Genomic DNA, 43760 nt, shown 5'->3' with positions numbered 1-43760 from the left:
CGGCCGCCGGGGGTTGCCGGTTTTTGTTCGCCGCGGGGGGGGGGGGGGGGGGGGGGGGGGGGGGTGGGGGGGGTGACACCCCGGCGCCCCGCCGCCCGTCCCCGCCACGGCGACGATCAATCACGGTCAACCCGGGACGGCCGGCCCGCCGTCCCGGAGCAGCACATCAGGAGAGGGTACGCACCTGAGTCCGGGTACTGATCGGCGCCGACCCGTCACCGTTCAGCGGATAGAGCCATCCGGCGCCGGAGACCAGCGCGAACAGATCCTGCCGGCCGTCACCGGTGAAATCGGCGGCCGCCACCTCGGTGTGGCCCTGCCAGCCGGAGGCGACCTCGACCCGGCCACCCGGCAGCGACAGGCCACTCTGGCCGGTGTTCGGGTAGTGGAAAAGCTTGCCGGTCGCGGACTCCACCGCCAGGATGTCCGCCAGGCCGTCACCGGTGAAGTCCCCCGCGACGAGCTTGCCGAACGCGCCCCAGCCGGCCCGGCCGATCTCCACCCGCGCGCCGAGCTGCGACAGCCCGGTCAGGCCGGTGTTCGGATAGAGGAACAACTTGCCGGTCGCCGACTCCACCGCGACGACGTCGGCGAGACGGTCCCCGGTGAAGTCACCGGTGATCAGATCGGTGAGAGCGTTCCAGCCACTACGGCCGATCTCCACCCGCGCGCCGGGCAGCGACAGACCACTCTGGCCGGTGTTCGGATAGAGGAACAACTTGCCGGTCGCGGACTCCAGAGTGACCAGGTCGGCGAGACCGTCACCGGTGACGTCACCGGCCGCGATCTGACTGAACGCGTTCCAGCCGGCCCGGCCGATCTCCACCCTCGGGGCCACCACATGACCGGTGGAAGTACCCGGGAACAGCCACAACTTGCCGGTCGCCGGCTCGATGGCCGTCACGTCCGGGTGAGCGTCACCGTCGAAACGACCAGCCTGGACCTTGGCGAATCCGCTGAAGTCCGCCGGGACCGAAGTCGCGGCGGCCAGCCAACCGGACAGATCCCCGACCAGGACCGCCTGCGCGGCGCCGGTACCGCCCGCTGGCGCGTCCAGGCAGCCGCGCTGGCCGGCCGACGCAGCGAGGGCCAGCACGTCCGAGCCGCGCACCAGCGGCGCTCCGGCGTCCCCCTTGCACAGGGCGGCGTCAGCGGCAGCCGCGGTCAGCTCGGCGGTGACACCGGAAACCTGCGTGACCTGGAAATCCGCCCGGTGCGCCTGGTCCGGCACCCAGGTGGTCGCGGTACGGCCCCAGCCCGCGAACGTCAGCGTCTCCCCCGCGGACGGGGTGCCCGCCAGCTTCGCGGGTTCGACAGTGGTGACATCGGCGGACAGACGCGCGAGGGCGACCGCCCGGTCCGGGTGCTTGAGCACCTCGGTCACCGTACGGGTGACACCTGCCACCGAGACGGTGGCGGCCGGGGTGGCCTGCCCGGTGAAGCAGAGCGCCGAGGTCAGCACCCACTGCTTGTCGACGAGAGCACCGGAGCAGCCCTGCGCGGGAAGTCCCGTGGCGTCGGGGACGACGACCCGGGCGGCGTACCCGGGCACCGCGGCGGAGGTTCCCCCGGCCACCGCGAACGCCGCGGCACCGGTCAGCACCACGGCCGCCGCTCCGGAAAAGGACGCGAGAATCAATCGGTTTCGCACAGGCGGTGATCCTAACCAGACAATCCGCTACACGCTGCCCCGTACCCGGCAGACCATGGCGCATGCCTTCCGCCTACGCGAACAGGTGCTCGACTGGACCGCCGCGGGCGAGGTCATGAGGCAGGTGCTCCGCGCGGTCGAGCACTTCTCGACGCCACAGTGCCGGCAACGTCAGATGTCAGAACCCTCGGAATGCCGGCACATCACGAACCGCGGTCGTGGCCGGACGACGGCGGGCCGCCGGGGCGGCGTAGCCGCATGCCGAAGATCAGTCCTGTGCCGTCATGAGCCGCCCGATGCGTGCTTCGAGATCGGCGGACGTGTAGTCGTGTCCGTCGCGCATGACGAGGGAGATGGAACTCAGCCCCTCGATCGAGGCCAACGGGTCGGCGTCGAGAAGGAGCAGGTCGGCGTCCATCCCCGCGGCGATTCGGCCCATCCGGTCGGTGCGCCCGAGGTAGCTCGCCGGCTGGCTGGTCGTGGCCTGCAGAACCTGGAGCGGAGTGAGACCTGCGCGTCCCAGTTCGCGGAACTCGATCGCGAAGCTGTTGCCGACCCCGCGACCGTTGCCGTCGGTTCCCGTCATGATCGGCGCCCCTTCCTTCGCCCAGATGCCCACGGTCTGGAGGGTGCGTTCGTAGTACTCGTGGAGGATGTCGAGGTCGGCGGACGGGGTGGAGCGGAACGTCGCGACGGCGGCGAGATGTTCCTCCTGTTCCTTGGCGGGGAGCTGCTTGAGCCAGGGGTCGTCACGGAACTCCGCATCGTCGAGGGCGTACTTGCTCCTGATGTTGGCCATGGTCGGGATGTTCCAGGTCCGCTTCGCGACGAAGGATCCGGCGAGCTCGGTCGCGCGGTCTTCGGAGTAGGTGTCGAAGGCCTGCTTCAGCAGAGCGAGCTGGCCGGCATCCGTGGTGTTGGTGGCCGGGCCGAGGAAGTTCTTCTTCAGGAAGGTGTCGAAGGCCCAGCCGGCGAAGGGGATGCCGGCAGCCCAGGTGGGGAAGGGCAGCGTGGACGGGGTCTGTGCCCAGAGTTCGTCGGCCTTGGTGGAGAGTGTGAGGAAGACGCTCGAACCGGTCCCGAGATGCTCGATGGAGTCGAAGCCGCTCTCGGCCGCAGCGTCGATGCGTACCGGCGGAGGCAGGTGACCCGCGATGCGCAGGCCTTTCTCGTGCGCCGCGTCGATGGCGGCGAAAAAGACTTCTCGGTCGGTCAGGACCATCTTGATGAAGTCGGCACCCTGATCCCACTGGCGGGCGATCTCGGTCCGGGCGTCGTCGACGCTGTTCGCGTTGAACGGCAGGAGCAGCGCGCCCGGCAACTGCAGGAGGCGCGGGGCTGTCTCGTTCAACCCGAGCCGGTTCTCGGCGCGTCTGGTCAAGAGCTCCTCGGAACCCTCCATCTGGCGAATCCCAGTGATGCCCTGGGACAGCATCAGCGCGAAGCCGAGCTCCGTGCTGGGCGACTGGAGCACGTGGGTGTGCATGTCGTTGTAGCCCGGGACGGCGAAGCGCCCCGCGCCGTCGATGACACGCAGGGACGACTCGACCGGCGCCGACGCGGTCGGCATGACGTCGGCGATGCGCCCGTTGCGCACGACGATCGACCGACCGGCACGGCGGCTACCGTCGAGCGGGTCGATGACGGTCACGTCGTCGATCCGCACGCCGTCCGCAGCGGTGACGGTGGTTCGTGGCGGCACCACCGGCGCTGTCGCGCTCCTGATCGTCTCGTCGGCGACCACCCCGAGTCCCACAAGAGCGGCACCCGATCCCACTCGTTTCAGAAAGGTCCGCCGCGTGCTGCGCCGCGCCGGCTTCACCTCCGAGGGACCACGTTCCACCTGCTCGGCGCCCGAATCGTCCATATCCTCAGGCATCAAACTTCACTCCTTCAGTAGCGGAGTTGATCGTATCACCATTATTGATAGCTCTATCAACTTTGATGATGGCTGTAGAGTTGAGGCATGCCAGCCCCCGACGCACCACCCCCCGCCCGGCAGAACCGCCGCAAGGAACGCACGCGTGCGGCCCTCATCGAAGCGGCCCAGCACCTCCTCTCCGAGGGTGAGGATGCGCACGCCAGCATCCAGGCGATCACCGAGCTCGCTGATGTCGGATTCGGCTCGTTCTACAACTACTTCTCCTCCAAAGAGGAACTCTTCGAAGCGGCGGCGACCACGGCCGTCGACGACTACCTGCGCTGGCTCACCGAACGCCTGCCCGATGACGCCGATCCTGTTGATCGTCTGATCGAGAGCGTGCGCCACACCGGGCGGCTGGCTCTCGAGCAACCGCGGATCGCCGCGATCCTCACCCGCCGCCTCGCACTGCTCGACGACGGCAACGATCCGCGCGGCCAGAGAATCCGGGCGGACGTACGCGCCGCGATGACCGCGGGCGGCGCAGTGCCGGAAACGCTCGAGTTCGACATCCTCGTCACCGCCACCCTCGGTGCGATCACGGCCGTTCTCCGGCGAACGATCTCGCTCTCGCCCGCAGAGACCGCCGAAGCCTCCGACGTGCTCGCCCACGCTGTCTTGCGACTGCTGAGCCTGCCTGCGGTGGAGGTGACCCGTCGAGCACCCTGAGGTGATCCGAGTAGCGGCTCGGCGGTGACGCAGCGTCACAGCACGTTGGCGGCGAGAGGGTGGGACCCCACAGGACGGCCCACGGCGGCGACATCCAGGTGATCACCGCCCCCGACGGCCGTCCCCTGCGGACCTCCGACGTTCGTCCCGGCCGAGAGCACGACCGTCACCGCGGCCCGCGCCGACCCGGACCTGCTGATCACACGTGACCCACCGTCAACATCAGACGGCTACGCGGATCACCTCGATGCCCTCGGCCGCGCAGACATATCAGCAGCGGCGAGGACCGTCAGGTCGAACTCGTGCTGTGCGAGATCGGCGAAAGATCGGTAGACGGGGCTCGCGGCCCAACGCTCGTACGCCGCACCGTAGATGGCTGCGCCCACCATGCCCGTGAGGTCTGCCGTGCCGTCGGCGACGTTGCGCGCCCGGAGCGCGTCGGTCATCGCCGCAGCAAGCACGGCACGCTTCCGCGCCGCACGCTCCCCCAAGGACGCCGAGGACGCGATCAACCGCGCCCGGAGCGCGGCATGACGATGCCGGTCAGCGTCGAAGATGCCGTCCGCGGCGAGGACCGCAGCACCCACCAGCTGGAGAGGCGAGGCATCCGAGGGTGCCCCTGCGATCGCCTGCCGGAACGTATCGGCGAGGAGGTCCTGGCCCCAGAACAGCACCTCCGGCTTGTCGTGGAAGTAGCGGAAGAAGGTCGCTTTGGACAGCCCTGCGCGCTGCGCGATTTCGGTGGTCGAGACCGCGTCAAAGCCGCGCTCGGCGAACAGCTCGAGGGCTGCATCTTCGAGACGCGCATGCGAGTCGGGCAGCCAGCGAGACACAGTCGCATCGTAGCCGCACGACCCGATGAGACCAAGTCTCATGAAGATGTACGCTGATGAGACCAAGACTCATCACGAGTCGCGTCCGAGAACCGAAGGAATCCCCTTGACCAGACGAGTTGTCACCGGGCACGACGCCGAGGGCACGTCACGCGTCGTCGACGACCGCACCGTGGATCCCGTCACGTCGGATCTGATGCCCGGCTTCGCAGCGCACCGGCTTTGGAGCCGCGACGACGTCCCCACGTTCCCCGACGACGGATCGCCCAGTCCCACCGCGACGTACTTCCCACCCGTGGGTGGGTCACGTTTCGTGGTCATCACTCATCCCCCGGAGGGCGCAACGCCAGCACCGGACGTGGACCTCGCTGCGGCAGCGGAGAAGTTCGAGTGGGAGATGCCCGGCGTGATGGCGGCGTCGGAACCCGACGGCATGCACACCAGCGACACCATCGACTACCTGATGGTCGTTCGCGGCGAGGCGACGCTCGAGCTCGGCGACGGTTCGGCGACCGTACTCCGCGAGGGAGACGTCGTCGTTCAAAACGGCACGCGTCATGCGTGGCGGAACCACGGCTCCGAACCCTGCACGCTCGTCGCCGTCTCCATCGGTGCAGAGCGCACAGCTCAGCAGTGACTCGCCCCCTGACACACGTTCAACCGATCAGAAAATATCCAGCGAGTGTGCGGCGCGGCCGCCGCCATGCCGATCGCCGGAGTCAGGATTGCCCGACCGGCACAGCCACCGGGGAGAGCGTATCGACCAGGCGGGCAAGCAACTGCAGGCGTTCGCTGTCGGGGCTGTCCTCCTCGGCGGTGTAGGCGACGATCATCGGTCCGGGTGAGGCGCCCGGCAGCCGATAGGCGTCCCAGTCAAGGGTGAGCTCGCCGACGAGCGGGTGGACGACGCGCATCCGGCCGCGGGTCGTCTCCTCGATGTCGTGCCGGCCCCAGAGCGCACGGAATTCGACGCTGTGCACCGCGAGTTCACCGACCAGGTTCAGGGCCCGCGGGTGGTTGGGGTCGGCGGCCACCGCGGTCCGCAACATTGCGGTCAGTTCACCGACGGTGGCAGCCCGGTCGGGACAGGTCAGGTCGGCACCGGGCTGGAGGAGCAGCCACAGCATGTTGCGCTGCGGCACTGGCAGTGCCGTCAGCTCACCCAGCAGAGCACCGGCCAGCGGGTTCCAGGCCAGCACGTCGAGGTGCCGGCCGACGACCAAGGTCGGAGCGGTCATCGTACGCAGCAGCCGCAGCGTGGTCGGCGGCACCACTTCGGGCGCGCGCCGCCGGCGCCGATGTACGGGCCTGCGTGCGGCGGCGGCGAGGGTGTGCAGATGCCGGGTCTCCTCGGCGGAGAAGTTCAGGGCCCGCGCGAGGGCGTCGAGGACCTGCTCGGACGGCCGCACGTCCCGGCCCTGCTCCATCCGCTGGTAATAGTCCGAACTCACCCCGGCCAGCAGTGCGATCTCCTCACGCCGCAGCCCGGGGACCCGGCGACGCGGCCCGGGTTCCAGTCCGACGTCCTCCGGTCGTAGCCGGGTGCGCCGGGCTTTGAGGAAGTCCGCGAGCTCTCGGCGGGGATCATCGTCCATGAGCCCAGTATGCGGTCGAGGCGCGTCCCAAGGTGGGTCTCGTTATCCCAGGAAATACCGGCCGCCCACGATTGCCGTCCAGCCCTTCAGGCTCGGTGGGAGCAGAAGTCCACGACCGAGAGGGCCATGATGATGAAGGCCGCCCAGATCTTTTCGTACGGAGCACCGGACGTTCTCACGGTGGGTGAGGTCGAGCGCCCTGAGCCGGGCCCAGGCCAGGTGCTCGTCGGTGTCGCGGCGTCGAGTGTGAACGGGCATGACGCGCTGGTTCGCTCGGGAGCCATGAAGATCGTGTCGGGTCGCCGGTTCCCGATCGGTGTCGGTCTGGACTTCGCCGGCTTCGTCGCCGCGGTCGGAACGGGTGTCGACAGTGTTCGGCCCGGCGAGCCCGTGTGGGGCACCGTGCACCCGAGGGAGAAACATGCGGTCGCGGGCGCCGCCGAATTCGTCGTCGTCGCGGCGGACCGGGTCGCGCCCATGCCCGACGGGATGTCAGCGGTGAGGGCTGCGGCGCTGGTCGTTCCCGGGATCACCGCCTTGGCCGCGCTCCGCGGCGCAACACACCTGCAAGCGGGCGAAAGCGTGCTGGTCCGTGGCGCGGCCGGCGGCGTCGGTACGGCCGCAGTCCAGCTCGCACATGCGCTCGGCGGCCGGGTGACCGCTCTCGCCCGCACCCGGCACACCTCCGCGCTCACCGACCTGGGCGCCGAACGCGTCCTCGACTACCGGGAGACCACACCGGATGATGCCGGCACGTTCGATGTCATCGTCGACACCGTGGGCACCGACCTCGCCCGGTACCGCCGCCGGCTCACCAAGGGCGGCCGGATGGTCACCGTGGGCCTGTCCGGTCCGGCCATCGCCGCCATCGCCGCCTCCGCCGTCTTCGGTTCCCGCCGCATCCGTACCTTCAGCGCCGACCCCCGGACCGCGCAGCTCACCGAGCTCACCGAGCTGGTCACCGCCGGCGCGATCGTCCCGGTGATCGACGGCGTGTACCCGCTCACCGACATCACCGCAGCGCACCGCGCCTTCGACAGGGGCGGCGCCGTGGGCCGGCAGATGGTGCAGATCTCGGAGATCGGCTCTACCGATCGGTAAGCACCACGGCGACCACATCGGCACGTCGAAAGCCGCATCCATCACGTCCGCGACGCGACTTCCGTGAAGACCCGCACCAAGCCGGCACCGGCAACGGAACCGCTGTCATCGCAACACAGCGTTACACCGCGATCGGCTGGCACCGAGCCACCGGTACGACCACCGTCGCCCGCCACACGGCGGAGCTGGTCCACGCCGACGAAACACCGGTGCGGCAACCCGCCGCCGGCATGGCAGCCACCATCGCCGTCGGTCCCCCGAGCTACGTCGACGACGTCATCGGCGGCATGATGGACCGTGCCGTGGACGCCGCCCGGCAGTCCCACCCGCCGGCCTCGGTCACCGGCACAGTGGTCCGCGCCCGCCCGGCCGCCGCGCTGATCCAGGTGGCCGCGACCGCACACCGGTGGTCGCCGGGTCCCGGGGACGCGGCGCGATCCGCGGAATGCTGCTCGGCTCGGTCAGCCGGCATCTGGCCCGCCACTGCCCGTGCACCGTCGCGATCGTCCACTCCCTCACCGGAACGGCACCGACCGAGAGGAGACGGTCATGACGGCGAACCGGGTCATCCGGATCCTCGATCCGGCCACCGGCGAGTGGATCACCGTCTGCCATGGCCCCGACGCGGCCGGGGCGTGCCCGCTGGCCGGCCCGGACGGCGTGGCGCCCCGCTCCGGTCTCCTGATCACCCCGGACACGTCCGACACCACGTACTGGCAGTTGCGGATACCGCGGGGATACCGCCACTGCGACGTGCCGTGGAACGAGCGGGTACGCACCTGCGTCCGTAAGGCGGAGGACGACCGCCGCCGCTGGCAGACCGGCCTGAACCGGGAGACCGACCGGGTGCGGGCGCTGGCCACCTGCCCGGCCGGTCTCCGGTGTCGACGTGACCGGCCGGGCACCGTGACCCCGTAGCCGCCACCGGCGCGACCTAGGGCCTGAAGGCCCTGGTCGGGGGCCTTTCGGCCCTGTCCGTGCGGGTACCACCCGCCCTAGCGTGAACGTGGGTGAGTTCTCGCTCGGCTTGTGGAGGTGTACCGCATGACCGTTTCGGAATCGGCTCCGGCCGTCGTCGTCGGAGCGCATGAGTCCCCCGAGCGCCGCAACCCCGCCGGGGCCGGCGCGCATCCGGTCGTCGCCGGGGTGAGCGGGTCTCCGGGAAGCCGGCATGCGGTCGAGGCCGCCGCGATGGAAGCCGCCACGCGCGGCCGGCCGCTACGGCTGGTGCACACGGTCACCTGGCATCCCGGCGCGGCGGATCCGTCCCGGCCGGTCGGTGACCTGTTGCGCGGCGCGCGGGCCCAGGCCGCCAGGGTGGCGCCCGGGCTGCGCATCACCACCGAACGTCTCGAAGGGCAGCCGCTGACCGGTCTGCTGCGCCTGTCCCGCCACGCCGTACTCACCGTGATCGGTGACGGTAACCTGAACGAACGCACCTGCCTGCCCCGGGAGGCGACCGCGGTCCAGCTGGCCGCCCGGGCATTCGGCAGCGTGCTGGTGACCCGGGTGGCGGACCCGCCGGACGGGCCGGTGCTGGTCGGCGTGAGCGGCTGTGACGTCACCGTGCCGGTGCTCGCCGTCGCCTTCGACGAGGCTGCACGCCGGCACACCGGCCTTCTGGTGGTGCACGTCGGCGACGACCCGCGCCGGGCGGAGGTCCTCGCCGACACGGTCGCCCTGCACGCGCTGCGGTCCGGCGTGGAGGCCCGGTTCCGGACCCTCACCGGCGACCCGACCACGGTCCTGCGCCGCGAGTCCCGGGAGGCGTCGCTGATCGTGGTCGGCGCCCGCGGCGAGTCGCCCTATCACGGCCTGCTCGGCTCGGTCACGCAGACGGTGCTGCACCACGGCTACGGACCGGTCGTGATCGTCCGCGGCACCGCCGGCCAGGGCACATCGGCCCTCTCGCCCGGCCGCCGTCAGGACGGTGCCCCGCTGGGATCGCCTTCTCCGGCATCATCGTCGGTCCCCCGCAAGAAGCACAACGGCTCGTAACCCGCGGACCACCGACCGTGTCGACCACGGGCTATCCCGCCGTACGGTACAGCCACAACCATCACCCGCCGAAGGAGGCGGAGAATGAACCACCATCTGATCGTCGTAGGCGTGGACGGCTCGGACAGCGGCCTGCGAGCCCTGGATTGGGCAGCCCGGCACGCCACCGGGCGGAACACCGCGGTACAGGCGGTGATGGCCTGGGCCTGGGACGGCATCGAGGCCGACGTGCTCACCGTGACCTCCCCGCAGGAGCAGCAACGGCTCGCGGCCGAGATCCTGGACCGCCAGGTCAAGACGGTCGTCGCGGAACACGGATCGCATCTGCCGATCGCGGCGGAGACCATCGAGGGCAACCCGGCGATCGTACTGACCACCGCCGCCCGCGGGGCCGACCTGCTGGTGCTCGGCAGTCACGGACACGGCCGGTTGCGGCACTCCGTACTCGGCTCGGTCAGCGAGGAGTGCATCCGCAAGGCGACCTGCCCGGTCGTGGTCATCCCGTCCCGCGACCGGCAACCGCAACCGGACCGGGAAGCGGTCGTACCCGCCGGTTGACCCGTCGTCATCGGCACTCGCCAGAGCCGCCGCCCCGCGAGCCCATCCCGATCGCTGTTCACAGGATGGACTCGCGGGGCGGCGGGACGGCCGGGACCTGTGGCCTGAACAGAAGACCCGCGAGCGGCGATGATCGATGCACACCTACGCCGTTCGACGACCAGGTGGCGGTGCGAGCCCACCGGACGGTTCAGCCCGGCATCCGGCGTCCGCCGCCCGGCAGGTCAGCCGAGCGACTTGATCAGCCCGAGGTTCCCGTCGAAACGGTGGTACACCACGCAACCCCGGCCGGTGCGGCTGTCGGTGAAGAACTCGAACCAGCGTTGCGGCGCCGCGTTCAACCGCCGCACCGCGTCCAGCGGCGACAGGATCGGTGTCGTGTCCGGCCGCTGCCGGATCAGCGCGTGCCCGCCGTCGCGGCGCCGGTGCACGACCGCACTGCGCCCGCTGCTCTCCTCGATGAACAGGTGGAAATCGTAATCGCGCATCTCCATGGTCAGCACGGCGATGTCCGGCGACTGCACGGCAAGCGGGAAGCTCTTGCAACGGGACAGCACTCCGGGCGCTGACCGCCCCGGTACCGGCATCACGCCCGCCGACGGCAGGAACGGCGCGACCGGCCCGGCGCCGAGCAGGCAGAATCCGGCCCGTTCCGCGGTCAGGTGCCGGGACATCAGATCGAGCCGGCAGCGCAGCCGGGACGCGGCACCGGCCGTGGCCCGGGCGACGGTGCCGGTGGTCGTCTGGACTCGGACCAGCCGTTCGGCCACCATCACGTTGACCTGCACCACGGCGACCGGTGCCGGCCCGCGGTCACGGCTGATCCGTAATCGGGGACGATCCGCGCGTTCGACGCCGGCGACGGCACCGGCGATCGCCCGCTCGGCGGCCACGATCTCCTCCATCGTGACGGCACCGTGCGGGAGGACCCGCACAGCGGGTGGGCGGACGGTCCTGCTCAGGGTGTCGGGCATCGTCCGAGTAGACCGTCGGGCACCGGCCGGTGGCAGGGCCGAAAGTCCCGGGCCTCTGGTCACACGACGAGGTTCACACACCAGGGTGAACTCCCCCCTCCCAGCACACCGGTCGGGACCTCCGGTCAGCACGATCCCGCCGATCACGGCGCCGAGACCACCGTGGCGGCCCCGGCGCGGATCCGGCGAGCCGTCAACCCGGCAGACGTACCGGCCGGTGGGTGACCTCCTCGGTGTCGGCAGCGGTGACGTCCAGCAGCTGGTACGCCAGGTCGGCCGGCGCCCGGGCGGCGGCCGGTTCGTCACCGATCTCCGGGATCTCGCGGTCCCGGGGCCCGGCGGGCGGTTCCCTCGCCGCGCACCTGCGGCCGGGCCTCGGTGCGCAGGACGGCCACCGCGCGGGCCCCCGGCGCGCTCAGCGTTCGATCATCTGCATCTGCTCGTCGGTGTGGTGCCCGCCTTCGGCCACCGGCAGCGCGTCGAGCGTGGCGATCTGATCAGGTGTGAGCGTGACGCCGTCCGCGGCGGTGTTCTCCTCGACCCTGGCGACCCGCTTGGTTCCCGGGATGGGCGCGACGTCGTCGCCTTTGGTCAGCAGCCAGGCCAGCGCGACCTGGGCCGGGGTGGCGCCCACCTGGTCGGCGATGTCCTGCACCTGGTCGGCAAGGCGCACGTTGCGCTGGAAGTTCTCGCCGGTGAAACGCGGATTGGTCTTGCGGAAGTCGCTGTCGTCGAGCTTCTCGATGTCGGCGGGGGTGCGTAGGGCGCCGGTGAGGAAGCCGTGCCCGAGCGGCGAGTACGGCACCAGGCCGATCCCCAGTTCCCTCAGCACGGGCAGGATCTGCTCCTGGTCGCGGGTCCACAGCGAGTACTCCGACTGCAGCGCGGTCACCGGGTGCACGGCGTGCGCGCGGCGGATCGTGCCGGTCCACGCCTCGGACAGGCCGATGTACCGGATCTTGCCCTGTTCGACGAGTTCGGCGAGGGCGCCCATGGTGTCCTCGATCGGGGTCTCCGGGTCGACGCGGTGCTGGTAGTACAGGTCGATGTGGTCGGTGCCGAGCCGCTTGAGTGAGCCTTCGACGGCGGTGCGGATGTTGTCGGGGCTGCTGTCGCGATGCCACGGGCCGGCGCCGCCGTGCGCGATCAGGCCGAACTTGGTGGCCACGACCACCCGGTCACGGCGTCCCTCGAGTGCCCGGCCGACGAGTTCCTCGTTGCTGTACGGGCCGTAGATCTCGGCGGTGTCGATCAGGGTGACTCCGAGGTCGATCGCACGGTGGATGGTGCGGATCGATTCGGCGTCGTCGCTGCCGGCGCCGGTGTAGCCGTGCGACATACCCATCGCGCCCAGGCCGATCCGGGAGACTTCCAGTTCACCGAGCTTGGCGGTACGCATGTTGACTCCTCCGTGTCTTCTCGTACGGGAAAGGGGAGACCTCGCCGCCCCGCGGGGCGGCGAGGTCGCACCGGTCAGGCTTCGGGGATCGGCCGGCCGAAGGTTTCCAGGGTGATCGCTTCCGGTTCCGGGCCGCCGCGCTTACCGGTGTCCAGGGCGTCGATCGCGGCGAGTTGCTCGGCGGTCAGGTCGAAGTCGAACACGTCGAAGTTCTCCGCGATCCGTTCCGGTTTCGTCGACTTCGGGATGACCTGGCGGCCCTGCTGCAGGTGCCAGCGCAGCATCACCTGCGCCGGTGACTTGCCGTGCGTCTTGGCGATCTCGCCGATCGCCGGGTCCTGCAGGGTGCTGGTGTGCTCACTGTCGCGGTAGAACGTGATGCCACCGATCGGCGACCACGCCTGGGTCAGGATGTCGTGCTCGGCCCCGAAGTCCTGGACCTCGCGCTGGGCGAAGTACGGGTGGACTTCGATCTGGTTCACCGCGGGGACCACCGTCGCCTTGTCCAGCAGGGCGGTGAGGTGGTCGACCATGAAGTTGCTGACGCCGATGGCGCGGACCTTGCCGTCAGCGTAGAGCTTCTCCAGCGCGCGGTAGGCGTCCAGGGTCCTGTCGAAGTCCGAGGGCAGCGCCTGGTGCAGGATCAGCAGGTCGATCTGCTCGACACCGAGCTTGGCCGTGCTCTTGTCGAAACCGTGCAGCGTCTCGTCGTACCCGTAATCGCTGATCCAGATCTTGGTTTCGAGGAACACCGCGGAGCGGTCGACCCCGGATTCGGCGATCGCCTCGCCGACCTCGCGTTCGTTGCCGTACGCGGCCGCGGTGTCGATGTGGCGGTAGCCGGCTGACAGGGCCGCCTGCACGGCGGCGCGGGTCTCGTCCGGCGGGGTCTGGAAGACGCCGAGCCCGATCGCGGGGATCTCGACGCTGTTGTTCAGCGTCAGGTTCGGAACGGTGGTCATGAGAGTTTCCTTTCAGCGGTGGCCATCGCGTAGCGCCAGGCTCGCGGCGGCGGTGAGGACGATGAGGATCGCGGTGGCCGTCAGGCTGATGTGCAGGCCCGAGCGGAAGGTCGCCTGGCCGGCGACGACCGCGCCGTAGGCGGCGACACCCAGCGAGCCGCCCATCTGGCGGAAGGTGTTGAACACGCCGCTGGCGGTGCCGGCCCGTTCGGCGGGGACGCTGTCGAGGATCAGCGCGGTGGTCGGCGGGACGGTGAACGAGCCACCGACACCGACCGGCACCATGACCGCGGCGACCAGCCACACCGGCGTGCCGGCCGGCAGCAGTACCAGCCCGATGAGGCCGGCGGTCATGACGAGTTGGCCTCCGATGATCGTCGCGGCCGCCCCGAACCGGTTCGCGGCGCGCGCGGCCAGGGGGTTGAATCCGGCGACCAGCCCGGTCATCGGCAGGAACAGCAGGCCGGTGAGCAGCGGTGTCGCGCCGCGCTGCTGCTGGAAGTACAGCGATTGCAGGAAGACGACGCCGTAGAAGGCCGCCATGTTGACGAACCCCACCGCGAGGGTGACGCTGACCGTCCGGGACCGGAACAGGTCCAGGGGCACCATCGGGTGCCGGCCCCGCATCTGCGCGATGAGGAACACGGCGGCGGCGAGGACCGCGAGGGCGAACGCGGCGAGGATCCGGGGGTTGCCGTACCCGAGTTCGCCGCCCTCGATGACCGCGAAGGTGAGCGCGCCGAGCGCGAGCACGGCGGTGACCTGACCGATCCCGTCGAACGGCACGACGGTGCGGGGCGAGTCGGCGGCCCGGCGCAGCACCAGCACGGCGACGACGCCGACCGGCAGGTTGAGAAGGAAGATCCACCGCCAGTCGAGCTGGGTCAGCGCCCCGCCGAGTACCGGTCCGGCCGCGGCGGCGATCGATCCGCCCATCGCCCACAACGCGATCGCCCGGGCCCGGGCGGCGCTGTCGGCGTAGGCGGCCCGGATCAGCGCCAGTGAGGTCGGTGTGACCAGCGCCGCGCCGATGCCCTGCAGCACCCGCGCCGCCACCAGGAACCCCAGCCCCGGGGCGAGCCCGCACGCTGCGGAGGCCACCACGAAAATCATCATGCCGATCCCGTACGCCCGGCGCGCCCCGATCCGGTCGGCGAACGTGCCGGCGAACAGCAGCAGCGCCGAGAACATCAGGGTGTAGGCGGTGACCACCCACTGCAGCCCGGACAGGCTGCCCCCGACGTCACGGCTGATGTCGGGCAGGGCGACGTTGACGACCTGGGTGTCGAGGGTGACGACGGCGAAGCCGAGCATCGCCACGATCAGGGATGCGCGTGCCCGGCCGGGCGGCGCCGTGATGCGGTCGCCGGGGTCGAGCACCGTGGTGAGGGGGCGGGACATGTTTGCAGCAAACCCTCTGCCGGCCCTGGTGAGGAGGCCCTCTGCAAAGGGGTACCAGCAGGGACCCCCTCCCCCGGGGTCCGATGCCTAACCTGAGTTCATGGACAACCGCAGCGAGGTGAAGGCCTTCCTCAGCTCACGCCGGGCGAAGGTGAATCCCGAACAGGCCGGCATTCCCTCGTACGGCAACCGCCGGGTCGCCGGGCTGCGCCGCGGAGAGGTCGCCGCGCTGGCCGGGGTCAGCGTCGAGTACTACACCCGGCTGGAACGCGGGAACCTCGGCGGCGCCTCGGACAGTGTCCTGGACGCCGTCGCCCGGGCGCTGCGGCTCGACGAGACGGAGACCGCGCACCTGCATCACCTGGCTCGCGCCGCCGGGCCGGCCCCGGCCCGTGCCCGTGTGCGCCGGGACAAGGAGCCGGAGATCCGGCCGGCCGTCCGCCGGGTGCTGGACTCGATGACCGGGGTGCCCGCCTTCCTGCGCAACCACCGCTTCGACATCCTGGCCGCGAACCCGCTGGGCAGGGCGCTGTACGCGCCCATGTTCGCCGCGAGTCCGGCGCTGCCGGTCAACTCGATGCGCTTCACCTTCCTGAACCCGCACGCTCAGGCGTTCTACCCGGACTGGGCGGCGATGGCCCGCTCCGCTGCCGCCGCGCTGCGCATCGCCGCCGCCCAGCACCCCGACGACCAGCACCTGATGAATCTGATCGGCGAGCTGTCCATGCGCAGCGAACCGTTCCGCGGCTGGTGGGCCGCCCAGGACGTGTACGTGCACCGCAACGGCGCCAAACGGTTCCGGCACCCGGCCATCGGCGAACTGGAACTGGAGTACGAGGCGCTCGCACTGCCCGGCGACGAGTGCCTGACCATGTTGACCTACTCCGCGCAGCCCGGCACACCGTCCGGTGACGGCCTGGAACTGCTGGCCACGTGGGCCGCGACGCAGCAGAGCGTCACGGCCCAACGGTGACGATGACGATGACGGTGCCGCTCACGCTCGCGTCGAGGCCGGCTCCACGACCGTGATGCCGGACGGCGCACCGCCTCGCACCGGCGGTCCCCACGTGCTGTCGCCGCGGCTGCGGAGAAGGACGGTCGTGGGTACCGGTCTCCGGGAGGTGGAGGTCAGCGGGGAAGCAGGCCGATGCGGCGCAGCCATGCCTCGACGGCGGGCTGCGCATCGGCGACCTCCTCGCCGCGCACGGCAAGACCCTCCCCCAGCTCGGCGGTGGGACAGGAAGAGGCGTAGTCACGCTCGGTGTTTCCGAGACCGCTCATCGCGTACGTGGTGAGGGGGTGGATCGTCTTGCCGGCGAAGTCGAGTCCTTCGGTGAACGTCGTGCAGGCGCTGAGGACCGTCCCGGACGCGGTTCCGGCCGCGCCGAACAGGGCAGCCCGCAGCAGCGTACGGCGTGGGTGTGGGGTCATCGCGGACATCATCATCACTCCGAAGTGGGGGAAGCGGCGGCCGGTCCGGCCCTGCCACGTCACGGCATCGGCGCTTCGACCCCGGTGCCGGCGAGCACCGGCGCCGGTACCCGCGCGCCCCGGATCGTGATCGCGTTCAGCGCGGTCGTGAACTGCCGCAGCTCGTCGCCGGCGAACGTGACCTCCTCGGCGCCCAGGTTGTCCAGCAGATGCGGGGTGCGGGTGGCGCTCGGAATGGGCACGATCCACGGCTTCTGCGCCTGCAGCCAGGCCAGCGACAACTGCGCCGGAGTGACGCCCTTGCGTACCGACCAGTCGTGCAACAACTGCACGACAGCCATGTTGGCCGTGATGTTCTCCCGCGAGAACCACGGCACCGAGGCCCGGAAGTCCCCCTGGACGAACCGGGTGTACGGGTTGATGGTCCCGGTGGTGAAGCCGTACGCCAGCGGCGCCCAGCACACGAAACCGATGCCCAGTTCCTCGCAGAGCGGCAGAACCTGCTTCTCCGGGTCCCGCGCCAGCAGGTCGTACTGGTTCTGGATCGCCGTCAGCGGCTGCACCGCGTGCGCCCGCCGGATCGTCTGCACCCCCGGTTCAGACAGCCCCCAGTGCCGGACCTTACCCGCCGTGATCAGCTCCTTGACCGCGCCGGCCACGTCCTCGATCGGAACCTGCGGGTCCACCCGGTGCTGGTACAGCAGGTCGATGTGGTCGGTGCGCAGGCGACCCAGCATGCCGTCGACGGCCTGCTTGATGTGCTCGGGCCGGCTGTTCAGGCCGCCGCGCTCCCCGGTCTGCTGATCGACCTCGAAACCGAACTTGGTCGCGATCACCACCCGGTCACGCACCGGTTCCAGGGCCTCGCCGACGATCCGCTCGGACTCCAGCGGCCCGTACACCTCGGCGGTGTCGAAGAACGTGACACCCTGGTCGACCGCGGTCCGGATCACTTTGATCATGTCGGGGCGGCTGCTCACCGGCCCGTACAGATTCCCGGGCATCGTCTGGCAGCCCAGGCCGACGCTGGACACCTCCAGCTCGCCGAGCTTGCGGCGGGTGGTCAGCGTGGTCGCGGCCGCGGCGGTCTCCCCTCCCGCGGCGGCCGCCGGGGTGGTGCCCTGCGCCGCGGACGGCTCGTCGTTCGCCGTGCAGCCGGCCATCCCGGCGACCAGCGACGTCGTGGTCACACCGGCCGCGCCGAGCAGGAACCGGCGGCGGCTGTTGTCGTCAGGCATTCCGTACCCTCTCGTTTCCGCGAATGGACGTTCTCACCTCAGACAACACCGATCCTCAATGGCTGGGGAGTCCCTGCCGAAAGGGGTCGGAACAGGGACCCTCTCCGGCGTTTGATCCCGGTCCAGCGGCGAACCACCGCTGGTGACACCGCGGCCGGCATCGCGGCTGCAGGTCGCCGTCGCCGACGCCCCGGATCGGGCGGTAGCCGGGGTATGCGACACCTAGGCTGAACGTGGCCTTCATATCCCGTTTCATTCCGGCGATGCTGGATGCACGCCGGAAAGAAAGGAGGTCGACATGGACGACAATGCGCTCGGGGAGTTCCTCCGGCATCGACGGGAACGGTTACGGCCGGAGGATGTGGGCCTGCCCGGTGGGGGCCGTCGCCGCACTCCCGGGCTGCGCCGGGAAGAGGTCGCGAGCCTGGCGGCGCTGTCGCCGGATTACTACGGCCGGCTCGAGCAGGGCAGGGTACGCACCCCGTCGGCAGCGGCGCTGGCCAGCCTCGCGCGAGCGATCCGCCTCACCGGCGACGAGCAGGACTACCTGTTCCGCCTCGCCGGGCTGCGGCCGCCGGAGCCACGCTCACCGCTGGCGCACGTCGACCCGGCGATGTTGTATCTGCTGGACGCGCTCGAGCACACGCCGGCGCAGGTCACCGACGATCTGCTCACCGTCGTCGCCCAGAACCGGGCGGCGGAGAACCTGCTGGGCGTCTGGGCCGGTTTGCCCGGTTACGAGTCCAATGTCACGTGGCGCTGGTTCACCGATCCGGCGTCGCGGGACAGCAACGATCCGGCCGAGCACGAGCGCATCGGCCGGGCCTATGCGGCCGACCTGCGGGCCGGAGTCGCGCAGCGGTCGACGAGTGACCGGTTCGCGCAAGAGCTGGTGGCCGACCTGCTCGGGCGCAGCGCCGAGTTCGGTCAGCTGTGGGCGCAGCAGCAGGTGGTGGCACTGACGTCGACGCCGAAACTCATCCGGCACCCGCTGGTCGGCGAACTCGACCTGCAATGCGACGTCGTGCTGAGTCCGGCCACCGGCCACCGCCTCATCATCTTCCGGCCCCGGCCCGGGTCCAACGCCCACGAACAGATCGCTTTCCTGGACGTCCTCGGGAATCAGAAGTTCGCCTGAATCTCCCTGCTTTTCATCGATCACCCGGGAAACGCGGACATCTCCGCGTGCCCGAAATCGGAACTCGAAGGAACCCCGTGAACATCAGCGGAAACACCATCTTCATCCCCGGCGCCACCTCCGGTATCGGCCTCGGCCTCGCGCTGCGCCTGCAGGCCAAGGGCAACACCGTCATCGTCGGCGGACGCCGCACCGCCCTGCTCGAGCAGATCGCCGCCGAACACCCCGGCATCGGCACCGTCACCATCGACGCCACCGACCCGGCATCGATCGCCGCGGCCCGCGACGAACTCGCCACCCGCTACCCGGCCCTGGACACCCTGATCACCATGGCCGGCATCATGGAACCGGAGGACCTGCGCGACCCGGCGTCGCTGGACGTCGCCGAACGCACCGTCACCCTCAACCTGCTCGGCACGATCCGCCTGGTCAACGCGTTCCTGCCCGGCCTGCTCGCCCAGCCCGCCGCAACGGTCATGACGGTCAGCTCGGGTCTGGCGTACGTGCCCCTGCCGGCGACGCCGACGTACAACGCCACCAAGGCCGCGGTCCACTCCTTCACGGAGAGCCTGCGCGTGCAGCTCACCAAGAGCGATGTCCAGGTGATCGAACTGGTGCCGCCGGCCACCCGCACCACCCTGATGAACCAGCAGGACTCCGACGTGGCGATGCCTCTGGAGGAGTTCCTCGACGAGGTGATCAGCCTGCTCGAAGCCGACCCGAAGGCCGAACAGATCCTGGTCGAGCGGGTCAAGTGGCAGCGCAACGCCGAGGCCGAGGGCCGCTACGCCGACGTGCTGGGCGTGCTCAGCGGCCGGTACCGCTCCTGACAGACCGCGACCGGCCAAGCGGTCGAGCACTACCGCGGCGAGTACGGCCGCATCCTGCGCGTCGAAGTCCGGTAGGCGGATCGGGATCCCCTGATGTCCGTCATCAGCCACCGCACCCGGCGCATCGGCTGGAGCGACGGGCCGGCGGGCCCGGTGTCCCCGGTCGGCAAGAAGGGTGACGGGGGCGGCGTTGGGCAGACCCGATCGCCGCTCTCGTCAGGGCGGGACTCGTCCGGATCTCAAGGCTGCCGAGGTGAGCGCCGAGGCCCGTGTGCCAGGCTGGCGCGGTGCACGACGATCACCTTTCCCGGATCCTCGAGCTGATCGAGGTGCGGGGCGTCATCAGTGGGGGCTTCGCTGCCGGGGGCCGGTGGCTGACACGGTTCACCCCGGAGTCACCGCTCAAGATCGTTGCGGTGGGGCGTGGGAGCGCCGGAGTCACCGCCGACGGGGTGACCCGGTCCGTCCTGCGGGCCGGTGACGTCGCGATCCTCAACAGACGGTCCTCGGTGACGATCGACGACACCGGTTCGGCGGGCCTGCAGCGGGAGTTCAGCATCCGCGCCGACGACCCGTTCCTGCACGTCGGCGCTTCCGGGACCGAGGCCCCGGACGTCGTGCTCGGCGGGCACATCGAGGTTGATCACGCCGGGGAGGAGCTGATGTCGCGTGCACTGCCCGAGCTGGTGGTGGTGCGCTCGACCGCGCAGGACGCCGAGCACCTGCGCTCGACACTCGACCGCCTGGCCGGGGAGTTCGCCGGTGACCGCCTCGGCCGCCGGGCGGTGCTGCGGCTCGGCGGGCAGTTGCTGCTGCTCGACGTGCTGCGAATCGTGGCTCGTGACGCCACGCTCGGCGGCACCGGCTGGCTGCGTGGTCTGAGCGACGACCGTCTGCGGCCGGCCCTGGACCTGTTGCACGCCGACCTCGGCCGCGCGTGGCGGCTCGACGATCTCGCCCGGGCGGCCGCCATGTCACGCAGTTCCTTCGCCGAGCGATTCACGGCGACGCTCGGCGAGCCGCCGGTCGCATACCTGACCCGCCTGCGCATGCTGACCGCCCGCCGCCGTCTGCGCGAGGACGGAACCCGGATCAGCGATCTCGCCCCGGCCCTCGGCTACTCCTCGGAGAGTGCCTTCAGCGCGGCATTCCGCCGCGAGGTCGGTCTGTCACCTCGCGACTTTCGGACGATCGCAACAGAAAACCGGATCGGGACGCGATCATCGTCCGACGAACATCCGTAACTTCGTAGCCCGAGGCGCACAGCGGTGCGCCCGGGACGACGGAGATCTCCATGACGAACGTATTGGTCACCGGTGCCGCATCGGGATTCGGCCGGCTCATCACCACCACCCTTCTGGCGGCCGGCCACCAGGTCGCCGCCACCGTCCTCGACTCGCACGGCCGGCGCTCCGCCGCGGCGGAGCGGCTACGCGCGGAAGGCGCCGAAGTCGTCGACATGGACGTGACCGACGACGACAGCGTCCGGGCCGGTGTCGCCACGGCCGTCGAACGGCTCGGCCGGCTCGACGTCGTCGTCAACAACGCCGGGCGTGGCGCCCTGGGGCTGGCCGAGAGTTTCTCCGCCGAGGACTGGAAGCGCATCTTCGACGTCAACGTCTTCGGTGTGCAGCGGGTCAGCCAGGCCGTGATCCCGCACTTCCGCGAGCGGCACACCGGCCTGCTGCTGCTCATCTCCAGCATGACCGCCCAGCTGCCGGTCCCGTTCCAGGGCCCGTACGGCGCTTCCAAGGCCGCGGCCGAGGCGTTGTCGGAGTTCTACCGCCTCGAGCTGCCCCAGTTCGGTATCGAGTCGGCGGTCATCGAACCGAACGGCTTCCGCACCGAGTTCCTCGACAAGAACCTGATGACCGACGTCGAGGCGTGGAGGCCCGTCTACGGCGACTTCGCCGCGATGCCCGCACAGGCCCTGGCCGCCTACAACGAGCAGTTCGACGCCATTGCGGAACACGACCCGCAACTGGTCGCCGACGCTGTCCGCGACCTCGTCGCCATGCCGCACGGCACCCGCCCGTTCCGCACCACCGTCGACCGCATGGGCCTCGGCGCCGTCACCGACCGGGTCAACAGCTTCCGCGAGCAGATCCGCGCCGACCTCTGGTCCCAGATGGGCCTGGCGGACCTCGCCGTCGTCCGCGCCGTGTAGCCATCGTCGGCGACCCATCGCGGGCGAACCGTGCGCCGCTGGTGCCACCGACATCCGGCCTACTGTCCGCGACCCGGCGGTCCTCGCCGTCGAATGACTTCAGCCCGCTTACGGCTAAAGCTTCAGGCGCTCAGTCCGCCATCGACGACCCAGGTAGCTCCGTGCACATATATGGATGATCGAGTCCCGAATCTCGGCTGGTGACATAAGAGGGAGACGCGGTCGTCTCGAAGAGGAGAAGGGCGTCGCTGCCTGCGTGACTGCCGACATCGACGCGCTTCTCACCGCACTGTACGTCTTCACGTCTTCACGTCTTCACGGCGGCGCGGCCGCACGGCGGCCCGGCGGCCCGGCGGCCCGGCGGCCCGGCGGCCCGGCGGCCCGGCGGGCGACCGTCAGGCGAACCGCGATTCGCCACCGGCCGCTCCGCGCTGCAGCGCCACCCGGTAGGCGGATTCAGGTCGTCGGCGTCGCGCGAAGCCGTTCCAGTTCGGCACGGGCGAAGCGGACCCGGGCGGTGTCGGCGCCCGCGGAGGCGGCGAGCTGGCCGGCGAGGTCGTGGGCCGCTTCGAGCCGATGGTGCCGGACACGGCGGTCAGCGCGATCGCGGGCGGCTCTGCGGTAGGCGCGGCGCTGTTTGCGGTCGCCGGCCAGGGCGTCGAGTTCCTCGGTGGTGATCACGCCGCTGTCGGCTTCGGGTGTCATGACCGCGCGCATGGCCTCGCGTTCCGGGCGGACTGTGTAGTTGAAGACCCGGATGACCACGACGAAGGCAACGATGATCTCGACGGCCATCAGGACGATGACCACCAGGCCGTTGCCGTTGCCGAGTCCGGCGTTGGCGTCCCAGGTGCCGTGCAGCACCATCGAGGTGAACACGAGGACGATGCCGAGACCCGCCCGGCGGCGCTGGGCGACCGTGCCGACCAGGTAGACGACGCCGGCGCCGACGATCGCCGAGTAGAGGATGTGCGAGGAGAAACCGGTCAGCAGGCGCAGGCCCACGGTGTGCAGGCTGGCGTTCATCTGGTCGGAGCCGAATTCCGCCGGGGCGGCGTTCAACGCGTACGAGATGTCTTCGATGATCTCGAACCCGAGGCCGGCGAACGCGCCGAGGATGAACCCGTCGTAGGCGGTGCGGACGACCTGCGGTGCCAGGAACATCAGCAGGAGCACGGCGGAGCCCTTGCCGAGTTCCTCGAAGAACGGGGCCGTCAGCCCGGCACCGAACGCCATCTGGAAACTCTGGCCGAACCACTTGCCCCAGAGCCCGAGCAAGGCGGTGTTGCCGGACAGGGCGATGGCCCAGGTCGCGGCGAATCCGCCCCACACGAACGCCGCGACGATCAGGGCGAGCGGCTGCCGGGAGTACCGGTCGATGCGCGCGGTGAACCACCAGAACAGCACGGCGTAGAGGGTGAAGATCGCGGTGCTGGCGGTGAGTGCCGGTGCGTAGAGGCGGATCCCCTCGTTGATGATGCCGGCCAGGACCCGGATCCCGTAGCCGACACCGAACAGGTAGACCCAGAAGCAGGCGTTACGCGGCTGCCAGAGGATGACCGGGTTACCCCAGCCGGTCCTTTCGATCGCGGCGTCGCGGGCGGCGATGGCCGGGCCGGTGGGCGCCGGCTGCGAGGGGGCGGTCATGCTCCGGTCCCTTCGCCGTTCGGGCGTACCGACTTGAGCATCGCGGCGATCTCCCGGGTCACGGTGCCGGAGACGGCCTGCGGGCCGATGACCTCGATCTCCACCCCGGTGTCACCGAACACGAACGCCGCGACCAGGCCGACGGCATTGGTGCCGTCGAAGTGCGCGGCGACACCGTGCTCACCGGTCTCGTTGGTGATCGTCACCGGGTCGCCGATGACGTGGAAGCCGGCGTGGCCGTCGACGCGCAGTCCCTCGTTGGTCTTCTTGATCTGTGCGAGAAGCTGTGCCGGTGTGCCCCGGTAGGTGTCGGTGACGACCTCGAAGACGGTGCCGTTGTAGGACACCGCGGCCGTCTGCAGGTAGCCCGCCGGGCCCCGCCGGCCCTGACGCAGTCCGGTCATCAGTTGCGCTCCGGCGACGGGCACGAACTGGACGTCGTCGCCGACCTGGATCACATCACCGGCCTTGATCGGGTCGTCGACGCCGACCGACGCGTTGATCGCCGGCAGGATCCACACCGCGACGGCGAACAGCAGCGCGACGAGCCCCGCGGGCAGCAGCGTGCGCCGGTCCAGTCCCAGCAGGCGCCGCTCCACCGGAACCCAGGCGTCCCGCCACCTCTGCTCACTGTCGGCATGGTCCGCCGTGTACAGCCCTGACATCGACCCTCCCCGTCGCCATCGGTGATCACGACGCTAGCAGCCTGTCACGTCTGCATCCTTCCGCTGAGCCGGCAGCCGGTGACCGGATGTGCTGAGAAGCCTCCGGGCCACCCGCGCCCTTGGGGGATCCGCGGCCCCGGCCCGGGCGTCACGGAATCCACTGTGCGGGGCGGCCGTGCCAGTGCGGCGGCAGCGCGGTGCCAGCGTCGCGGGAGCGGCCACCGTCAGTCTGGTGAGGCAGGGCCACCTGCGTGGCCGCGCCGAACCTCGGCCCGATCACCGACCACCGTTGTCGACGGGAATCTCTCATGCATGATGTTGTCATCGCGGGCGCCGGGCCGGTCGGTCTGTTCCTCGCGGGCGAACTCGCCCTGGCCGGATGCTCGGTGCTCGTGCTGGAACAGGACGAGGATCCACGTGCCGCGTGGAAGTCGTTCCCGCTGGGCTTACGGGGCCTGAATCCCGGCTCGGTCGAGACGTTCCACCGCCGCGGGATGCTGGACGCGCTGTCGGCGGCCTCCGGCGTCGACGCGGCGGAATTCGCCGCGAACTCCGGCGGGCCTCGATCGGTGAGCCATTTCGCCGGCATCGAACTCGACGCCGCCGACATCGACCCGGCCTCTCTGCCGTACCGGGTGCCCGGTCCGGCTTCGGAGAGTCTCATGACGAGTCTCGAAGCGGTCGGTGAGGTGCTGACCGCGCGTGCCGACGCGTACCGGATCGGGATCGTCCGTGATGTTCCCGTCACCGCCGTGGAGCAGGATGCCGACGGCGTCACCGTGACGGCGGGCGGCAAGGAGTACCGCGCCGGGTGGCTCGTCGGCTGCGACGGTGGACGCAGCGTGGTGCGCCGGTCCGCGGGCTTCACGTTCGTCGGCACCGAACCGCTGTTCACCGGCTATGTGGCGCGTGTGACGTTCGACGACCCGGACGCGTTGCCGCTCGGGTTCAGCCTGACACCGGCCGGCATGTACCTGCGCACCCCCTTCGACGGGCATGTGGGCATGATGGACTTCGACGGCGGCGCCTTCGACCGCCGGCAGGAACTGACCCGCGATCACCTGCAAGCGGTCCTGCGCCGGGTCTCCGGCACCGGAGTGATCCTGAAAGAGGTTCATCTGGCCTCCAGCTTCACCGACCGGGCGATGCAGGCGACGACCTACCGTCAGGGCCGGATCCTCCTCGCCGGCGACGCCGCGCACATTCACGCACCGCTGGGCGGCCAGGGACTCAACCTCGGCATCGGTGACGCCATGAACCTCGGCTGGAAGCTGGCGGCGACCGTGCGCGGGTTCGCGCCGGAGGGTCTGCTCGACACCTACACCGGCGAACGCCATCCCGTCGGCGCGTCGGTGCTCGACTGGTCACGCGCCCAGGTCGCGACCATGCGGCCGGGCCCCGGCGCCGCCGCGCTCCAGCGCCTGATCCGTGACCTGCTGGGCACCCCCGCCGGAACGGCCCATGTCTACCGGCGTACGTCCGGGTTGTGCCACCGTTACGACCTGGGCGGGGAACATCCCCTGGTGGGCCGGACCGCACCGGACCTCCTGCTCGTGGACGGCACCCGCCTCGGTGAGCTGCTCCGAGAAGGACAGGGCGTGCTGCTCGACCTCAGCGGCAGCGGGCGTCTTCGCGAAGCGGCGACGGCGTGGGACCGTCTGCGCTACATCGGTGGACAGGCGCGCGACGACCTCGGGATCCGCGCTCTCCTCGTCAGGCCGGACGGCATAGTGGCGTGGGCCGAGGGCCACGAAACCGCCTCCGCGACGTTTCCGCAGGCGGCGGGCCGCTGGTTCGGCCGCGGCAAGAGCTAGGCCTGTCCGTGGGAGCACGGGCCGCCCGTGCGGGGCCGCCCGGTCAGTACAGGTCGACGGCGTCGTAGCTGAAACCCGGGCTGAGGTAACCGGTGCCGGTCGAGCCGCTGACCACCGTGATGGTCAGGGTGTTGGTGCCCGCGACGAGGGCGCTCGCCGGCACGGCGTACTCGTAGAGGGTGTTGTTGCCCCGGTAGGTGCCGATCGTGAGGCTGCGCGACTTCGGCTGGGCCGACGCGGCGGGGACCTTCTTCGGGGTCCAGTCGTTGATCGAGATCTGGGGCCGGCCGCCGGCGAAGGCGGCGGTGATGCCGATCCGGACGGTACGGGCCGTGAGCTGTTCCTCGGTCAGGTCGAAGGTCACGGTCGTCCCGTTGTTGATCCCGCTCCACTGGGCGGCGGGGAACGACGCGGTCTGCGAGCCGGTGACCGCGGACCGCCATGGCTGCAGGCGGCTGTCGGACGGGTGCATCGAGGTCGACTCGGCGGCGTTCTTGAAACCGGCCGGGGTGCCGTCCCACTCGCCGAGCCGGACGATGGTGTCCTGCTCGGCCCAGGTGGAGCTCTGGTTGGCGCCAGTGGTGCCGGTGCCGGCGGCGACGGTCACGCTACGCCTGGCGACGGCGAGTTCGCCCTGGTAGAGGGTCTGTGTGTAGGAGCCGGGTTTCATCAACGGGCTGGCGAAGTTTCCGGTCGAGGCATCCGGCCGGGTCCAGTACTGAGCGGCCGGATTCGACCAGCCGACGACGGCGTTCGCCCGGTCGACGCCGGAGACCTTGCCGACGATCCAGCCGCGCCCGGCCGGACCGACGGCGTCGTGCAGGTTCAGGTCGTACATGAAGGAGAGGTCCCGGGCTTTCGGGGTGGATCCGTCGGTGACCATCAGCGCATAGGGGCCGTACAGCTCGCCGGTGCGCTGCCCCTCGGTCTGGTTGTGCCCGGAGAAAAGGTAGTTGTAGAGGTCGTTGTTGCCGGTGCGCTGCTGTTCGATGTCGCGGAAGAATGGACCACCGGAACTGGATTCGCGATTCCCGTAATCCATGAATACGCCGACGCCGTCGCCGGTGAGGCCACGGACGCCCTGGTCGATGGCACGCCGGTTCGAGTAGTACTTCGACGATGTCCGGCCGCCGTCGCGGAATACGTCCGCGCTCTCGATGACGGTGTCGCCGGCGGTGTCGGACGGCTCGTAGGCGCCGGTGAGCACCTCGCCGCGGAACGACGAGTACCACCGCAACTCTCCGGCGGCGTGCGCGTCGACCCAGGTCGCCATGTAGATGTTGTTCTGGTCCTCGCGGACGACCAGGTAATGGTAGATCTCGCCGTCGGTGTAGAAGTCCGGCGCGTGCTCGGTGACGACGATCGTGTCGCCCCGGACCTCGGCGGTGACCTCGGTGTCCGAACCGAATCCGGACTGGACGTGGGAGGCGCGGCCGCTGAGCAGTTCACGGCCTTCGTACGTCATCGACGTCATGTCACCGTTGGTGCGGCTGACGGTGAACATCAGGCCGGCGCCGGTGTCGACGATGTACGCCCCGTCGCTCTCGGTGACGCCGAAGGTGGCGGCCCGCGCGGTGTGCGCCAGCACGACACTCGCCACCAGCGCGACCGCGGCGACACTCCCGGTGATCATTTTCCTACGCATACGCGAGCTCTTCCGTAAATGGGGACTAGGGGAGGAATCGCGGCCGAGACTAGGTTCCGGAAACGGGCCGAGTCAACCGAGGGAAAGCAATTCCGGCGAATATCGTTTTCCCGGTCCCCGTCCGGTGACGGGCGTCTCGCCGAAAAATGATATGCGGACGTCTCCGCGACTGCCGTGCGTTGACAGCGCCGTCCGCCGTATTTAGCCTCGGTGCGCTCGAAATGATGTTCGGATGCAAAGGCAGATTCGATGAGCAGGTACGACGATCTCGTCACCGCCGCCCAGCGCGGCGACCGGCGTGCCCGGGACGAGCTCGCCCGGGTCTGGCTGCCGCTGGTCTACAACGTGATCGGCCGGGCGCTGAACGGGCATCCGGACGTCGACGACGTCGTGCAGGAGACGATGCTGCGGGTGATCCGCGACCTGCCCTCCCTGCGGCAGCCGCAGAGCGTCCGGGCGTGGGTGCTCACCATCACCATGCACCAGATCGGCGTTCACCGGCAGCGCGCGGACGCGGACGCCCGGGTGAGCGTGGTCCCGGAGGTCCCCGGCCCGGCCGCCGACTTCGAGGAACTGGCGATCCTGCGGCTGCGGCTGACCGGGGAACGCCGGCAGGTCGCCGAGGCGGCACGCTGGCTCGACGACGAGGACCGCGGTGTGCTGGCGCTCTGGTGGCAGGAGGCGGCCGGCGAACTGAACCGGGAGGAGACGGCCACGGCGCTGAACACCGGCGTCGCGTACGCGGCCGTGCGGATCCAGCGGATGCGGGCCCAGCTCGACCGGTGCCGGTCGCTGGTGTCCGCGCTGGACGCCGAGCCGCGCTGCCCGCGGTTGCAGGCGGTCCTGGGCGGCTGGGACTCGCGGCCGAGTCCGCTGTGGCGCAAACGGATCGACCGGCACGTGCGTGACTGCCGAGTCTGTCCCGGGCGGCCGGGCGGCGAGATCGCCGTCGAGCGGCTGCTGGTCGGCTGCGCCATGGTGCCGGTTCCGGCCACGTTGTCCACCGCCGTGCTCGGCAAGGCCACGGCGGCCGCGGCTCTCGCCGGCACCCCGGCGTCCGCGGCTCTCGCCGGCACTCCGGCGTCCGCGGCTCCCGCCGGCGGCCCGGCGTCCGCGGCTCCCGCCGGCGGCCCGGTGTCCGGCGGCCGGGCCGGTGCGGTCAAGACGGTGGCCGCGTCGGTGGTGGCCGTCGCCGTGGTGGCGGCCGGAGTCGTCGCGTACGCCGCCGGCCCCGAGTCCCCGGCCGCCACCACCGCGGCCGCCCCCGCCGTCGCGTCCGCCGCCACGCCCGCGACCCCGGCCTCCGCGGCGGTCGGCGGCACGCCGTCGCCCAGCACGGCCCGTGCCACCTCCGCCGCGGCGGTGCCCGCGGCGAGTCCCGCCCCGAGCAGCGGCACGGCGCGATGCGGCGGTGCGGGACTGGCGAGCCGCTGGGCGAGCTGGCCGATGCCCGGCCCGGACCGCCCGGCGAGCTACCGCAACCTCAAGGACGGCACCGTCCGCGACCAGGTCACCTGCCTGGAATGGCAGCGCGAGCCGGCCCCCGGCACCTACACGTTCACCGCGGCCGGTGAATACTGCGCGGATCTCGCCCTGGACGGTGGCGGCTGGCACCTGCCCACCCGCGTCGAGCTCAGCTCGATCATCGACAGCGGCCGCTCCGGCCCGGCGATCGACACCACCGCGTTCCCGGGCACCCCCGCCCAGTTCTTCTGGACGTCGACGCCGTGGGCGGTGACGAAGACCCCGCTGCGCGCCTGGATCGTCAACTTCTACGAGGGCCTCGCCAGCAACGGCGCCTACCAGTCCGCGGACTACCGGGTGCGCTGCGTACGCTCTGCGGGCGGCTCCGGCAAGCCGTCCTACCGGATCGCCGGGGGCCAGGTCACCGACCCGGAGACCGGCCTCGTCTGGCAGCGCGCCACCTCGGAGCAGATGAGCGCCGCCGCCGCGACCGGCTACTGCGCCGCCCTCGACCTGGGCGGGCACCGGTGGCGCCTGCCGACCCTGCAGGAGGTGTCGACAACGGTCGACGACTCCCGGGTCGCCCCCGCGATCACCACGACGGCGTTCCCCGGCACGGTGAAGGCCGGCTGGTACTGGACCGCCACCCGGGCGGCCCCTGACACCGGCCTGCGGTGGGCCCTCAACTACGACGACGGCTACACCAACTACCGCAAGATCGTTTCCGGGTACGCCCGCTGCGTACGCTGACGACCTCGTGGTGACGGGCGCGGCCGGCATCGCCGCGCTCCGCCGGGCGGACCCCTCCCCGCTCGGGTCACCGGCCGCAGCGCCGACCGGAACCGCGGTGGGACGACCCCGGGCGCGGTGCCGGCCGGAACCCTGGGGGACGACACCGGGCGCGGTGCCGGCCGGAACCCTGGGGGACGACACCGGCACCGGGGTGGCGCCCGTCGTCACCGCGACCGCGTCATCGGTGGTCGACCTGCAGCCGGATGGTGTCGTACATGATGCCGGACATCGGCTCCATCCAGTCGTCCAAACCGTCGGTGATCTCGCCGGGGCGTAGCGGGGCGAGGGTCAGGACGTTGTCGCCCGCCCGCAGCAGTGTGGCGGGGAAGGCGATGGTCGGCAGCAGCCGGTACATGGATCGTGCGACCTGGCGGTAGGAGCTGTTGTCACCGGGCACACCGGGGAGCGGGTCGAGGTTGGCGATGCGGGTGCCGTTGAGTGTCACGGCGAGGGTGGCGAAGACGGCCCCGGCCACCGCGATGTCCACGTGCCCGGTGCCGGCCCGGTATCGGCGCGCGGCGAAACGGATGGTCCACTCGGTGAGCGTGTCGTCGGGGGTGGTGCCCCGCCACTGCAACTGGGCGGCCGTGCCGGGTGTGGCCAGGACGGGGTGGAAGTAGTTCCATTTCTCGGCCGGGTCGTCGACACCGACGGTGAAATCGACACCGTCCGGGAAATCGTAGGGATATTCGAGCCAGGCCAGGGTGCTGCGGTACCCGTCGGCGCCGCCGGGGATGTGGAACTCCTTGGCGGTCCGGTCGGGTGTGCCGATCTGCCAGAGGGTCGTTCCGTGGCTGACCGGCTTCCACGAGTGTCGGCCGGTGTCGACCCGGGTACCGGCGGGCACGGTGATCCCGGTCCGGCGGTACTCCCCGAGCGCGCCTCCGGCGAACGCGGCGAGGGTGTAGGTGCCGGGTCTCACGGCGGGGATCGTGAAGGTGCCGGCGGGGTCGATCCGGGCGAAGTAGTGGTAGTCGAGGCCGAGATACTGCCAGTTGGTGCCGTCGAGGACGGTGCCGCGCCAGTCCCGGTCCGGGCCCGGCCGGTAGAGCACCGCCCAGCCGTCGCGGACGACGGGATGTCCGGTGATCGCGAGCCGGCCGCTGACGGCGGACCGTTGCGTGGCGGCGTAACCCGGATCGGTGACCCATTGATAGGGCCAGCGCGCCACTTCGCGGGCCGCGACCTGTTTGGCGTCCTGCCAGAGCGCCGCGACGTTGCCGGCCTCGTCGCCCACCGCGGCTTCGCCGACGTGGAGGTAGAAGGGCCCGTAGACCTTGCTCCACCCTTTTTCGGGCCGTACGTCCGGCATGCCGTAGTGGCCGGTCAGCGGATGCCAGAGCAGGATCATGCCGTCGTAGTAGTCGTGGACGGTGAGTTCCTGGCGGGTCGGCCCGCCGAAGCTCTCCTTGCTCGCCTGGACGAGGGAGAGCCCGATGGTGCCGTTGGACATCAGGAAGACGTTGTTGTCGCCTTCGAGGTCCGAGCTGTTCTGGTACTTGCTCCAGATCCGGCCGTCGGGCAGCACGACGGTCGAGTCCTGCAGGGTCACCGCGTTCTGCAGGTCGGCGATGCTCGGCCGTTGCTGGACACCACGTGCGTCGTCGACGACGAACCAGCGGAAGGACGGGTCGGCGCCGGTGGAGAAGGCGTACCGGAGCTGTCCGAGTGCGAGGCCGTCGGGCATGCCGTCGGGGTATCCGGCCAGCCAGTAGGAGTACAGCCCGGACGCGCCGCGTTCGAGCGCGAAGCGGATGTCGAGGCGGAAGGGCAGCAGGGTGGCGTCGTCCGACAGCAGGGAGATCTCGATGCGGTCGGTCGTCCGCGCGGTCACGCTGAAGGTCGCGCCCTTCATGCCGCTCGCGGGCGCGGTGCCGATGTTGAAGGTCGTGTATCCGTGACTGCGTCCGCCGGGCAGCAGGTCGATGTTCTCGTTGCCCTGCGTGCTGCCGATCAGCCGGAGCTTGACGAGTTCCGCCGTTGCTTTGACGACGGTGAATTCGATGATGCCGTTGGCCAGGGTCACGGTCGTGCCGTTGTCGGTGAGGGTGACGTCGGATCCGGCATCGGCGGTCGCGGGCGTGGCGAGGGCCGGAGCCAGGACGGCGGCTCCCGCCACGCCCCCGGCAAGGCCGAGGACAGTGCGCCGTGAGACAGGTCGGGACATAGCTTCTCCCTGTTCGATGGAATCGATTCTTCGGCAGACACCATTGCCACGGACGCCCGGTTACGGCGGATTCCGTGGTCGAGATTCTCCGGTTCTCAGCACTGCACGGCGAATTGCCACCGGGCGGCACAGAAGTTTCCCGGAGCGCGTTTCACAGGTTTTCGTGGTGCCGATTCAGGACGAGTGGCACCCGAAGACATCCGCTTCGGGAATCACGGCGCAAAACGTTCTGAACGGCGGGCCGGTCACGGTCGCCGACGGGGATCCGCGCGGCCCCGCCACCGGGCAGGGAGCCGGCGACGTGCGGGTAAGCGCTTACCTGATTGCCGGGACGCTACCCCCGGGTGTCATGCGCGTCAATCCATGACCGCACATCCGCGGCGCGCTCCGTCGCCGCCGGCGGCCGGGCTCGCTCCCCCGCCACCACCCGGGCGGAGTTGCCGCAGCCAGGCCCCGTACTGCCGCATTCATCAACCGCGGACACCTTCTTGACACGACTGTTTCGGCGGCGTTACGCTCCGACCTGCGGGGACATTTGAACGTTTCATTGACGCATTCTCCTCAGCTTCTTCGCCTTCCCTCTCAGTCAATCCATCAGTAACGGTCACGCCCTCGTCGGCTTATTCCGTGACCGGTCACGGTGCAGGGACCGTGACCGGTCACGGCCTGAACCTTCCAGCGCTCACCAGCTTTGAAGGAGACAGATATGCGGCTCCGGAAACATCCGTATCGAGTTCCACGCGTTCTCGCCGTCACGGTGATCGGCGCACTCCTCGCCGCCGGCTGCGGTGGTGGCGGGGACGGCGAGGACGGCCGGGTGACCATCCGGTTCGACTACTGGGGCTCGACCGAACGCGCCCAGGCCACCAACGACGCGATAGCCCTCTTCGAGCAGGCCAACCCGGCGATCACCGTGGAGTCCTCCTTCTCCGACTTCGGCGGATACTTCCAGAAGCTGGCGACACAGATCGCCGGCGGCAGCGCCCCCGACGTGCTCCAGATGGACTACAGCTACGTCCGCGAGTACGGCGACCGCGGGGTGCTCGCGCAACTGGACAGCGGCGAAGCACAGGTACAGACCTCGGGCCTGAGTCGGCAACTGCTCACCGGAGGATCCGTCGGCGACAAACTGTTCGCCATCCCGATCGCGCAGAACACGCAGATGTTCAGCTACGACGCCGCGCAGTGGAAGCAGGCGGGCGCCACCACGCCGGCCGACACCTGGACCTGGGACGACCTGCGGGCAGCAGCCCAGGCGGTCACCGACGGCACCGGCGCGAAGGTGCACGGGCTCAACGACTTCGGCGGCGTCCTGGACTGGTTCGAGGTGTGGCTGCGCCAGCAGGGCAAGCAGCTCTACACCGAGGACGGCCGGCTCGGCTACACGGCTGCGGACGTCACCGCCTGGTGGCAGATGAGCGACTCCTGGCGGCGCACCGGCGCCGTCACACCGGCGGAGACCACCACGAAGATCGACGGTACACAGGAGAACGACCCGGTCGCGCAGAAGCTGTCCTCGGCGACGTTCGGCTACGACAGCGGCTTCACACCGAAGCTCTGGGAGCAGTACGGCCGGGAACTCACCGCCGCGTCCTTCCCCACCGGCACCGGCAAGCGCGGCCAGTACGCCAAACCCGCCATGATGCTCAGCGTCGCCCAGCGCTCGCAGCACAAACAGGCGGCGGCCAAACTGGTCGACTTCCTGATCCACGACACCGGCGCCGGCACCGCCCTGGGGATGTCCCGTGGCCTGCCCGCCGACGAGCAGGTGCGCAAGCTGGTCGGTGCCACCCTGCAGGGGCCGCCGCAAGCCGCCTACGAATACGAGCAGAAGGTCATCGCCGGGCTCGACGCGGCTCCCCCGCCTCCGCCGAAGGGCGCCGGCGAGGCCAAGGTCGCCTTCCAGCGGGTGTACGACGACGTCATCTTCGAACGCGCCACGATCGAGGCCAGCGCGGCCAAGTTCATCAGCGAGGCGGAACGGGCGATCGCGTCCTGACGTCGGCATCCGGGGCCGCGCCCGGCGCGGCCCCACCATCCGGGAGACCTCTGACATGACACAACAAACCCTGGCGAGGCCGGCCGCCGCCAGCGAACCGCCCACCGACCCGGGACACCGGCGCCGGCGACACCGGTACGGCGAACGGCCGGGCCTGGCCTACCTGTTCCTGTCCCCATGGATCGCCGGAGCGCTGGTGCTGACGATCGGCCCGATGCTCGCCTCGCTCTACCTCTCGTTCACCGACTACGACCTGTTCACCTCGCCGCAGTGGGTCGGCCTGGCCAACTATCGACGGCTGTTCGACGACGATCCCCGCTTCCTCACCTCGGTCGGCGTCACCCTGCGGTACGTGCTGATCTCCACACCGCTCAAACTGATCGCCGCCCTCGGCGTCGCCATCCTGCTGAACCGGGTGACCCGGGGTTCCGCGTTCTACCGCTCCGCGTTCTATGCGCCGTCCCTGCTGGGCGCCAGCGCCGCCATCGCCATCGTCTGGCGCCTGATCTTCGACAACCAGGGCATCGTCGACAAGGGACTGTCCGCGGTCGGCATCCACACCGGCGGCTGGGTCGCCTCACCCCGGTACGCGCTGCTGGTCATCGTGGCACTCGCGGTCTGGCAGTTCGGCGCACCGATGGTCATCTTCCTGGCCGGCCTCAAGCAGATCCCGCAGGAACTCTACGACGCCTCCGCCGTCGACGGGGCGAGCCCGTGGCGGACCTTCCGCTCGGTCACCCTGCCGATGCTGTCGCCGGTCGTCTTCTTCAACCTGGTTCTGGAGATGATCCACGCCTTCCAGTCGTTCACCGGCGCGTTCGTGGTCAGCGGCGGACGTGGCGGGCCCAGCGACACCACCCTCTTCTACACCCTGTACCTGTACGACAACGCCTTCTCGAACTTCCGGATGGGCTACGCCTCAGCGATGGCCTGGGTGCTGCTCCTGGTGATCGCCGTCGTCACGGCGGCACTGTTCGGGACATCACGCCGGTGGGTCTACTACGCGGGAGAGGATGCGCGATGACCACTGTCACGGCCGCCGTCCCGGTCAGCCGCAGGGTCCGCAAGGTCCTCCTCCACCTCGCCATGATCGCTGCGATCTGCGCACTGCTCTACCCGGTCGCCTGGCTGATCTCGTCGTCCTTCAAACCGGCGTCCGAGATCCTGTCCGGTGCGAGCCTGTGGCCGAGCCGCATCGTGCTGAGCAACTACACCGAGGTGTTCGCCGGCGTCGCCGGGGTCGGCGTCTGGCGATTCGCCGTCAACTCGCTGCTCATCTCCGCCGGCGCGGTCGTCGGCAACGTCGTGTCGTGCTCGCTGGCCGCGTACGCCTTCGCCTGGATGCGGTTCCGGCTGCGCGGCCCGATGTTCGCCTTCATGATCGGCACGATCATGCTGCCGGTCCACGTGCTGCTCATCCCCCAGTACACGATCTTCCAGAACCTCGGCATGATCGACACCATCTGGCCGCTGGTACTGCCCAAGCTGCTGGCCACCGATGCGTTCTTCATCTTCATGATCGTGCAGTTCATGCGCGGATTGCCCAGCGAACTCGGCGACGCCGCCCGCATCGACGGCTGCGGACCACTGCGCGCGTTCCGGTACGTGGTACTTCCGCTGAGCAAACCCGCGCTCGTCACCACCGCCATCTTCACCTTCATCTGGTCCTGGAACGACTTCCTGAGCCAGCTGATCTACCTCAACAGCCCCGAGACCTACACCATGCCACTGGCGCTGCGCCTCTTCATCGACCAGACCGGCGAGAGTTCGTACGGTGCGATGATGGCGATGTCGGTGCTCACCCTGCTGCCGATCGCCCTGTTCTTCGTGGCGTTCCAGCGCCTGCTGGTGCAGGGCGTCACGACCACGGGGATGAAGGGATGAGCGACCGGTTCGCAAGATTCTCCGAGTGTCTGCTGGTCGGCATGTTCACCGCCCTCTTCTCGCTCCCGGTGGTGAGCGCGTTCGCGGCCTTCACCGCGGCGTGCACGATGCTCCGTGAAGAGCGCCCGGCCGGTCCGGGCACATATGTGAGGTGCCTGGCCGAGGTCCTGCGAAGCGGGCCACTCGTGCTGATCGTGCCGCCCCTGGTGCTGCTCGTGCTGGTGGCGGACGCGGTCGCGGTCGGATCGGGTGTCCCCGGCGCCCCCGTGCTCGCCACGATCACCGTGCTGGCCGGTGCCGCCGCGGTGCCGTTCGGCCTGCGGGCCGCGGCCCGATGGCGGCCTGGCCGGCGCTGGCCGCAGGTGGCCCGGGCCGCGGCCACCGACCTGCTGCACGGCGTCCGGGAGAGCTTGCTGTTGCTGCTCGCGACGGTCATGGCGATCGTCGTGGCCGTGGCGGTGCCGATCACGGCCCTGCTGCTGCCGGGGTTGCTGGCGTTCGGCGCCGTCGCCGTGGACCTCGCGGGCCGGGACCGCGGACCCGGCATGGTTACCTGAGGATGGTCCCTGGTTTCGACACGTATCCCTTGACCGAAGGAGTCCGCATGCAGTCTCGCCGGGTGACGATCCGGGATGTCGCCCACGCCGCGGGGGTGTCGCGGCAGACGGTCACCCGGGCCATCAACGACATGGCCGACATCAGCCGGGAGACACGGGAACGTGTCATGAAGACGGTGGAGGAACTCGGCTACCGGCCGAACCGGTTCGCGATCGAACTCTCCCGCCAGCGCACCCTCTCGGTCGGCCTGATCATAGGAACGTTCCGGAACCCGTACTACGCCCAGCTCGCCGACGCGTTCGTCAACGAGCTGCAGCGCCGGGACTGGCAACTCGTCGTCGGCACCTCGGAACGGGGCGAAGCCGAGGTGATCGGTGCGATGGCCGCACAGGTCGATGCCATCGTCGGTTACATCGATCAGGCCGAGGACGAGATCGCGGCGACGTTCCGGGGCATGCCGATCATCCGTCTCGAACATCGCGCGACGACAGCGGGCATCCACTCCGTCGAACTCGACTGGGAGCGGGGCATCGCCGACATGGTCTCCGCCCTGCGGGCCAAGGGTTCTCGGCGGTTCGCGATGATCGATGCGGCGGCGCCCGAGCCCCACGGCCTCGCACCCCGCCGCCGCTTCTTCGAGGATGCGGTCGGCGAACCGTGCACCGTCGTCACCGAGACGCAGTCGATCGCCGGTGGCGCCGACGGCATCCGGAACCTGCTCGAGCGGGACCCGCGGATCGACACGGTCCTGGCTTTCAACGACCTGATGGCGATGGGCGCGGTGCAGGGCGCGCACACGCTGGGCATCGCGGTCCCGGACACGATCCGCATCGTCGGCATCGACGGGCTCTCGCTCGGCGAGGCGGTGAGCCCGCGGCTGACGAGCCTGTCGCTGGAATCCGCAGCCGTCGCCGGTGAGGCCGCGGAGATCCTCGCGCAGCTCTTCGCCGGCGGCCCGGTGCCGGACGGATCTCTCACCAGGGCCGTCACCCCTGTCGTCGTCTGGCGTGAATCCGCCTGACCCGCACCCCTTCCCGGCCGGTGGACCACCGGCCGGACCGAACTCCACCTCCCCCGGCCGTGACCGGTCACGGCCCCCGCTACACAGGGAACAGCATGCAGGAGATCTCCCCCACGACGGGCAGCGACCTCGACTACATCACCGCCATCACACCCCCGGACGGCACCCTGCCCCCGCGCGCCTCCACACCGGTCACCGACGCCGACCGTGTCGACCTCGACGGGACATGGCAGTTCCGTCTCTCCCGGTCCGCCGTCGCGGCGGAACGGCACGACCTGGCACCCGGCACCGACGGCTGGAAGGACATCCAGGTGCCGGGGCACTGGCCGTTGCAGGGCTTCGGCGACCCCTGGTACACCAACGCCGACTACCCCTTCCCGGTCGACCCGCCCCGGGTGCCCTCCGACAATCCGACCGGTGACTACCGGCGCGCATTCACCTGGGACAAGCCGGTCGAAGGCCGGCGATGGGTCCTGCGCTGCGAGGGCATCGAGTCGATCGGGCGGATCCGGGTGAACGGCGTCCTGGTCGGCGTCACCCGCGGAAGCCGGCTGGAACAGGACTTCGACGTCACCGACCACCTCGTGCCCGGCACCAACCTGCTCGAGATCCGCGTCCACCAGTGGTCGGCACACAGCTACCTCGAGGACCAGGACATGTGGTGGCTCCCCGGAATCTTCCGGGGCGTGTCCCTGCTCGAACGCCCGGACGGCGAGATCGGCGACCTCTTCGTCCGCGCCGACTTCGACGCCGACACCGGCACCGCGACACTGCGGATCGAGGCGACCGAGCCGGCCCGCATCGACTCCCCCGAACTCGGCATCACCGGACGAAGCAGCGGCGAGACCATCGACCTGCCCGGGGCCGAACCCTGGACCGCCGAGACCCCCCGCCTGTACACCGTGACGGTCTCCACCGCCGCGGAGACACGGACGCTGCGGGTGGGCTTCCGCCGGGTCGAGGTCCGTGACGGCAACCTGCTGGTCAACGACCGGGCCGTACAACTGCGCGGTGTCAACCACCACGAATTCCACCCGGAACGCGGACGTGCGGTGACCCCCGCCGACCTCGAGGCGAACATCCGCACGATGAAACGGCACAACGTCAACGCGGTCCGGACCAGTCACTACCCGCCGTCGCCGCGCCTGCTCGACCTGTGCGACGAGTACGGACTGTGGGTCGTCGACGAATGCGACATCGAGACACACGGGTTCCTGCACCAGGACGAGGAACACGGCGCGTGGACCGCCCCCTGGAAGTCGAACCCGTCAGACGACGCGTCCTGGAAACCGGCCTATCTCGACCGGATGCGGCGCATGGTCGAACGCGACAAGAACCACCCGAGCATCATCCTCTGGTCGCTGGGCAACGAAGCCGGCACCGGGGAGAACTTCGCCGCGATGGCCGCCTGGGCCCGGCACCGCGACGACACCCGGCCGATCCACTACGCGGACGACGTGGCCTGCGAGTACGTCGACGTGTTCGGCGAGATGTACACCCCGTTCGCACGGATGGACGAGATCGGCCGGCGCCTGGACCGCATCGATCCCGCGTCCACCGTCGACACCCTCCAGGACATCGCCCGGCGCCGCCTGCCGTACCTGCTCACCGAGTTCGGACACGCCATGGGCAACGGTCCCGGCGGCCTGCTCGACTATCGGGCCCTGTTCGAGAAGTACGACCGTTGCCAGGGCGGGTTCGTCTGGGAGTGGCGTGATCAGGGCCTGGCGCGGCCACTACCGGACGGGCGGATCGGGTACACCTACGGCGGCGACTTCGGGGAGCCCGTACACGACGGCACCTTCTCGATCGACGGTCTGGTGTTCCCCGACGGAAACCCCTCACCCGGGCTGCTCGAGTTCAAGGCCGTCTTCGCCCCGATCCGCATCACCGTCGAACCCGGCGGCGACACCGTCCACATCCGTAACCTGCGCGACTTCGCCACCCTCGACGACACCGAGTTCCGGTGGACGGTCGCCTTCGACGGGATGACAGCCGCCTCCGGCACTCTCGACGTCCCCCGGTTGCCGGCCGGGACGGCCGTGACCGTCCCGGTCCCCGCGACACCACCGGGCGACGGCGAACGCGTCGTCACCGTCACCGCGGTCACCCGGTCCGGCAGCCGGTGGGCGGACGCGGGTCACGAGATCGCCTTCGGCCAGGCCGCCGGGCACCGGCCGGTACCCGCTCCGGTCCCGACACCCCGGCCCGGGGCGGTCGCCGTCGACGCCGTACGGGCCGCGTCGATCCGGCTCGGGCCGGCCTCCTTCGACACCGGGTCCGGCGCACTCACCCGTCTCGGCGGCGTCACGTTCACCTCCCCGCCCCGCCTCGACCTGTGGCGGGCGCCGACCAGCAACGACCTCCAGACCGGCCAGGACGGCTCCGCGGCGGCCCGCTGGCGGCGCGCGAACCTCCACGCCCTGGACCACACCGTCCTCGCCGTCACGGAGACGACCGGCCAGATCCGGGCCCTCACCCGGGTGGCGCCGCTCGCACGCAGCTTCGGCGTCCACGTCGACGCGCTCTGGTCACTCACCGGAGACCCCGGCGAGGTGCGGCTGTCGCTCACCGCGACCCCGTACGGCGCCTGGCCGTCGACCTGGCCCCGGATCGGACTCCGCTTCGCGGTCCCGGCCACCTACGACCACGTGACCTGGTACGGCTACGGCCCCGGCGAGCGGTACCCCGACACCTACTCGGCGACCCGGCTGGGCCGTTGGTCCGCGCCCGTCACCGAACTCCAGACGCCGTACGTGGTGCCGCAGGAGAACGGCGCGCGAGGCGGCCTGCGCCACCTCACCACCACGAACGGCCACCACCGTCTCGACGTGGTCGCCGAATCGGAGCTCGGGTTCACCGCACGGCCGTGGACGCCGGAGGACCTGACAGCGGCACGGCACCACCACGAACTCAGCCCCGGCCCGGAAACGGTCTTCACGCTCGACATCGCACTCGACGGCATCGGCAGCGCCGCGTGCGGCCCCGCACCACTGCCGGCGGATCGCCTGTCACCCCGGACGACGGAACTCCACGCCCGGCTCCGGGTGCACACGGCCGGCTGACCCCACCACACCGAGAAGGAACGAGGACGTCATGACCCACACCGTCCGCCGGGCGGCCATCGTCGGCACCGGGTCGATCGCCAACGCCCACGCCGCGGCCCTGCACGGCCTGGAAGACCGGGTCCAGCTCACCGCGGTCGTGGACGTCGACCCGGCCCGGGCACACGGCTTCGCCCACGAATGGGCCGTGCCCTCGGTGGCACCGGACCTGGCGACACTGCTGGCGGCCGGCGACGTGGACCTGGTGCACGTGTGCACACCACCGTCGACGCACGCGGCCCTCGCACTGCAGTGCCTCGAGGCCGGAGTCACCGTCGTGCTGGAGAAGCCACCGACGCTGTCGCTGGCCGAACTCGACATCCTGATCGAGGCGTCCGCCCGGACCGGCGCCCACGTGGCGACGGTCTTCCAGCAGCGTTTCGGGCCCGGCACCCCGCGGCTGCGTTCCCTGGCGGCCGCCGGCGACCTCGGAGCGCCACTGCTGGCGACCTGCCACACCCACTGGTACCGCGACGACGCCTACTACGCCGTACCGTGGCGCGGACGCTGGGAGACCGAGGGCGGCGGCCCCACCATGGGACACGGCATCCACCAGTTCGACCTGCTGCTGTCGATTCTCGGCCCGTGGGAGCAGGTCGTCGCCGTGGCGGCCCGGCAGAGCCGGCCGACGGACACCGAGGACGTGTCGCTGGCCATCGTCACGTTCGCCGGCGGCGCCGTCGCCTCGGTGGTCAACTCGGTGGTCTCGCCCCGGCAGGTCTCCGCGCTGCGATTCGACTACGCACACGCCACGATCGAACTCACCCACCTGTACGGCTACACCGACGACGACTGGACGGTGACCCCCGCCCCCGGCCACGAGCACCTCACCGCCGCGTGGGCCGGATCCCCCTCGACCGCCGGCAACGGTCACCTCGCCCAGCTGGCCGCGGTCCTCGATGCCCTGGATGCGGGCGCCGCACCACCGGTGACACTGGCCGACACCCGGACCACCGTGGAGTTCATCGCCGCGCTGTACGCGTCCGCGTTCACCGGCCGCCCGGTCCGCGCCGGGCAACTCGGGCCGGGCGACCCGTTCACGCAACGGATGGACGGTACCGGCGCGCCCTGGCCGCGGGCCGGTAGGCCCTCGGTCAGCAGCGCCTGATGTCCGCGGGGCTGTCGACCTCGACGTCGGTGATGGTGAGCCCGGCGACGCACGGCGCTTCCGTGATGTGGTTGTCCACGATGGTCAGCTTCCCGAGCGTGAGGTCCCGGCTGGGAGCGAAGGTGCTGCGGGACGCCAGCCGGATCTCGCCGCCGCCGGTGATGGTGCCGCCCCGGGTGGCGATCGTGGTGTTGTAGCAGTTCTCGAGGAGGATGGCGTTGCCGCCGGTGCCGGCGATGTCGACGCGGCCGATCCTCGCGCCGCCGCTCTCGGAGACGCAGAAGATACCCCGGCCGCCGCCGCGGGCCTTGACAAGGCCGACGGTGATGTTGGACGGGTAGGCGTCACCGACGCGGCCGTTGCGGTTGGCCATCCGGAAGGCGGCGTACCCGGTGCCGGTGCCGGTGTTCGCGGCGTCGACGGTGCCGATGGTGGCGTTGATCGTGGTGTTCAGCAGCAGACCGGCCTCGCCGACGTCGCGGGCGGTCACCGTGCCGATCGTCAGACCGTCCACCCCGGCGGTCTCCACGGCATGCGAGCCGGCACCGGAGACGTACACGTCGTCGATGACGATGTTCTTGCTGAACGGGCCGGTGCTGCCGTTGTCGATGCGGACACCGAGCCCGCCCGAGAGCCGCATGTCGATCCGGCCGAGCTTCACGTTGGTCACGTCGCGCAGGAAGATGCCGTACATCGGTGTGCCGGTGACCTTGAGATGCTGGACCTCGATGTCGGTGACGTCACGGGCGAAGACGGGCGCCATGTCCGTCGCACCCGCGCCGACGACGTCGATCGTGCCGCACACGTCGATGGTGGTGTAGCTGTGCAGTTTGATCCGCGCCGCGGCGGACACCGATCCGGAGCCCCGGACCACCACCCGCTCCTTGACGGTCCGGCCCGGCGTCAGACTGTCGATACCGGCTTGAATGGCGCTGCGGGTGTCCGCACCGGTGTACACCGTCCGGCCGGCTCGGCTGGCGGTCCACGTGTCACCGGAGCGGACCACCGTGGCGTCCTGGGCTCCGCCGCCACAGGACGACGCCGACGACGGCACCGGCACGGCGGCGGCGGACACGCTCGCCGCCACCGGCGCGCTCGCCCTGCTCGACGGGACGGCTGACGCGGTCGACGCGAGCCCGGAGGCCGACGGCGTCGCCGGCGGCACCGGGACTCGCCCGCTGCCGCCGGGCGAGGGGGTGTACGGCTCCTCGCCCGCCACCGCACTGACCGTCGCGGCGACCCGGGGAACCAGGCCGACTCCCGCAACGACGAGAACAGCTCCCGCAAGGACGGCGAGCACGCCGGCCGACAACTGACGATTCAACGCGTGGACTCCTCGACCTGCCGGCGGCGACGGAATTGCCGTGACCGCCACGCTTCCGCCATTTCCGAAACCGGATCAGACCATATGCACGAATACCGATCACGTCAACATTGAATTGGATGCCGAGAGATGCGAGCAAAATCGCGGCCACCTCGTATCACTTTTCCACCAGGATATTGATCACGCCTCACCGAACCCGCCCTGAGCTGGCATTTCCGTGATTCGTCAGGTTGTTCCGATATCTGCTTCAACGACCCGGCCACCGGCGAACGCCCCGATGTCCTGCACCGCCGGGACCCGGCGGGAAGAACAGCCCGCATTCACCCGCCCGGCGGGTACAGGAATCCATCTTTCCATCGCGGCGGAACAGCCGGGAACGGGACGTCCACCGTCCGTTGCAGGGTCCTGCTCCGAGCAGGACCGGCTCATCCGGCGGCGGCTTCCCTCCCGCCGGGAGTGTCATACGCCGTTGCCACCGTGTCGGGCCATGGACAACGACGACCACCTAGACCCGTTTCGTGGTCAGGGTGCGAAGCCCGTCCGCGTGGTGATTTCGGGCGCGCTCGACGCCCCAATTCACCACACCCGTGGCGGTGTGGTGAATACGGGCGCGCTGGACGCCCCAATTCACCACACCCCTGGTGGTGTGGTGAATACGGGCGCGCTGGACGCCCGAAATCACCACGCTGTTGTGGGTGTGGT

Annotated in this window: 40 protein-coding genes and 1 pseudogene; 24 read left to right on the top strand and 17 right to left on the bottom strand. The window is 70.3% G+C overall.

Translation table 11 applies throughout. The features are described 5' to 3' along the window. Positions 1-166 precede the first annotated feature (166 nt). Together WH85_RS36435 and WH85_RS36430 are read right to left on the bottom strand one after the other, a co-directional pair. The gene (locus WH85_RS36435) at positions 167-1651 is read right to left on the bottom strand and encodes an FG-GAP-like repeat-containing protein (protein WP_083449525.1); all 1485 of its coding nucleotides are present in this window, start codon (positions 1649-1651) and stop codon (positions 167-169) included. Between the two features lie 268 nt (positions 1652-1919). Further along, on the bottom strand, positions 1920-3518 hold the full coding sequence (locus tag WH85_RS36430) for an amidohydrolase family protein (RefSeq protein WP_281179122.1): 1599 nt from the start codon (positions 3516-3518) through the stop codon (positions 1920-1922). A 99-nt stretch (positions 3519-3617) separates the two neighbouring features. Here WH85_RS36430 and WH85_RS36425 point away from each other — a divergent pair, with 99 nt between their 5' ends. Both WH85_RS36425 and WH85_RS51025 read left to right on the top strand, forming a co-directional pair. Then, a complete protein-coding gene (locus tag WH85_RS36425; protein WP_045746667.1) occupies positions 3618-4241 on the top strand; it encodes a TetR/AcrR family transcriptional regulator in 624 nt (207 codons plus the stop codon). A gap of 80 nt (positions 4242-4321) precedes the next feature. Then, positions 4322-4405: pseudogene (locus WH85_RS51025) on the top strand (IS5/IS1182 family transposase); the annotation flags it as partial. 75 nt (positions 4406-4480) lie between these two features. Here the strand turns inward: WH85_RS51025 and WH85_RS36420 are convergent. Further along, entirely contained in the window at positions 4481-5074 is a 594-nt protein-coding gene (locus tag WH85_RS36420) for a TetR family transcriptional regulator (RefSeq protein WP_045746678.1), read from the bottom strand. A gap of 40 nt (positions 5075-5114) precedes the next feature. On the opposite strand from WH85_RS36420, the gene WH85_RS36415 reads away from it, so the two are divergent. Then, the gene (locus WH85_RS36415) at positions 5115-5711 is read left to right on the top strand and encodes a cupin domain-containing protein (RefSeq protein WP_245674240.1); all 597 of its coding nucleotides are present in this window, start codon (positions 5115-5117) and stop codon (positions 5709-5711) included. A gap of 82 nt (positions 5712-5793) precedes the next feature. Here the strand turns inward: WH85_RS36415 and WH85_RS36410 are convergent, their stop codons facing one another. Further along, positions 5794-6669, bottom strand: a complete 876-nt coding sequence (locus tag WH85_RS36410) for a helix-turn-helix transcriptional regulator (protein WP_045746666.1) — start codon at positions 6667-6669, stop codon at positions 5794-5796. A gap of 9 nt (positions 6670-6678) precedes the next feature. On the opposite strand from WH85_RS36410, the gene WH85_RS36405 reads away from it, so the two are divergent. Beyond that, positions 6679-7770 (top strand): NAD(P)-dependent alcohol dehydrogenase, encoded by a 1092-nt coding sequence (locus WH85_RS36405; protein WP_342669818.1) that lies wholly within the window; start codon positions 6679-6681, stop codon positions 7768-7770. A 262-nt stretch (positions 7771-8032) separates the two neighbouring features. Here WH85_RS36405 and WH85_RS53390 read toward each other — a convergent pair whose 3' ends face one another. Then, complete coding sequence (locus WH85_RS53390) at positions 8033-8242, bottom strand: hypothetical protein (RefSeq protein ID WP_245674239.1); 210 nt, start codon at positions 8240-8242, stop codon at positions 8033-8035. On the opposite strand from WH85_RS53390, the gene WH85_RS54240 reads away from it, so the two are divergent. The 4 genes from WH85_RS54240 to WH85_RS36385 all read left to right on the top strand — a co-directional run bounded on the left by WH85_RS54240 (position 8216) and on the right by WH85_RS36385 (position 10326). Further along, positions 8216-8323: a universal stress protein gene (locus WH85_RS54240; RefSeq protein ID WP_425394686.1), complete on the top strand. Its 108-nt coding sequence runs from the start codon at positions 8216-8218 to the stop codon at positions 8321-8323. The genes WH85_RS53390 and WH85_RS54240 overlap by 27 nt on opposite strands. Then, positions 8320-8688 carry a hypothetical protein gene (locus WH85_RS36395; RefSeq protein WP_045746664.1) on the top strand — a complete coding sequence of 123 codons (369 nt, stop codon included), beginning with the start codon at positions 8320-8322 and terminating at the stop codon, positions 8686-8688. The genes WH85_RS54240 and WH85_RS36395 overlap by 4 nt, the downstream gene beginning before the upstream one ends. A 126-nt stretch (positions 8689-8814) precedes the next feature. Next, positions 8815-9768: a universal stress protein gene (locus tag WH85_RS36390; protein ID WP_157411442.1), complete on the top strand. Its 954-nt coding sequence runs from the start codon at positions 8815-8817 to the stop codon at positions 9766-9768. An 84-nt stretch (positions 9769-9852) separates the two neighbouring features. Then, positions 9853-10326, top strand: coding sequence for a universal stress protein (locus WH85_RS36385; protein WP_045746663.1), 474 nt, complete (start codon positions 9853-9855; stop codon positions 10324-10326). Between the two features lie 224 nt (positions 10327-10550). On the opposite strand, the gene WH85_RS36380 is transcribed toward WH85_RS36385, so the two are convergent. The 5 genes from WH85_RS36380 to WH85_RS36365 all read right to left on the bottom strand — a co-directional run bounded on the left by WH85_RS36380 (position 10551) and on the right by WH85_RS36365 (position 15062). Further along, on the bottom strand, positions 10551-11300 hold the full coding sequence (locus WH85_RS36380) for a sigma 54 modulation/S30EA ribosomal C-terminal domain-containing protein (RefSeq protein ID WP_083449522.1): 750 nt from the start codon (positions 11298-11300) through the stop codon (positions 10551-10553). A gap of 193 nt (positions 11301-11493) precedes the next feature. Next, positions 11494-11610: a dsRBD fold-containing protein gene (locus tag WH85_RS54235; RefSeq protein ID WP_425394685.1), complete on the bottom strand. Its 117-nt coding sequence runs from the start codon at positions 11608-11610 to the stop codon at positions 11494-11496. Positions 11611-11715: 105 nt separating this feature from the next. Beyond that, complete coding sequence (locus WH85_RS36375) at positions 11716-12699, bottom strand: aldo/keto reductase (protein WP_045746661.1); 984 nt, start codon at positions 12697-12699, stop codon at positions 11716-11718. A 74-nt stretch (positions 12700-12773) separates the two neighbouring features. Beyond that, complete coding sequence (locus tag WH85_RS36370) at positions 12774-13661, bottom strand: aldo/keto reductase (protein ID WP_045746660.1); 888 nt, start codon at positions 13659-13661, stop codon at positions 12774-12776. A 12-nt stretch (positions 13662-13673) separates the two neighbouring features. Continuing rightward, entirely contained in the window at positions 13674-15062 is a 1389-nt protein-coding gene (locus tag WH85_RS36365) for an MFS transporter (protein ID WP_045746659.1), read from the bottom strand. A gap of 100 nt (positions 15063-15162) precedes the next feature. Between WH85_RS36365 and WH85_RS36360 the strand changes: the two genes are divergently transcribed. After that, the gene (locus WH85_RS36360) at positions 15163-16035 is read left to right on the top strand and encodes a helix-turn-helix transcriptional regulator (protein WP_045746658.1); all 873 of its coding nucleotides are present in this window, start codon (positions 15163-15165) and stop codon (positions 16033-16035) included. A gap of 155 nt (positions 16036-16190) precedes the next feature. Here WH85_RS36360 and WH85_RS47710 read toward each other — a convergent pair whose 3' ends face one another. Together WH85_RS47710 and WH85_RS36350 are read right to left on the bottom strand one after the other, a co-directional pair. Then, positions 16191-16493: a flavodoxin gene (locus tag WH85_RS47710; protein ID WP_211275556.1), complete on the bottom strand. Its 303-nt coding sequence runs from the start codon at positions 16491-16493 to the stop codon at positions 16191-16193. 59 nt (positions 16494-16552) lie between these two features. Then, positions 16553-17731, bottom strand: coding sequence for an aldo/keto reductase (locus tag WH85_RS36350; protein WP_045746657.1), 1179 nt, complete (start codon positions 17729-17731; stop codon positions 16553-16555). Positions 17732-18029: 298 nt separating this feature from the next. On the opposite strand from WH85_RS36350, the gene WH85_RS36345 reads away from it, so the two are divergent. The 4 genes from WH85_RS36345 (at position 18030) to WH85_RS36330 (ending at position 21866) form a co-directional block, all read left to right on the top strand. Further along, complete coding sequence (locus WH85_RS36345) at positions 18030-18869, top strand: helix-turn-helix transcriptional regulator (protein ID WP_045746656.1); 840 nt, start codon at positions 18030-18032, stop codon at positions 18867-18869. 77 nt (positions 18870-18946) lie between these two features. Beyond that, entirely contained in the window at positions 18947-19699 is a 753-nt protein-coding gene (locus WH85_RS36340; RefSeq protein WP_045746655.1) for an SDR family oxidoreductase, read from the top strand. Between the two features lie 287 nt (positions 19700-19986). Continuing rightward, the gene (locus WH85_RS36335) at positions 19987-20943 is read left to right on the top strand and encodes an AraC family transcriptional regulator (protein WP_045746673.1); all 957 of its coding nucleotides are present in this window, start codon (positions 19987-19989) and stop codon (positions 20941-20943) included. Between the two features lie 50 nt (positions 20944-20993). Beyond that, positions 20994-21866: an SDR family NAD(P)-dependent oxidoreductase gene (locus WH85_RS36330; protein WP_045746654.1), complete on the top strand. Its 873-nt coding sequence runs from the start codon at positions 20994-20996 to the stop codon at positions 21864-21866. A 456-nt stretch (positions 21867-22322) separates the two neighbouring features. On the opposite strand, the gene WH85_RS36325 is transcribed toward WH85_RS36330, so the two are convergent. Together WH85_RS36325 and WH85_RS36320 are read right to left on the bottom strand one after the other, a co-directional pair. Beyond that, positions 22323-23513, bottom strand: a complete 1191-nt coding sequence (locus WH85_RS36325; protein WP_045746653.1) for a PrsW family intramembrane metalloprotease — start codon at positions 23511-23513, stop codon at positions 22323-22325. Continuing rightward, entirely contained in the window at positions 23510-24178 is a 669-nt protein-coding gene (locus WH85_RS36320) for a hypothetical protein (RefSeq protein WP_045746652.1), read from the bottom strand. The genes WH85_RS36325 and WH85_RS36320 overlap by 4 nt, the downstream gene beginning before the upstream one ends. A gap of 308 nt (positions 24179-24486) precedes the next feature. Between WH85_RS36320 and WH85_RS36315 the strand changes: the two genes are divergently transcribed. Beyond that, positions 24487-25992 (top strand): FAD-dependent monooxygenase, encoded by a 1506-nt coding sequence (locus WH85_RS36315; RefSeq protein ID WP_045746651.1) that lies wholly within the window; start codon positions 24487-24489, stop codon positions 25990-25992. Positions 25993-26035: 43 nt separating this feature from the next. Here the strand turns inward: WH85_RS36315 and WH85_RS36310 are convergent, their stop codons facing one another. After that, entirely contained in the window at positions 26036-27637 is a 1602-nt protein-coding gene (locus tag WH85_RS36310; protein ID WP_083449521.1) for a rhamnogalacturonan lyase B N-terminal domain-containing protein, read from the bottom strand. A gap of 249 nt (positions 27638-27886) precedes the next feature. Here WH85_RS36310 and WH85_RS47705 point away from each other — a divergent pair, with 249 nt between their 5' ends. Continuing rightward, a complete protein-coding gene (locus WH85_RS47705) occupies positions 27887-29851 on the top strand; it encodes an Lcl domain-containing protein (protein WP_052721047.1) in 1965 nt (654 codons plus the stop codon). A 220-nt stretch (positions 29852-30071) separates the two neighbouring features. Here the strand turns inward: WH85_RS47705 and WH85_RS36300 are convergent, their stop codons facing one another. Next, on the bottom strand, positions 30072-32060 hold the full coding sequence (locus WH85_RS36300) for a polysaccharide lyase family protein (RefSeq protein WP_083449520.1): 1989 nt from the start codon (positions 32058-32060) through the stop codon (positions 30072-30074). A gap of 166 nt (positions 32061-32226) precedes the next feature. Between WH85_RS36300 and WH85_RS51860 the strand changes: the two genes are divergently transcribed. The 8 genes from WH85_RS51860 to WH85_RS36265 all read left to right on the top strand — a co-directional run bounded on the left by WH85_RS51860 (position 32227) and on the right by WH85_RS36265 (position 41734). Next, a complete protein-coding gene (locus WH85_RS51860; RefSeq protein WP_169792532.1) occupies positions 32227-32427 on the top strand; it encodes a hypothetical protein in 201 nt (66 codons plus the stop codon). Between the two features lie 339 nt (positions 32428-32766). Then, a complete protein-coding gene (locus WH85_RS36295; protein WP_045746648.1) occupies positions 32767-34059 on the top strand; it encodes an ABC transporter substrate-binding protein in 1293 nt (430 codons plus the stop codon). Positions 34060-34114: 55 nt separating this feature from the next. Then, positions 34115-35083, top strand: coding sequence for a carbohydrate ABC transporter permease (locus WH85_RS36290; RefSeq protein ID WP_045746647.1), 969 nt, complete (start codon positions 34115-34117; stop codon positions 35081-35083). Continuing rightward, entirely contained in the window at positions 35080-35943 is an 864-nt protein-coding gene (locus WH85_RS36285; protein WP_045746646.1) for a carbohydrate ABC transporter permease, read from the top strand. Before WH85_RS36290 ends, WH85_RS36285 begins: the two co-directional genes overlap by 4 nt. After that, the gene (locus WH85_RS51855) at positions 35940-36500 is read left to right on the top strand and encodes a hypothetical protein (protein WP_045746645.1); all 561 of its coding nucleotides are present in this window, start codon (positions 35940-35942) and stop codon (positions 36498-36500) included. Before WH85_RS36285 ends, WH85_RS51855 begins: the two co-directional genes overlap by 4 nt. A 47-nt stretch (positions 36501-36547) precedes the next feature. Further along, a complete protein-coding gene (locus tag WH85_RS36275) occupies positions 36548-37522 on the top strand; it encodes a LacI family DNA-binding transcriptional regulator (protein ID WP_169792531.1) in 975 nt (324 codons plus the stop codon). Between the two features lie 95 nt (positions 37523-37617). Then, positions 37618-40587, top strand: coding sequence for a glycoside hydrolase family 2 TIM barrel-domain containing protein (locus tag WH85_RS36270; RefSeq protein ID WP_083449518.1), 2970 nt, complete (start codon positions 37618-37620; stop codon positions 40585-40587). 31 nt (positions 40588-40618) lie between these two features. Beyond that, a complete protein-coding gene (locus WH85_RS36265; RefSeq protein ID WP_045746643.1) occupies positions 40619-41734 on the top strand; it encodes a Gfo/Idh/MocA family protein in 1116 nt (371 codons plus the stop codon). Here the strand turns inward: WH85_RS36265 and WH85_RS36260 are convergent. Beyond that, positions 41721-43058 carry a hypothetical protein gene (locus tag WH85_RS36260; RefSeq protein WP_157411441.1) on the bottom strand — a complete coding sequence of 446 codons (1338 nt, stop codon included), beginning with the start codon at positions 43056-43058 and terminating at the stop codon, positions 41721-41723. The genes WH85_RS36265 and WH85_RS36260 overlap by 14 nt on opposite strands. 487 nt (positions 43059-43545) lie before the next feature. Here WH85_RS36260 and WH85_RS51015 point away from each other — a divergent pair. Continuing rightward, positions 43546-43760: hypothetical protein (locus tag WH85_RS51015; protein ID WP_157411440.1), on the top strand; the 215-nt coding region annotated here is incomplete at its 3' end.

This window comes from Actinoplanes rectilineatus (genome assembly GCF_000962825.1).
GTDB classification, from domain to species: Bacteria; Actinomycetota; Actinomycetes; order Mycobacteriales; family Micromonosporaceae; genus Actinoplanes; species Actinoplanes rectilineatus.
Note: the sequence above shows the minus strand (reverse complement) of the source record. Positions and strands in the feature narration are given on the sequence as shown.

Coding starts and splice junctions, on each gene's coding strand:
- WH85_RS53390 (WP_245674239.1), bottom strand. CDS start 8,242: ATGCCGGCTGACCGAGCCGAGCAGCATTCCGCGGATCGCGCCGCGTCC.
- WH85_RS36350 (WP_045746657.1), bottom strand. CDS start 17,731: ATGCCTGACGACAACAGCCGCCGCCGGTTCCTGCTCGGCGCGGCCGGT.
- WH85_RS36265 (WP_045746643.1), top strand. CDS start 40,619: ATGACCCACACCGTCCGCCGGGCGGCCATCGTCGGCACCGGGTCGATC.
- WH85_RS54240 (WP_425394686.1), top strand. CDS start 8,216: ATGCTGCTCGGCTCGGTCAGCCGGCATCTGGCCCGCCACTGCCCGTGC.
- WH85_RS36425 (WP_045746667.1), top strand. CDS start 3,618: ATGCCAGCCCCCGACGCACCACCCCCCGCCCGGCAGAACCGCCGCAAG.
- WH85_RS36395 (WP_045746664.1), top strand. CDS start 8,320: ATGACGGCGAACCGGGTCATCCGGATCCTCGATCCGGCCACCGGCGAG.
- WH85_RS36385 (WP_045746663.1), top strand. CDS start 9,853: ATGAACCACCATCTGATCGTCGTAGGCGTGGACGGCTCGGACAGCGGC.
- WH85_RS51855 (WP_045746645.1), top strand. CDS start 35,940: ATGAGCGACCGGTTCGCAAGATTCTCCGAGTGTCTGCTGGTCGGCATG.
- WH85_RS36410 (WP_045746666.1), bottom strand. CDS start 6,669: ATGGACGATGATCCCCGCCGAGAGCTCGCGGACTTCCTCAAAGCCCGG.
- WH85_RS36300 (WP_083449520.1), bottom strand. CDS start 32,060: ATGTCCCGACCTGTCTCACGGCGCACTGTCCTCGGCCTTGCCGGGGGC.
- WH85_RS36285 (WP_045746646.1), top strand. CDS start 35,080: ATGACCACTGTCACGGCCGCCGTCCCGGTCAGCCGCAGGGTCCGCAAG.
- WH85_RS36345 (WP_045746656.1), top strand. CDS start 18,030: ATGGACGACAATGCGCTCGGGGAGTTCCTCCGGCATCGACGGGAACGG.
- WH85_RS36375 (WP_045746661.1), bottom strand. CDS start 12,699: ATGCGTACCGCCAAGCTCGGTGAACTGGAAGTCTCCCGGATCGGCCTG.
- WH85_RS36430 (WP_281179122.1), bottom strand. CDS start 3,518: ATGGACGATTCGGGCGCCGAGCAGGTGGAACGTGGTCCCTCGGAGGTG.
- WH85_RS36365 (WP_045746659.1), bottom strand. CDS start 15,062: ATGTCCCGCCCCCTCACCACGGTGCTCGACCCCGGCGACCGCATCACG.
- WH85_RS36330 (WP_045746654.1), top strand. CDS start 20,994: ATGACGAACGTATTGGTCACCGGTGCCGCATCGGGATTCGGCCGGCTC.
- WH85_RS36390 (WP_157411442.1), top strand. CDS start 8,815: ATGACCGTTTCGGAATCGGCTCCGGCCGTCGTCGTCGGAGCGCATGAG.
- WH85_RS47705 (WP_052721047.1), top strand. CDS start 27,887: ATGAGCAGGTACGACGATCTCGTCACCGCCGCCCAGCGCGGCGACCGG.
- WH85_RS36290 (WP_045746647.1), top strand. CDS start 34,115: ATGACACAACAAACCCTGGCGAGGCCGGCCGCCGCCAGCGAACCGCCC.
- WH85_RS36295 (WP_045746648.1), top strand. CDS start 32,767: ATGCGGCTCCGGAAACATCCGTATCGAGTTCCACGCGTTCTCGCCGTC.
- WH85_RS36275 (WP_169792531.1), top strand. CDS start 36,548: ATGCAGTCTCGCCGGGTGACGATCCGGGATGTCGCCCACGCCGCGGGG.
- WH85_RS36370 (WP_045746660.1), bottom strand. CDS start 13,661: ATGACCACCGTTCCGAACCTGACGCTGAACAACAGCGTCGAGATCCCC.
- WH85_RS36405 (WP_342669818.1), top strand. CDS start 6,679: ATGCGGTCGAGGCGCGTCCCAAGGTGGGTCTCGTTATCCCAGGAAATA.
- WH85_RS36310 (WP_083449521.1), bottom strand. CDS start 27,637: ATGCGTAGGAAAATGATCACCGGGAGTGTCGCCGCGGTCGCGCTGGTG.
- WH85_RS36360 (WP_045746658.1), top strand. CDS start 15,163: ATGGACAACCGCAGCGAGGTGAAGGCCTTCCTCAGCTCACGCCGGGCG.
- WH85_RS36415 (WP_245674240.1), top strand. CDS start 5,115: ATGAAGATGTACGCTGATGAGACCAAGACTCATCACGAGTCGCGTCCG.
- WH85_RS47710 (WP_211275556.1), bottom strand. CDS start 16,493: ATGACCCCACACCCACGCCGTACGCTGCTGCGGGCTGCCCTGTTCGGC.
- WH85_RS36380 (WP_083449522.1), bottom strand. CDS start 11,300: ATGCCCGACACCCTGAGCAGGACCGTCCGCCCACCCGCTGTGCGGGTC.
- WH85_RS36325 (WP_045746653.1), bottom strand. CDS start 23,513: ATGACCGCCCCCTCGCAGCCGGCGCCCACCGGCCCGGCCATCGCCGCC.
- WH85_RS36315 (WP_045746651.1), top strand. CDS start 24,487: ATGCATGATGTTGTCATCGCGGGCGCCGGGCCGGTCGGTCTGTTCCTC.
- WH85_RS36270 (WP_083449518.1), top strand. CDS start 37,618: ATGCAGGAGATCTCCCCCACGACGGGCAGCGACCTCGACTACATCACC.
- WH85_RS36320 (WP_045746652.1), bottom strand. CDS start 24,178: ATGTCAGGGCTGTACACGGCGGACCATGCCGACAGTGAGCAGAGGTGG.